The organism is Collinsella sp. TF09-1AT (genome assembly GCF_003436895.1).
In the GTDB taxonomy this organism is placed as follows: domain Bacteria; phylum Actinomycetota; class Coriobacteriia; order Coriobacteriales; family Coriobacteriaceae; genus Collinsella.
The window spans coordinates 1-57,671 of the sequence record NZ_QSRC01000005.1 but is presented as its reverse complement, the minus strand read 5'-3'; the positions used below and the strand labels follow the sequence as shown (position 1 = coordinate 57,671).

Genomic DNA, 57,671 nt, shown 5'->3' with positions numbered 1-57,671 from the left:
CACACGGAACGCACCGGGCTCTTCCTGGACAATGCGGAACCGCTTCTCACGCTGCAGGCGGCGGCGCTCCCACTCATCGTCGCGCAGAACGACCGGCTCATCAGAGACCGCCAGCTCGGCGCGAAGCTTAGCCACCTGCTCGCCCACGGCAAGCATCAGCGTGTTGAGGCCGGCGCCAGTCACGGCGGACACGGCAAAGAACATATGGCCATCGTCGAGCGCCGCACGCTTAAGGTCGGCAATCTTGTCGGCCGTGCCCGGCGCATCGCACTTGTTGGCGACAACGATCTGCGGACGCTCCGAAAGCTCGGCGCCATACTGCTCGAGCTCGCGGTTAATAATGCGATAATCCTCGACCGGATCGCGATCCTCAAACCCGCCCGTCATGTCGACGACGTGCATGATCAAAGCCGTGCGCTCAATGTGGCGCAGGAACTGATGGCCCAGCCCCTTGCCCTCGCTCGCGCCCTCAATAAGGCCGGGGACGTCGGCAACGACGTAAGAATATTCGCCGGCACGCACCATGCCGAGGTTTGGCACGAGCGTGGTAAACGGGTAGTCAGCGATCTTGGGACGGGCGGCACTCATGCGCGCAATGAGCGAAGACTTACCCACCGAGGGAAAGCCCACGAGCGCGGCATCGGCCATAAGCTTCATCTCGAGCTCAATCCAGTGCTCCTCGGCCGGTTCGCCCAGCTGAGCGAACGCGGGCGCGCGGCGCACCGACGTCACAAAGTGGGTATTGCCCAGGCCACCGGCACCGCCGGGCGCCACGACGACGCGCTCGCCATCGTGCACCAGGTCGGCAATCTCGAACATCGGGGTCTGCGTCTCGGGGTCGAGCTCGCGCACCACGGTACCCATAGGGACCTTAAGAATCAGGTCCTCGCCGCTCTTGCCATTACGACGAGCGCCCTGGCCGTGCGTGCCGCGCTCGGCGCGGAAGTGATGCTTAAAACGGTAATCGATCAGCGAAGACAGCTGAGCATCGGCCTGGATGACGACATTGCCGCCACGACCGCCGTCGCCGCCATCGGGGCCGCCCTTGGGAACAAATGCCTCGCGCCTAAACGACATGCATCCGGCTCCGCCGTCGCCGCCGCAAACGTTAATGCGGCTGATATCGGTGAACTGTGACAACAGAATCGCCTCCTACAAAAAAGAGGGAGACCCTTGAATCCTAAAACTCAAGTGCCTCCCACATATGTGCTCTATGAAGGGTGAATTACGCGTTCGCGAGCGGGCGTACGCTGACCCTGTGCTTGATACCCTTGTGGAACTCAACGGTACCGTCGACCAGCGCGAACAGCGTGTCGTCCTTGCCACGGCCAACGTTCTCACCCGGGTGGATGTGCGTGCCGTGCTGACGGACGAGAATCGTGCCCGTGGTTACCGTCTGGCCGGCGAAGCGCTTCGTGCCAAGGCGCTGACCGCGGGAGTCACGGCCATTACGGGAGGAACCGAGTCCTTTTTTGTGTGCCATTGTGTATACCTACTCTTTCGTTACGAGTGTAATCTACTCGGCGACGGGAGCCTCGGCAACAGCCTCGGCCTCTGCCTTGACAGCCTTCTTGGCGCGGGACGTAGCCTGGACCTTCACGATCTTCAGCTTGGTGAGCTGCTGACGATGACCCTTCAGACGACGATAGCGCTTACGCTTGTGGAACTTGAAGACCAGCTGCTTCTCGCCCTTGAACTGCTCAACGATCTGAGCGGTAACCTTGGCCTTGGCCAGCTTGTCGGGATCGGTGACGATCTTCTTACCATCGTTGAGGAAGATGACCGGCAGGGTGACCTTGTCGCCCTCATTGCCCTCGATCTTCTCGACGGTGATGACATCGTCGGTGGCGACCTTGTACTGCTTGCCGCCCGTGTTAACGATTGCGTACATGTTTACTTGCCCTTCATGCATCAGTTAGTGCAACAGCCGAATATAGTAGCAGGCGATAATACCCCCGTCAACGAGTATGTGGAGCAAATCCACAAGTTCGCACAGGTATGGGGCTGACGAGTCGGCCCTCGTCGTCCTCGCATGCTTGATTCTGACGCTCGACATCGTAGGAGCAGATGGTCACGAGGTCTTGCATACCGGTGGAAACAATAGGTGCATCCACGCCCGGGGTCAAGCCCTGCAACAAAACATCAGCAGCGGAAAGCAAAATTTCCGGACGCATGGAGCCCTCGTTGTCGGCATGGGTGTCGAGCATGAGCACCAAATGGTCCGGGCGATCCCCCGCCGTGAGCTCATAGCCCACGAGCGTGTGATCCAAATCCAAGCGCTTGCTTTTTTTGCCGCGCGCGTAGTCGATGCCATGGTCCGCGCGCAGTGCGTCGATCGCGCGACGCACCTCGTCGGCGCTTACGGGCGCCTCGGGATCCAAGTGCAGGTCAATGCGATACGACAGGCGCGTGAGCTGCGCCGTCAACGCCGGCGTGCGCACGTCGATGTACGCCGCCTCGATGGGTGCCAGATCGGCCGGAGACGCCGCAGCCAGGCGCCCAAACGCCTCGTCGAGCGCCACGAACTCGGTCATAAACAGGTCATACCACTCGCAGGTCGACGACGTACCCACCGGTAGCGCCGAAGAGAAGCCCACGCGCATGTGCGGAGAGAAGCCCTGCGTGACGGCATAGGGAAGTCCCGCACGGCGCACGATGCGCTCAATGGTATGGATTACTTCGAGATGGCCCAGGTACTTAAGGCGATCGCGCTTGCCATAGCGAACACGAAGTCTAAAGAGCGTGGGGTTGTCGGTCAGGCGCTCACTCATGCGCGATCACCCATCAATACATTCTTGGCGTGGAGCGTGGGGCAGATTCCGCAGCCGGTGCACGACGTGCGGGTGCAGTCGGGAGTCGTGACACCCTCGAGCGAGCGTCGGTACTCGCGCTCGAGGAAGCCGCGCGTGCAACCGGGGCTCACGTGCTCCCACGGCAGGCGCCAGTCCAACTCGTAGGGCAGGTGCACGAGCTCATTGAGGTCGATGCCGTTTTTGGCAGCAGCCCCCTTCCAGTTATCGAGCGAGAAATGCTCTACCCAGGCGTCAAAGCGAGAGCCCGCGCGCCAAGCATCGATGATGACGGGCGTCATGTCACGACCGGCGCGGGACAGCGCGGCCTCGATGAGCGAGGTCTCGGCATCGTGGTAATGCACGCGGACGGCACGGTTGCGAACGCTCGTGATAAGCAGCTTCTGGCGACGCTTGACGTCGTCGTAATCGAGCTGCGGGCACCACTGGAACGGCGTGGCAGCCTTGGGGATAAAGACCGAAACCGAGATGGACACCGAAATCGAGCCGCGACGAGCCTTGGGCACCACGGAACGACCGAGTTCCAGCACGTGATCGGCCAGATTGGCGATGGCCACGATGTCCTCGTCGCGCTCGCCGGGAAGGCCCATCATAAAGTAGAGCTTCATGCGGTTCCAGCCGGCCTCGAAGGCCGCCTTGGCCGCACGGTCCAGGTCCTCCTCGGTCACGTTCTTGTTAATGATGTCGCGCATGCGCTGACTGCCGGCCTCGGGCGCGAACGTCAGGCCGCCCTTCTTTTCGCCGGCGACCGACTCGGCCATATCCACGCCAAACGAATCCAGGCGCTGCGACGGAATGGACACGCGAATACCCGTATCCTCCAGGCGACGGTTGAGCCTGCCGAGCACGTCGCGAATGCAGGAGTGGTCAGTCGTGGAGAGCGAGGTCAGCGACACCTCGTCATAGCCGGTCTTTTCCAGACCCTGAATCACCGACGAGACGATCTGGTCGGCCGAGCGCTCGCGCACCGGGCGATACGTCATGCCTGCCTGGCAAAAACGACACCCGCGGGCGCAGCCGCGCAGGATCTCGATAGACAGGCGGTCGTGGACCAGCTGTGCATAGGGTACGCACGACTGCGACAGCGGATTGGTGGCACCAAAGTCCTCGACGACGCGCTTGTAGACCACAGTCGGCGCATCCTTTCCCTCACGCGGCACGGTGTAGCCATGCGGCGAGCAGGGCTCGTCGTGACGAACCTCATAGAGCGACGGCACGTAGTTGCCGGCAATGGATGCAAGCTGCTCAACAATCTGCGCGCGCGGGACTCCTTCGTCACGCAGGCGGCGATGCAGCTGGCAGGTCTCGAGCAGCGATTCCTCGCCCTCGCCGATGAGGATGGCATCGAAGAAGGCCGCGTACGGCTCGGGGTTGTACACCGAAGGACCACCGGCGATGACAATGGGGTCGTCCTCGGTGCGGTCGGCAGCCAACAGCGGAATGCCAGCGAGGTCGAGAGCCTCGAGGAAGTTCGTCACCGCCATCTCGTGCGGCACATGCAGGCCGACCATATCAAACGAAGCGACGGGGGCGGCACCTTCGAGCGACAGCAGCGGAATACCCGCCTCGCGCATGGCGTCACCCATATCGGGCCACGGCACATAGCCGCGCTCGCAGGAGATGCCCTCGGCCTGGTTAAGAATGTTGTAGAGGATGGCGATACCTTGGTTGGGCAGACCGACCTCGTATACGTCCGGATAGATCAGGCAACAACGGTAATCGGCATCGGCCTTGGAAAGCGTGCCCCACTCGTGATCGATATAGCGGCTCGGTTTCTCGACCTTGGCGAGCAGCGGCTCAATTAAATGAAAACGATCTTGGTATGCAACGCGCAACGGAAAACCCCTAAGCAGCGAGATCGGATGCGTCCTGGTAGGACGCCATAGGACGGGTAGCGCCCGCGACCGTGGTCACCAGATCGCGAACGCGGGAGAACGTGGCAGTGACTACCTCGTTGGCACGGCTGTAGTCGACATCGCGCTCGTAGAGCGAAACGAGTGCACGGCCCATGCCATAGGTGCCCGCGGCAGCAGTGAGCGCCTTGACGGCAAACCCAATATGCGGCGTCTGCTTGACGAGCACGCGGGTGACCGCGCGGATCACAAGACCGCCGGCAAGCACGCCCGCGACCTCGTAGCTGCGCTCGGGCTTAATGCCGCGCCCAAAGACGGCAGCGAGCTCAAAGAGCATACCCACCTGCGCCAGCGCCATAACGGGATAATCGGCGCCCGGCAAAAACACCAACGCACCGGTCGCCATATTGGTAAGCGCGCACGAGGTGATAATACGATTGGCCGCCGCGATGCGCATGAAGGCAAAGTTCGCCGCAAAAGCCGTTTCCTTGTCGGTGCGATCGAGAATCCAGCGGGCAAGCGTCTCGAGCAGATACGTCTTATCGGTTGCCGCTACCACGCCGAGCATGGGCGTGGACTCCTCGATAAACGGCGCCTCCACAGCAGACTCGGCAAGCACGCATACGGGCGCGCCGGCGATCACGAGCTCCTGCACGGCACTCTCCAAGCGGTCAGAACCACACGAGAGCACCAGTGCCACATCAGTATCGGTCTTTGGAGCAATTCGCTCCTCCCCCAGACGCTCGACGCGCACAATGCCCGAGGTCGTCTGCGGCACAAAGGCGTCACGCACCGTCTCGGCCAGAAAGCGCGAGGCGGACGAATCCAGATAGACCGAGACGCGCACCGGCGTATCGGAATCCTTCTTAACGGACGCGCCCATCTTAAAAGCGCGGGTCAGCTTATCTACGGGAATTTTCATAGCAAACTCCTCCAGCGGTTACGCGGCGCCCGAACGATGCCGCCATATGGATTGTACGATACCCACCGTCAGCAGCTGAATCATCATCGAAGACGAACCAAAGCTAATAAACGGTAGCGGAATACCGGTAATCGGCATCATGCCGATGCACATGCCGATGTTTTCGAAGGTCTGGAACGCCCACATGCCAACGATGCCCACACACGAAAGACGCAAAAACAGCGACTCACACTTAAAGGCGACGCGAATCGTCGAAAAGATCAACAGCACGTAGAGGCACAGGAGCAAAAAGGAACCGCAAAAGCCAAAGGTCTCGGACAGGAAGGCGAAGACGAAGTCGGTGTGGAACTCAGGCAGAAAGCCGCCGGCCGACTGCGTCGCATGGCCCAAGCCCTTACCAAAGAAGCCGCCAGAGCCAACGGCGATAAGCGACTGCTGCAGGTTGTAGGCATCGTCCGAATCGGCATTATCGGGGTCGATAAAGACCGTCAGACGGTTCATCTGATACTGCTTGATGAGCACATCGTGGCCGAGCAACGAATCAAAGACCGAATCGAGCGCCAGGACGAGGGCCACCAGGCCCACGAGCAGGGCTAGGGTCGACAGCACCCATTCGCGGCGTGCACCGCTCATACAAATGACGATGGCGCCCGAAACCAGCACGACCAGGCCCGAGCCCAGGTCGCCCATGGCAACGACGGCCAAAAATGGAATGGACAGCATGCCGCAGAGCTTGACGTAGTCGCGAACGGTATCGATGCGACCGTTATACTGCGAGCCAAGCGTAGCAATAAAGAAGATGGTGATGAGCTTGGCAAGCTCAACCGGCTGGAATGTCAAGCCGATACCGGGAATCTTGATCCAGCCCGTCATGCCCAGACCGCCCGTATAGGACAGACCCGGAATCTTGGGCGAGAAGATCACGATCAGGTCGATGACGAGCAACGCCGTCGAGAAATTGGAAATACCGCGCAGGTCGGTACGCCAGACCAGCACCGCCAGCACCGCCCCGATGCCAATTCCCAGAAGATGGCGTGAAAACGATGCATCGGCCTTAAACTGCGAAGCCGACCAGATAATGATGGCACCGTAGGCGACGAGCGCCACAGTAGCCACGAGCACACCGATATGCACCTTTTGGCGAAACGTGCCGCGCGAGGCCGAAAGTTGCTTGTTGACGCGGTCCAGGCTGCTGCGAGAGCCGGTCTTGGTTGAACGGAACAGATCCGCCGGAGAAAAACCCATCGCAACCTCCTATCGAACCGAAGAATCGCCCGAGGCCGAAGAGGTATCGGGCTCGTCATAAATCACGCCGAGCACGTCGCGCACGACATGCATCGCGGTATCTGAGCCACCGCCGCCCTGCTCCAAGACAGTAGCGATGACATACTTGGGGTCATCGGCCGGTGCATAGGCGCAGAACCACGCGTATTCGTCCTCGCCGCTTTTCTCGCCCGTGCCCGACTTGCCGTATACCTGCGGCGTCAGGGTGCCAAAGTGAGCCGCCAGGGACGTCGATGCCGTGTAAATCACGTCGTGCATGCCGTTGCGAACAAGAGCCAAATCCGAATCGCTGTTGATCTTGGCCTCCAGGCGCTTCTTCTTGCCCTTGCCGTTGTACTTATAGGCATCGCCGTCGCCATCGCGCGACACGGCAGACAAAAACACGTGAGGCACGTACTGTTTGCCGCCGTTGGCAAGACCCATATAGGCGCACGCCATCTGCAGGGGCGTCACCAGGATGTCGCCCTGGCCGATGGCAATGTTGGTCATATCGCCGGCATTCCACTTACGATCCTCGGCAGAGGCATCGGTGAAGTACGACTCTTTCCATTCGGCATCGGGAATACGGCCCGCGCCCTCACTCGGCAGATCGATACCGCAGGTCTTGCCTAGGCCCCAGCGACGAAAGACCTCCTGCAGGCCCTCGGGATGTTGCTCGTCATAGAAGAACGCCTTGCCCATGTCGTAGAAGACGGGGTCGCACGAGTTGGCGATACCCGACTGCAGCGTCATGGTGCCGTGGCCGGAATGCAGCCAGCAGCGCTTGCCCCAAGCCTTGCCCAAGCCCGTCCAATAGCCCGTGCAGTTGGTAGTCTGCGTTGAGGTGTAGGTTCCAAACTCAAGACCGGCCAGTGCCGAGAGTGGCTTGATGGTCGAGGCCGACATGTACTGTCCGCTAATGGCGCGGTTGAGCAGCGGGTGTGAACCCTCGTCATCATTGAGCTCGGTCCACACGTCATTTGAGACGCCGCCGATAAAGACGGACGGATCGAACTTGGGCTCGCTGGCCATGCCCAGGATCTCGCCATTGTTGGGATCGAGACACACCACGGCGCCGTTGCCGGCATTGCTGTAGCCAGTGGTCTTGGCAAGCTCGATAGCGCTCGCCAGCGCCGTCTCACAGGCCTGTTGGATCTTAAGGTCGAGCGTGAGCTTAATGTCGGAGCCGGCCTTCGCGGGCACGGCGCCGGCCTGACCGGTCACATTGCCCGAGGCATCGACCTTGACGGTCTGCTCGCCACGAATACCCTGCAGCAGGTTTTCGTAGTAGCTCTCAACGCCCGCTTGGCCCACGATATCGCCCGACTGGTACGTAATCCGGCCAGCAGAAGCATCATCAACGCCAGAGGTTTTCTTATTCTGGGCCTCGAGCTGCTCTGAGGTAATGGTGCCTGTATAGCCCAAAATGTGACAGGCCGTCTCGCCGTACGGGTACTGGCGCTCGGTACGCTCGGCAATCTTGACGCCCGGGAACTCGCCGGCATGCTCCTGAATATAGGCAACCGTGGAGCGACGGACATCCGTCGCGATGGTATGCAGGCTCTGGGCGCCCTCGGAATTGTCCTGGATATTGCGAAGGACCGCCACGTAGGGCATACCGAGCACGTTGGCAAGATGGCGAACCAGAACCTCATCCTCGGCAAGGTCGCGGTAGGCCACGACAGCAAGTGAGGGACGGTTCTGGACAAGCGCCACGCCATTGCGGTCGAGGATGCGGCCGCGCACAGCGGGTGTGGTAACGGTGCGAGTCTGATTGCTATTAGCCTGCTTCTCGTAATAGTCCGACGAGACCATCTGCATGCCCCACAGCTTGACGGCAAGCGCCGCAAACATCGCGCCCACACCCGCGGTGAGGATGGAAAAGCGGCCCTTAAAGGCGGTCGCCGCGGTATTGCCCTCGCCCTCGGTGGCGCGCGGGGCCGTTCCATGCTGCGTATCGTAGGTAAAACGGGAATCGCCCCGACGCATGATGACCAGCGCGACCACGATGGCCACGACCAGCACGATACCGGCGATAATAACCGTCATCTGGGAAGACATCTACGGGCCTCCCCTATTTGAGCTTGCGGGTCTTGGGCTTAAAGCGCATACCCGTCTGGCGTCCGCCACGTGCGGAGAATCCATAGCCGGACTGCGGCACGACGCCGGACATCAAAAACGGAATGGCAACCAGACCCGTCAGGATCGAGGACGGCAGCGCATGGCCGAAAATCGCCACGACAAAGCTCGTCTCCAAACCCATAAACAGCAAGATGATGCTGTAAATCACATTAATGACGAGCGCGAAGGTGCCCACCGTGATGCCGCGCGCACTCGGGGTACCGCCCGTCTGACCGGCGGCGCTGTGCACCAGGGCAAAAGAACCCACGGTCAGCAGGAGCGACATAACGCCCACCGGCACGGCAGCGGACAGGTCATAGAACAAGCCGCTGCAAAAACCACACGCGACGGCACGGGTCGGGTCGCCCGAGAACACGCTTAGGCACACAAGAATAATCATAAAGTTGACGCGACCGCCCGCAATTGAGATCTGCGGTGCGAGGCCTGCCTGCAGCAGCACGCACACGATGGCGGCGATTACAAACGTGCGGGAGCTCATCCCCTGCTCGTGTAGATCCATGGACATGCCCCCTATTCGCTCGAGCCGGAATCGGTCGTCTCGGACGTGTCGGAACTGTCATCCGAGCTCTCGTCCTTCGTCTTGGTCGCAGCATCGCGCGGCGTTCCCTGCGGCGTGCTGTTGGCCGTGCTCACGTCCTCATCCGAGGCCGACTGTTCGTCGGTCAGCGAGGTAATGACCAGCACTTCCTCGTTGTTCTCGGCCGTCGTCTGAGCGCGCACCACAATGGTGTAGTACACATCGTTTGCCGATTTCTCAACCGACGAGACGGTGCCGAGCGGTAGACCCTTGGGGAACACGCCACCGATGCCCGAGGTCACGATGATGTCGCCAACCTTAACATCGGAGTCGACGCTCACGTACTCAAGACGCAGCGTGCCGTCAGCCTGACCCTGCAGCATGCCCTGGGCGCGCGTGTCCTGCACCATGGCGGACACGCCCGAGTTCTCGTCGCCAATCAAGCGCACGGTCGACGTTTTGGCCGATACCTCGATAATCTGGCCGATAACACCGGCAGAACTCGTCACGGGCATGTTGATGGTAAGGCCGTCGGCAGAGCCCTTGTCGATGGTAACGGTCGAGGTCCAGGCATCGCCAGAAGCACCAACGATACGAGCAGCGGTCGATTTGAGGTTGTAGGTCGACTGCAGGCCGACCAGCCCCTCCAGACGCTCAGCGGTCTTTTGAGCCTCGGAGAGCTCAGCAACCTTAGAGGTCAGTTCCTCGTTTTGCTTCTTAAGCTCGTCAAGCGTGTCCTGCGACGCCGTAAGGTTAGAGAACACGTTGCCGATCGCATTGAAGGGAGCCGCCACAGCCGAACCCACAAAGCGCACCGGCGAGGTAATCGTCGTTACGCCCGAACGCACGGCATGAATCGGTCCTGCCTCGCCCTCGCGGATGTAAAACGTGAGCAGCAACACCGAAATCAGGCTGAAAACAATCAACGGGCGCATACCCGTTGATTGTCGCTTGGTATTCAGATTTGTGGAGAAACCCGAAGATCGTGCCAAATGGAATCCACCTTTTGGAAATTAAGCATTGGTCTGGACGAAGCCGCCATCAAACGCATTGGCCTCGAGCACGCGGGCACAGCCGTTAACGACGTTATCGAGCGCCGTGGGGCTGACGTTGACCGAAACACCGGTCTCATCGCGCAGGCGCACGTCGAGACCGCGCAGCAGCGCGCCGCCACCAGTCAGCAAAATGCCGTAGTACATAAGGTCCGAGGCAAGATCGGGAGGCGTAGCGTCGAGTGCGTCCTTGACGGCCTTGGCCATCTCGTCGAGCGGCTTGTTGAGCGCGCGACGAATCTCCTCGCTCTCGATGCGCACGGTCTTGGGCAGACCGGTGATCACGTCGCGGCCGTTGACCTCGACGTCGAGCTCGTCCTTGAGCGGCACGGCGGAGCCGACCTTGATCTTGATGTCCTCTGCCGTACGCTCGCCGATGGCCAAGTTGTAGGCATCACGAACGTGCGTGAGGATGGCCTGATCGAACTCGTCGCCGGCAATACGGATGGACTGCGAGACGACGATACCACCCATAGCGATAACGGCAACCTCGGTGGTACCGCCACCGATGTCGATGACCATGGAGCCGGTGGGCTCCTCGACGGGCAGGTCGGCGCCGATAGCAGCGGCCATGGGCTCTTCGATCAGATAGGCCTGGCGGGCGCCGGCCTGGATCGTGGCCTCAAAGACGGCACGCTTCTCGACCGACGTGACACCGGAGGGAACGCAGACGACAACGCGCGGACGCGGGGTCCACGGATAGCGCTTCTCGGAAGCCTTGTCGATAAAGTAGCGGAGCATGGCCTCGGTAACATCGAAGTCGGCGATGACGCCGTCCTTCAGGGGACGAACGGCCACGATGTTGCCGGGCGTACGGCCGAGCATGCGCTTTGCCTCGATACCGACCGCCAGGATGCGCTCGTCGTTCTTGTCGATGGCGACAACAGAGGGCTCGCGAATGACGATGCCCTTGCCGCGCACGGAGACAAGCGTATTTGCGGTACCGAGGTCGATGGCAAGATCGCCCGCATAGCTACCGAAGAACATATCCATCAAAGAAAACAACGCAACTCCTGATGTGTTGGATGATTGCTGGAAAACTACTAGCTCATCATACTAGCGCAAGCCCGGCACCTCACTTGCGGTGAAGCGCCGGGCAAAGCTAAATCCCATAAGGTCACTACTGGTTGTCAGCAGCCGAGAAATCCATATCGAGCGAGGAAACGGCCCAGCCGATATGGTTGTCGGAGCGCACGAATTTGACGGTGTACTCCTGCTCGCCGCCCTTGGACAGCGATGCCTTCACCTTAGCGGTCGTCTCGGTCATGGACTGATCCATGCCCTCGACGGACACGGTGGCACCCTGCGGAATCGAAGAGATGATCATCGACTTGGCGTCCTCGGACAGGCTCGAGGCCAGGCAAGACTCGGCCTTTGCGGTGTCACCGTCGCCGGCAGCCTGGAACAGATCGGTAACGACAGACTCCTGGGACGGGAAGCCAAAGCCGCGCGTGTAGGCAAAGCCCAGACCGCCCGCAGCAATCAAAATGAGCAGAAGCAGCACGATGAAGACTTTGAGACCCGTGTGGCGATGGCGACGACGGACCTTGGCCTGCTTGCGGTCCTGACGGTCCTGCTGGACCATCTCGGACTCGGACAGCGTAAAGAAGCCGGTGTCCGAGGGATCGGGCATAAACTGACCGGTCGCGCCCGTAGGATCGAGCGGATCAACGGCAGGAGCGTCCATCGCGGGCGCCGGAGCCGTGGCCATAGCCGTCTGGGCAGACAGCGCGGCAAGCGAATCGTGCACGCGGGCAAGCTCATCGGCCTGCTCGGAGGTGAGCTGGTAGATGCCATCGGCAGTAGCGGCGTTAAAGGCGTCGAGTGCGTCGGAGGGACGGCCGGCGGCAGAAAGCGCCTGACCCATGCCGGCGTTGAGCGCACGTGTGTCGTCGCGGGGGCCGGCAAAGTCGATAGCCGTGCGGTAGGTCTCCACGGCATCCGCCGGACGGCCGAGTTTAATGAAGCAACGACCGAGCTCGCCGAGTGCGGCGGCAGGAGCCGGATTGGCGCCGTCGATGGCGGCCTGACGGAAGGCAGTACCCGCGTTGGCATAGTCGCCCGACTGGAACAGCGCATTGCCCAGGCCCAGATAGGCCTTAAACGGCGTGGCATAGGAAGCATCCTGCGTAGCAGCAGAGAACGCCTGAGCGGCCGTCTTGTAGTCGCCCACGGCGGCGAGCGCCTTGCCGCGGTTGGTGAGCAGCGCACCGCGCTTGCCGTAGGTGCCGTCGTTGAGGGCGGCGGCATAGGCCTCGGCGGCCTCGGCATACATGCCCAGGTGCATCAGGGCGTTGCCACGAAGGTGATCGGCCTCGCCCATAATCTCATCGGGAGTCTTTGCCGCCCCAAGCATCTGGGCTGCAGCGGAAAAATCACCCGCGCGGTAAGCGGCGCGGCCCTGTTGGATCAGCTGGCTATTCAAGGAAGTCCCCTTTACTCGTGAACGATCTCGACATGGACGATCTCGTCGCCGGCACGCAGCTGCGAAATCACATCGAGACCCTCGACCGTGGCACCAAAGACGGTGTAACCGGAATCGAGGTTATGCTGGGCACCCAGGCAGAAGTAGAACTGCGAACCCGCGGAATCGGGGTCCATGGAGCGTGCCATGGCAAGGGCGCCATCGACATGGCTGTTGCGCGGATTGGTGGCAAACTCGCCCTTGATGCAGTAGCCGGGGCCACCGGTACCGGGCATGCCGTCGGGGCCCTCAAGACCGGCAGCGACGTCGGCGCCGGACATGTCACGGGTATTGGGGTCGCCGCCCTGGATGACAAAACCGGGCACATAGCGATGGAACTTAAGGCCATCATAGAAGCCCATCGTGGAAAGCTCGCAGAAGTTCGCGACATGAATGGGAGCGCCCTCGCCGTCAAACTTGACCTTGATGGTACCCTTCGACGTCTCGATTACAGCGCACTCGTCGCCGACAAGCTGATACTCGGGCGTGTAGAGCTCTTTCTTAAAACCAAACATGTGGTTCCTTCCTCGTGCGTTTAAAGCATATTTGTACGAATTGTAGCAATAAGCACGGGCTTACATCAATTGCGCACGTAGGTTATGCCGACTATGGCGAACTAATTTTAGGAACGCTGCTGCGGCTTCCAGGAGCCCACGTTGGCGTCGTACTGGTTCAGCGCGCTGTTACCGCCCTGCGCGATGGGCGCCAGGATCTCGCTTTGGTGGGAGCTCATCGACTCGCCATCGGGAATGGCCAGCGAAATGTCCCAGCTCTGGCAGATCACGTCGACACGCTCGTACATCCACTCGGCAAGCTGCTTTAGGTGGGCGATATCGTCCGCATAGACCGTATCGTCCTGTACTTTCAGGTTGTTGAGCTCATCTTGCGTCTTTTTGATCTGGTCGCGCAGGGCGTAGGCACTCTGCGACAGCTCCTGACGGGTGGACAGCGGCGTTCGGAGATAGCCGTTGTTGAAGGAATCGATGACCTCGCCGATCTGATCCTCGTCACCGTAGGACACGATGGTCTGATACAGACCGTCGAGCCTGGTATAGAGCTGATCATCGGTCAGCACGGTTTCTTCCTGGACCACCTCGGCAGAATCGTCCTGCTTGGTATCGTCCTCAGTCGCCTCGCCCTTTTGGCGCGTAGGGAAGGTCGTCTGCGCGGCCTGGCCAAACTGGTCATAGAAGCCGGGCATAACACCCATGGGATCGGCCGTCACGAACCAATAGGCCCCACCGCACACGACGGCAAGAACCGCGATGACGATAAGCGGCTTGGGAATATGACGCTTGTGCTTGTGATAAGCGTCCTCATCGGGATGCACCTTACGCTTGGGTTTTTGAGGATCGTCGTGCAGGGAAACCGGTGTGGGAATAACGACCTTGGGGATACCGAAATCCTTATCGAAAGCCGGCAGCACGCAGGTCTCATTGGGGTCGGCGGCGTCCGAAAGAACCGCGGCTGCCGAGGCGGGCGCATGCGGCACCTCGGTATCAATCTGCTCTTGCGTTAGGCGCGGAAAGCCCGCCGTGCGGCCCGCTGCCAGGTCGGATGCGGCCGCGTCCTCGGAGAGAATACCCGGAGCGGGGCGTCCGCATTTGGGGCACGTACGATCATGCGGAGAAAGACGGGCACCGCAGCCCTCGCAGAACACAAACTCGGTGTGCTCGGGACCATCGCCCGGACCCACATAGGCGTTGCAGTAGGGGCAGAACGAGGCGCCGTCCTCGATAGTCTTAAGGCAATGCGGGCAGATCACGGCATCCTCTTTTCGAAGCAATTCAAACAATCGAGGTTAGAGCATAACATCGCCACGGCCCCACAGGAGCAAGGCACCAATTCAACATCGGAGGGTAGCTAATTTGGGACGGGGCTTTTTTAGCTGCCCTGGCCGCCAATTGGCCAAATCGATCGCGCCATCAGCCTGGGGGCCATCAGCCGGGGTAGCTAAAAAAGCCCCGTCCCAAATTAGCTACCCTGTAAGGTGCGGTTACAACTTCTTTTTCTTGGGCATCGAGACTTTGATGCCTTGGGCGGACTTCGTCACGCGGGAGCGCTTGGCTCCGGCACTCCTCTTTTTCTTGGGCTGGGCCTGGGCCACGCCCTCGAGCGCGCGGGCCTCGGCCTCGCGAACGGTGCGATCTTCGCGGCGCTGCGCCATGTCGGCGGCGAAGCGCTTGGCAAAACGCTCGGCCGTCGAACCCGTCGAGCTCACCTTGCCGCCACCGCGACCCAGGCGGACGCGCACACCGCGGCCAAAACCAGTTGCGGCATGACGACGACGCGGCTTGAGCGAATCCATCATCGTGGCGAGCTTAAAGAACACCGAGCAGGTAAAGACCACGATGACAGCCAAGATAACCATCTGGCCCATCGACAGGTTGGCAATAGACAGCAGCTCCGGGAATCCGATAACGCCCACCAAGATGCCGGCGACTACAAACACAAAGAGCACCACTCGTAAGGGTGTGAGCGGCTGCGAGATGCGCCAGATCAGACTGACGCTCGCCGCGCACGACGTAAGCAGGCACATCGTAGACAGCGTGAGCTGGCTAAAGCCAAACACGCGCGCCACAAAGATATCGAGCGCCGCAGCCAAAATGACCGCAATCGACGCCGGCAGTGCACGCTTGAGTACGTTGGTCAAAAACGCACCCTTCACGCGAGCATTGTTGGGCTCAAGGCCCAACACAAAGCCCGGCGCGCCGATGCAGAAGAAGTTGATGAGCGTCATCTGGATGGGCTCGAAGGGGTACGGCGGCAGCGCGATGCACAGCGCCGCCAGACCCATCGAGAACAGCGTCTTGGTCAGGAACAGCGAGGCCGAACGCTGCAGGTTGTTGATGGAGCGACGACCCTCGGCCACCACGGCGGGCATCGAGGCAAAGTCGTTGTCGACGAGTACGATCTCGGCCACGTTGCGCGCGGCATCGGAGCCGGCCGCCATGGCAACGGAGCAGTCGGCCTCCTTGAGAGCCAGCACGTCGTTGACGCCGTCGCCCGTCATGGCCACGGTGTGCTCGCGGCGCTTGAGCGCCTGCACGAGCTCGCGCTTCTGCTGCGGGGTCACACGACCAAAGACATGGTAGCGGTCCACTGCGGCATCGAGCTTGGCCGGCGTATCGAGCGTCGTGGCGTCCACATAAGCGTCCGCCCCCGGCACGCCCACCACGCGCGCGATCGACGACACCGTACGCGGGTCGTCGCCACTGATCACGTTGAGGGTCACGCCCTGCTCGTTAAAGTAGCCGATGGTCTCGGCCGCCGAGGTACGAATCTCGTCGCGGATGGTCACAAAGCCCACGGGCTCGGCCTCTCCCACCATATCGCCATCGGGCGTAAAGCCGTCCACGCGCGCCACCACGAGCACGCGGCAGGTATCGGCAAGCTCGGCGACACGGTTCTCGACCTGCGAAAACACACGCTCCGAAAGCACAAACTGCGCGGCGCCCATCACATAGGAGCCCTGCGCAAACGAAGCGCCACTCCATTTTTTTGACGACGAGAACGGAATGACCGACAGCGGTTCAGACACCTCGACCGGGCGATCGGCGTAATAGTTGAGCAGCGCCTGGCAGGTCTCGTTGGCATCGGCCGAAGTCGCACGTGCCACGTTAGCCAGCGCAAAATCGAGCACCGTGGTATCGACGGGAACGGCCGCCTCGTCCGGGCCGGCGCCTAGGCTCACGCCCTCAACCGGCAGCGGATACGTGCCCTCGACCTCCATGCGGCCCGACGTGATGGTGCCCGTCTTGTCCAGGCACAGCACGTCGACGCGAGCGAGCGTCTCGATGCAGTAGAGCTGCTGTGCCAGCACCTTGCGGCGGGCCAAGCGCACCGTAGCGATGGCGAGCACCGACGAGGTCAGCAGCACCAGGCCTTGCGGGATCATGCCCAGCAGGGCGCCCACCGTGGACAGCAGCGCCGACGAAGGCACATGACCAGCCAACAGCTCGGAGAAGCACCACGAAAGCGCGCTATCGCCCGGGGTTCCCGCGGCATCCCACAGCTCGCTCACACTCGAGGCAAACAACGCCAAACCGAGCGGGATCATGATGATGCTCGCAAAGCGCACGATGGCGTTAAGCGCGTTCATGATCTCGGAATTGACCTTTTTGACGTACTTGGCCTCGTTATTAATTTTGGCCACGTAGTTGTCGGCGCCGACATGGATCACGCGGGCGCGCAGCAGACCCGAGTCGATAAAGCTGCCGCTCATGAGCTCGGAACCGGGCTGTTTCTTGATAAGGTCGCTCTCGCCCGTCAGCAAGCTCTCGTTCACGAGAGCCTCGCCCGAAACCACCACGGCATCAGCGGGAATCTGGTCGCCGCGCCCCAGGCGGATGATGTCGTCGAGCACGATCTGGTCCAGGTCGAGCTCCACCTCGGCGCCGTCGCGCACCGCGATGGCCTTCTTGGAGGTCAACAGCGTGAGCTTATCGACCATCTTCTTGGAACGCATGGACTGGATGACGCCAATAGCGGTATTGAGGAACACCACGAACAGGAACGTCAGATTCTTAAACGAACCGGTCAAAATGACCAGGAACGCCAAGATCACGTTGATCAAATTGAACAGCGTGCAGAGGTTCTCGATGATGAGCTCTTTGACCGACTTGGTCTTGAGTTCCATGTTGCGGTTGATTTTACCGGCGGCGATGCGCTCCTCGACCTCGGCGGTCGAGAGTCCGCGCTCGATATCCGTTGCTGCCATACCACGTCCCATCACGTCGCGTCGGTATAAGAAAAACCGCCCGGACCATGCGAGGTTCGGACGGTCTTACGTTCGATGGTGCCCCATGTTGGATTCGAACCAACGGCCTTCTGCTCCGGAGGCAGACGCTCTAATCCCCTGAGCTAATAGGGCGAACGACTGGCATTATACCCAAGTGCGCCACGGGCTATCAAAATAAAAGAAAAAGCTTTGCAATTCCGAGGAAGACGCGGCGCAACGGCCCACTTTAGAAGGCAAAAGCGAGTCAGATAGTATAAACTCTCATGCACCATATATACACGGCTCGCGATGCGGGCCGTTTTTGCAAAAGTTATCCATCGAGGTGAGAGGCACACCATGATTGCAATTCTAAAGCAGAGCGCCAGCGACGAGGCCGTCAGCCATATCGTCAGCTGGATTGAGAAAAAAGGCCTGAAGACCGACGTCTCGCGCGGCGAGAACGAGACGATCATCGGCCTGGTGGGCGATACGACCAAGATCGACCCGTTCCTGCTCGAGTCTATGGATGTCGTCGAGCGCGTGCAGCGCGTCTCCGAGCCTTTTAAGCGTGCCAACCGCAAATTCCACCCCGAGGATTCCGTCATCGACTGCGGCCACGGCGTCAAGATCGGCGGCGACCAGTTCCAGGTCATCGCCGGTCCCTGCTCCGTCGAGGGCGAGAACCTCATCCGCATCGCACGCCGCGTGAAGGCCGCCGGCGCCACGATGCTGCGCGGTGGCGCCTACAAGCCCCGCACCTCCCCCTACGCCTACCAGGGCATGGGCCCCGCCGGCCTCGACCTGCTGTGCGAGGCGTCTGCCGAGCTCGACATGCCGATCGTCACCGAGATCATGGACCCACGCGACGTGCAGGTCTTCCTGGACAAGAAGATCGACGTCATGCAGATCGGCGCCCGCAACGCCCAGAACTTCCCTCTGCTCAAAGAGGCCGGAAAGACCAAGACTCCGGTCTTGCTTAAGCGCGGCATGTCCGGCACGATCGATGAGCTGCTTATGGCCGCCGAGTACATCATGAGCGAGGGCAACGACAACGTCATCCTGTGCGAGCGCGGCATCCGCACCTTCGAGACCCGCACCCGCAATACCTTCGACCTCAACGCCGTGCCGGTGCTGCACCACCTGTCGCACCTGCCCGTCGTCGCCGACCCCAGCCACGCCACCGGTTACACCCGCTACGTTGAGCCCATGGCGCTCGCCGCGACCGCCTGCGGTGCCAACGGCCTGGAGATCGAGGTCCACGACGAGCCGAGCCGTGCCTGGTCCGACGGCGCTCAGGCCCTCACCCCCGACCAGTTCGACGACACCATGCGCCGCATCCGAGCCATCCGCGAGGTCGTCTGCCAAGAGACCATGGAGTAGCCCATGGGTACGGTGAGAAACGCGCGCGTTAACCAGGGCGGTCCCAAATGCACGGGCATCGTCGGCCTTGGCCTCATCGGCGGCAGTTTTGCCCGCGGCTATGCGCAGGCGGGCGTCCGCGTGCTGGCCTGGGACCCCGATGACGATGTCATGACGGCCGCCAGCATGGGCACTGTCGCCGGAGAGCTCAACGACAAGACACTCGGCGAATGCGACATCATCGTCCTGGCCTGCTACCCCGAGGCCTGCATCGAGTGGCTCGAGGCGCATGCCCAGGCACTCGCCGACGCCACCGACACCGAGGCCATCATGGGCCCCGTGGTGATCGACACGGTGGGCGTCAAGGGCATCGTGTGCGAGCGCGCCTTTGAGCTTGCCCGCGAGCACGGCTTTTACTTTGTGGGCGCGCACCCCATGGCGGGCACGCAGTACTCGGGCTATGCACACTCCCGCGCCGACCTGTTCCAGGGCGCACCACTCGTTCTCGTGCCGCCCGCGGTGAACGACGCACTCAAGCTGGAGCTTTTGGGCCAGGTACGCGAGATGGTGCGCCCCTTGGGCTTTGGCAAGTTCAGCGTGACCAGCGCCGCCGAGCACGACCGCGTCATCGCCTTCACGAGCCAGCTTGCGCACGTGGTATCCAACGCCTATGTTAAGAGCCCGACCGCTCAGGTCCACCACGGCTTTTCGGCCGGCAGCTACCGCGACCTCACCCGCGTGGCGCACCTCAATCCGCAGATGTGGTCCGAGCTCATGATCGACGACGCCGATGCTCTCGCCTTCGAGATCGACCACCTGATCGACTCGCTCGGCGCCTACAGCCGTGCGCTCAAGGACCGCGACCAGCGCTATCTGGAGAATCTCCTTGCCGAGGGCGACCGCATTAAGCGCGCGCTCGACGACGAGGCCTCCCACTAGACCACCTATCACGCCAGGTCGAAAGGACCGAAGCTTATGGCGATTACCATCGATATCGACACCGCACGCCCCTACCAGGTGCATGTAGGCACGTTTTTGCTGGAGCAGGCGGGACCGCTCGTGCGCGCCACTGCCGGCGGCACCAAGGCCGTCATCGTGACGGACACCAACGTGGGCCCGCTCTACCAGATGCCAGTTAAGCAGAGTCTGGAGGCATCAGGCTACGAGGTGAGCATCTGCACCTTCGAGGCCGGCGAGGCCCATAAGCGCGCCGAAACCTATGTTGCCATTTTGGAGTTTGTGGCCGAGCACGAGCTTTCGCGCTCCGACGTGATCGTGGCGCTCGGCGGCGGCGTCGTGGGCGACGTGGCCGGCTTTGTGGCCGCCACCTACATGCGTGGCTGCAAGTTTGTGCAGATCCCCACGAGCCTGCTCGCCATGGTGGACTCGTCGGTGGGCGGCAAGACGGCCATCGACCTGGCCGCCGGCAAAAATCTCGCCGGTGCCTTTTGGCAGCCGAGCGTGGTTATCGCCGACGTGGGATGCCTTGCCACCCTAACGCCTGAGCAGTTCGCCGACGGCTGCGGCGAGGTCGTCAAGCACGCCGTGATCGCCGACCCCGAGCTCTTCGCCGAGTTGGAGAAAACCCCGCTCACGCTGGAGCTGCTCAACCGCGATGTGGCCCGCGTAGCGCTTATCATCGCCCGCAACATCGACATCAAGCGCGCCGTGGTCGTCGCCGACGAGCGCGAAACCAACCAGCGCAAGCTCCTCAACTTTGGACACAGCGCCGGACATGCCGTTGAGGCCTGCGAGCACTTTGAGCTCGGACACGGCAACTGCGTGTCGATCGGCATGGGCATCATCACGCGCGCCGCGGCCCTGCACGGCGTTTGCGATGCTGCACTGCCCGGTCGTATTGAGGAGCTCTGCGCCCGCCATGGCCTCAAGACCCGCTGCGACCTAGATGCCGATGCCATCTTTGCCGAGGCGCTCCACGACAAGAAGCGCGCGGGCGACACCATCGACCTGGTGATTCCGCACGGCATTGGCCGCTGCAGCATCGACCGCACGCCGCTTTCCACTTTCCACGAACTCATTGCCAAGGGCCTCGGCCAGAAGGGAGACGCATCCGCATGCTAGCCCGCATCACCCCGTCCCCACTCAAGGGCACCGTTCCCGCCATCGCGTCCAAATCGATGGCGCATCGCCTGATCATCTGCGCGGCGCTTGCCAACGGCAAGACACACGTCACCTGCAACACCACCTGCGCCGACATCGAGGCTACGGTGCGTTGCCTTACGGCCCTGGGCGCCCGCATCGAGACCGTCGAGGACGGCTTCCAGGTCCACCCCACCATGAAGAGTGTTGAGTTTGGCCTACTCAAGGCCCTTGCCGGCGGCACGCTCGACTGCGGTGAAAGTGGCTCCACGCTGCGCTTTATGCTGCCTGTCGCCTGCGCGCTGGGTGCGGATGCCACTTTTGTGGGCCAAGGCCGTCTGGGTGCTCGCCCGCTCTCCCCGCTCTCGGACGAGATCATTGCCGCCGGCTGCGACCTGCAGGGTCTGGGCGGCTTTCCGATCAAGACGAGCGGTCGTATGCGCCCGGGCACCTTTATCCTGCCGGGCAACGTGAGCTCGCAGTACATCTCCGGCCTGCTGCTGGCAGCCCCGCTGCTGGCCCAGCCCTCCTGCGTGCAGGTGACCGGCCTCATTGAGAGTCGCCCCTATATCAACCTGACGATCCAGGCCATGAAGGCCTTCGGCGTCGAGGTCAACGTCGAGCGTATTCCCGCCCGGGACGGCCAGCCCGAGGTCACGAACTTCCGCGTGAGCAGTGGCTCGTATCGCACGCCCGGCAGCGTGGCCGTCGAGGGTGACTGGTCCAACGCTGCCTTTTGGCTGTGTGCCGGCGCTATCGGCACCGACCCCATCACCGTCGAGGGCGTGTCCCTGAGCTCCGCACAGGGCGACCGCAACGTACTTGCCGCGCTTTCGCGCTTTGGCGCCCGCATCGTGCGTTCCACCAACGCCGCCACCGTGCAGTCCGACAAGCTCGCCGGCTTTGAGATGAGCGCCCACGACATTCCCGACCTGGTACCCGTTATCTCGGCCGTGGCATCACTGGCGCAAGGCCGTACCTTCATCCGCGACTGTGCCCGCCTGCGCATCAAGGAATCCGACCGCCTGGCAACTACCACCCGCGAGCTCACCGCGCTGGGCGCGCAGGTGCGCATTGCCGGTGACGACCTCATCATCAAGGGTGTCGACGCCTTTACCGGCGGCGAAGTCGATTCGCACAACGACCACCGCATCGCCATGATGGCCGCCATCGCCGCGAGCCGCGCCACCGGCGAGGTCGTGATCCACGGGGCCGAGGCGGTCAACAAGTCCTATCCCGATTTCTTCGATCACTACCGCCTGCTGGGCGGCAAGGTCACACTCGAGGAGGAATAGCATGTCCTCGACCTTTGGCAACGTCTTGCATCTGAGCATCTTCGGCCAGTCGCACTCCCCTGCTATCGGCTGCTCGCTTGACGGAATTCCCGCTGGTATCGCCGTTGACCAGGAGGCGTTGCAGACCTTTTTGGACCGTCGCGCCCCCGGTCGCGACGAGACCGCAACCAAACGCCGCGAGGCCGACGCCGCGCACATCATCGCCGGTGTTGTCGATGGACATACCACCGGCGCGCCCATCGCCGCGATTATCGAGAACACCAACACGCGCTCCAAGGATTACTCCGAGCTGCGCCGCAAGCCCCGCCCCGGGCACGCAGACTTCCCTGCGCGCGTGAAGTATCACAACATGCACGATGTCGCTGGTGGCGGGCATTTTTCCGGCCGCCTAACGGCACCCTTATGCATCGCCGGCGGCATTGCGCTGCAGGCACTTGAGGCCCGCGGTATTCAGGTCATGGCGCATGTGGCGCAGATCGGCGGCATCTCCGACCTGCCCATGGACGACATGGTCTATCGCGAGGCCGACCGCAAGGCAATCCTTACGAACGATCTGCCGTGCATTGACGCCGCCGCAGCCGGCCGCATGCGCGAGGAGATCCTAGCCGCGCGCGACGAACTCGACAGCATCGGCGGCATCGTGGAGTGCGGCATCTACGGCCTACCTGCGGGCATCGGCGACCCCATGTTCGACGGCATCGAGAACCGCATCGCACAGATCACGTTTGGCATTCCCGCCGTAAAGGGCGTGGAGTTTGGCATGGGCTTTGCCGTGGCCGCCTTGCGCGGCAGCGAGAACAACGATCCGTATCGCATCGATGCCGAGACCGGTGAGATCGAGGTCGAATCCAACAACGCCGGCGGCATCCTGGGCGGTATTTCGACCGGCGCGCCCGTCATGTGGCGCATGGCCGTAAAGCCGACGCCCTCCATTAGCCGCGAGCAGCAGACGGTCGACATGGACGCAATGGAAAATGTCGAACTCTCGGTCCACGGTCGTCACGATCCCTGCATCGTCCCCCGAGCCGTCCCCGTAGCCGAAGCAGCCGCCGCCCTCGCAATTTGGGATGCCCTCCTCGAGGACGCAGCCCAGCGCTAACCCGCCCACCCCAAGGGTAGTTAATTTGGGACGGGGCTTTTTTAGCTACCCCGGCAGTTAACGCGACGTTTTGGCCGATTTGCTGCCGGGGTAGCTAAAATAGCCCCGTCCCAAATTAACTACCCCAGGCAACGATTTACGAAAGGGGCCTCCATGGACCTTGCCGACATCCGCCAGGCCATCGATGGCATCGACACCACCCTGCTCAATAGCTTTGTCGAGCGCATGGACATTGCCACCGAAGTCGCCAAATCAAAGATCGAGATGGGCAAGGCCGTCTTCGATCCCGCCCGCGAGCGCTCCAAGCTCAACAACCTCGCCAGCCGCGCGCCCGAACGCTACGAGGCACAGACCATCGCCCTGTTCCGTCTCCTCATGAGCATGAGCAAGGCCGAGCAGCAGCGCTACATCAACGAGCTCAAGGGCATCACCATCTCGCAAAAGGCCCACGCCACGGCTGCAGCCTCCGACACGCCCTTCCCTCAAACCGCCACCGTCGCTTGCCAGGGCGTTGAGGGCGCTTACAGTCAAATCGCCGCGTGCAAGCTCTTCGACGTGCCCGATATCGCGTTCTTCGAGACCTTTGAGGGCGTCATGCGAGCCGTGCGCGACGGGTTCTGCGAGTATGGCGTGCTACCCATCGAAAACTCAACTGCCGGATCGGTCAACGCCGTCTACGACCTGCTCGCCCAGTTCGATTTCCACATCGTGCGCTCGCTGCGCCTCAAGATCGACCACAATCTGCTCGTCAAACCCGGCACCAAACTCACCGACGTGCGCGAGGTTTACAGCCACGGCCAAGCCATTGCCCAGTGTGCGGGCTTTATCGAGTCCCACGACCTGCACGCCACCAAGTACCCCAACACCGCCATGTCGGCCGAGATGGTCGCCAGCTCCGGGCGCACCGATGTTGCCGCCATCGCATCGCGCAGCTGCGCGACACTCTATGGCCTGGAGGTGCTGGAGTCCAACATCCAGGACTCGGACAACAACTACACACGCTTTGTCGTCATCAGCCGCGAGCCACGCGTCTATCCCGGTGCCAACCGTACCTCGCTCATGATCACCACGGCCAATGAGCCGGGCGCCCTCTACCGCGTGCTCGAGCGCTTCTATGCGCTCAACATCAACCTCATCAAGCTCGAGAGCCGTCCCATCCCCGGGCGCGATTTTGAGTTTATGTTCTACTTTGATCTGGACTGCCCCTTTGGCAGCAAGGCCCTCGACGACCTGCTCGATTCGATCGACGACGTGTGTGAGAGCTTCACCTACTTTGGCAGCTACACGGAGGTGCTCTAGATGACCGATACCGCCACAACCCGCCCCTACGGCGTATTGGGCCGCGTGCTGGGCCACAGCTACACCCCGACCATCTACAAGGAGCTCGCTGGGCTCGAGTACGTGCGATTTGAGCGCGAGCCCGAGGACCTCGCGGCCTTTATGACGGGCGACGAATGGGAGGGTACCAACGTGACCATCCCCTACAAGCGCACCGTCATGGAGTACCTGGACGAGCTGAGTCCGCTCGCCGAGCGCATGGGCAACGTCAACACCATCACACGCCTACCTGGCGGTCGCCTGCGCGGCGACAACACCGACTACTTTGGTTTTCAGTGTCTAGTCGAGGAGTTGGGCGTAGAGGTTGCCGGCAAAAAGGTCCTCGTGCTTGGTGCCACCGGTGGCGCCGGCACCACGGCAAGCATGGTACTCGGCGACTTGGACGCCATCGTCGTACCCGTGGGTCGCACGAGCGAGGTCAACTACGGCAACATCGCGCAGCAATCCGATGCCGCGCTGCTCGTCAACTGCACTCCCGCCGGCATGTTCCCCCACTGCCCCGACGCGCCCTGCACGCTCGAAGGGCTCGATGCGCTCGAGGGCGCAATCGATATCGTCTACAACCCCGCCCGCACGGGACTCATGCTCGAGGCCGAGCGTCGCGGCATTCCCTGCATCGGCGGTTTGCTCATGCTTGTGGCCCAGGCGGCGCAAGCCGTCGAGCGCTATACCGGCCAGGTCACCCCGCGCGAGCGCATCCTGGATGTAACGGAACGCTTGTCACGCCGCGAACAGAACATCGCGCTGATCGGCATGCCGGGGTCGGGCAAAACCCGCGTGGGCGAGCAGATTGCCCTGCTCACGGGACGCGAGCACATCGATCTCGACCGCGCGCTTGAAGAGCGCCTAGGCATGCCCTGCGCCGACTTTATCGTCGAGCACGGCGAGCCGGCCTTCCGCGAGCAGGAGACGGCGGGCCTGGCCGATATCTCCAATCGCAGCGGCCTGGTGCTTTCCACCGGCGGCGGCGTCGTCACGCGAGACGAGAACTACCCGCTGCTGCACCAGAACAGCCAGATTGTGATGCTCAACCGCAAGCTCGACGAACTCGCCCACAAGGGTCGCCCCATCACCGCCCGCGACGGTATCGACAAGCTGGCCGAGCAGCGCATGCCGCGCTACCGCGCCTGGGCCGACTACATCATCGACTCGCGCGACTGCGCCGCCAACACCGCGGTCGCCGTCCTAGACACCCTTCCACCAGCCCTCTAGCAAAAACCACCACAAAGGGGACAGGCGCCTTTGTGGTGGTTTTCCAATCGCAAAGGAAGCAACCATGAAAGCACTCGTCATTAATGGCCCCAACCTCAACATGCTCGGCATTCGCGAGCCGGGCATCTATGGAAGCGACAACTACGACCGCTTAGTGCAGATCTGCCAGGAAGCGGGCGCCTCACAGGGCTTCGACGAGGTCGAGGTTTTCCAGTCTAACCACGAGGGCAGCATCGTCGACAAGATCCAGGAGGCCTACGGCAAGGTCGACGGCATCGTCATCAACCCGGCGGCCTACACGCACACGAGCGTGGCGATCCTCGACGCCCTCAAGGCCGTCGCCATCCCTGCCGTCGAGGTCCACATCAGCGCCGTCGAGACCCGCGAGGACTTCCGCCAGATAAGCTATGCACGCCTAGCCTGCTTCGCCACCATCACCGGTGAGGGCCTGCAGGGTTACGCTCACGCGTTGGAGCTGCTGAAAGAGCATCTGCTACACTAATCGCTGGGGCAAAGACATCAGCTATGTTTGTCCCTAAACTAAAGTAACTGTCCAATTGACATACAAAGGAGCATATCCATGTCCCAGTTCGATTACCTTGTCGTCGGTGCCGGCCTTTCGGGCGCCGTCTTCGCCAACGCAGCCAAGCGCGCCGGCAAGTCGGTCCTGGTCATCGACCGCCGCGACCACATCGCCGGCAACATCTACACCGAGGACGTCGAGGGCATCCAGGTCCACCGCTACGGCGCGCACATCTTCCACACCTCCATGAGGGACGTCTGGGACTACGTCAACCGCTTCGCCGAGTTCAACAACTACGTCAACTCGCCGGTCGCCAACTTCCGCGGCAGCATGTACAACATGCCCTTCAACATGAACACCTTCGCCAAGATGTGGCCGGGCGTCGTCACGCCGGCAGACGCCAAGGCCAAGATCGCCGAGCAGGTGGCCGCCGAGAACATCGGCGAGCCGGCAAACCTCGAGGAGCAGGCGCTGTCGCTCGTCGGCCGCGACATCTTCGAGACGCTCGTGAAGGGCTACACCGAGAAGCAGTGGGGCCGCGACTGCCGCGACCTGCCCGCGAGCATCATCAAGCGCCTCCCCTGCCGCTTCACCTACGACAACAACTACTTCAACGACCGCTACCAGGGCATCCCCATGGGCGGCTACACCAAGATGGTCGCCAACATGCTCCAGGGCGTCGAGGTGCGCTGCGGCGTGGAGTACAGGGAGCTGGCCGCCGCCGAGCCCGATATCGCCGCCAAGACGATCTACTGCGGCCCCATCGACGCGTTCTACGACTTCAAGCTGGGCACGCTCGAGTACCGCAGCCTGCGCTTCGAGACCGAGACGCTCGACGAGGCCGACCACCAGGGCGTGGCCGTGGTCAACTACACCGAGCGCGAGGTCCCCTACACCCGCATCATCGAGCACAAGCACTTCGAGTTCGGCACGCAGGACAAGACCGTCATCACGCGCGAGTACCCGGCCGACTGGAAGCCCGGCGACGAGCCCTACTACCCCATCAACGACGCCAAGAACGAGGCCCTCTACAAGCAGTACGAGGAACTGGCGGCGCAGGAGGGGGACGTGGTCTTCGCCGGTCGCCTGGGCGGCTACAAGTACTACGACATGGACAAGGCCATCGCCGCCGCCTTCGAGCTCGTCCGCAACGAGCTGGGCGTGGAGCCGACTGAGGCGTAGGGGGCTCAACGACAAAGGCAGACAGCCATATACACAAGAGCAGAAAGCCCGGTGCAGCATCAATCTGAACTGCGTCCCAAATCTTGGACGCCCTAAATAGCGACTAGGCCGCGAGGGCCTGATTCCGGGACTCCTCCGGGGTCAGGCCCTTCAATCTTACCTGCCTCCGGCTCGTGTTCCAGTGGACTATGTATTCCTCCAGGTAGCGTTTGAAATCCTCGAACGTCTTCCACTCACGGCCCCAGTAGAACTCGTCCTTGACGTGGCCGAAGAGCTGCTCGGTGGCGGCGTTGTCGATGCAGTTCGCCTTCCTGGACATGCTTTGGACGATGCCGGCAACCTCGAGCCTGGATGTGTACGAGGCGTGCTGGTACTGCCAGCCCCGGTCCGAGTGCATGGTCGGGGCGGCGCCCTCGGGGATCTTGGGCAGCAGCTCGTCGAGCATCCTCACCTGCTGGGCCATGTCGGGCGTGGTCGATATGTCGCTCGCCACGATCTCCTTGGTGCGGAAGTCCAGCGTCGGGGCCCACTAGGCCTTGCCGCCCGCCACCTTGAACTCGGTGACGTCCGTTCCCAGCTTCCGCCACGGGGCCCCGGCGTCGAAATCCCTCGCGATCACGTTCTCGAACGTCCTGCCGACGACGCCCCTGTACGAGTTGTACCTGTGGTAGGCCGTCTCGCGTCTGATACCGCAGCGGATCCCCATCTCGCGCATCATCTTGAGCACGGTCTTGTCGGCTATCACGGCCCCCTCTTCCGCCCTGAGGCACATCGCTATCTGCCGGTGCCCGCAGCCGTTGGCGGTGCGCGAGAAGATCTCGGCGGCCGCCTCCCGGAGCTCGGGGCGCGTGGGCCTCGGCGGGTGCGCGAGGGCGTAGTAGTAGGTCGACCGCTTGAGCTCGGCGCATGCGAGCAGGTGCCCGAGCGCGTGCCCCTCGGCGCGCAGGGCCGCGACCGCCTTGGCCTTCGCCCTGGTCAGAGCCCGTCCCTCTCGACCAGGGCGCGTAATTTTTTTAGGTAGGCCACCTCGGCCTCGAGCCTACGGCACCGCCCCTCGAGCTCCTCCTCGCGGGTCCGCGGCCTTGCCCTGAAACCCCTCGGCCGGCCCTTGGGCCTCGGGCGCAGGGCCTCCGCACCGCCCCGGCGGTACAGCGCGCACCACTTCTTGAGCGGCGACATCGACAATATGCCGAACGCCGCCATCGCCTCGGTCTTCGTCATGCCGCCGTCGACGACGGCGGCGGCGGCGACCTTCTGCTCGTATGTGTACCTGCCCTGCTTTCCGTCCATGCGCAGCAGCACCTCGCTCCCGAACGCGCGGTATATCTCCTGCCATCTTCTCACGGCTTCCACGGGAAGCGAAAGGGCAATCGCGGCAGATTTATACCCGTGCCCGAGCTCGAAGAGCCCTATGGCCGCCTTCCTGGCCTCGACATCATACTTCACTCTCAAATCAACGCGCATAAAGAAAGCCTCCCATTTCTTATGTCCAAGAAATGGGAGGCAGTTCAATCGCTGTACCGGGCTTATTTGTGGAGCAATCAAGCGCACCGCGATGCCAAAATTCGCGGCGATCAAGCAAACGGCCCAGCCCATGAGTTACTCATGAACAGAAAAGGCCGCCCGACGCAAGTCGAACGACCTCAGTAAATAGCCAAATAAAACGACAAGACCCTAAACACGGACGTAAAAAATCAGTCTAAAGCCCTATTGCGCCGTCTCAAGCCAATCCAGACGACTGTTGAGCCATGCGCGTACATCATCGGGAGACTCAGAAGAGACACCCCACAGTATGGACTCCATGTTCACAGAGGTAGCAACACTGGACTCATACGCAAGGTAATCCTGCCCATTGATGCACCCCCGGGCTTCGTCAAGCACTTCCTGCTTGACGGCATCAACAGCAGCGCGAACCGTCGGATCCTGCAGCAGACGAGAGCCTAAAAGAGCATTGCGCGTAAGCCAACCCTGCGGCGACAAGTAACTGTCACTTGACTGGGATGAAAGAGCGTTTCCCATCGCCAAGTCAAAATCCCAGGCTGGACCGAAAACAAACCGCGAGTCGCCAGAGGTATCAGAATTCTTGAACAGATACGTTGACGAGTAATTAAAACCGTCAACGCACTTGGTGATCTCATTGAGCCAGTAAAGGCGCGCAAGAGAATCAATGTCGCAGTAATCCGCCGTCGTTTTTCCCGTCTCAGGATTGACACCTCCGTTGCGAATGCAATCGAAGAATTCCTGGAAACGAGAACTCAAATATTCAGCTTCATCCTTGGTCCAAACACCAGGCGACTTGCACACAAAGTACAGTACACCGTTTCCCGAATCTACGCTAAACCAGGCGCCCTCATTCACATAGCGCTCCTGATCAAACTCAATCAGATAGCCGCCCGTGATGTCGGAGGGATTTTGCAGTCCCGTAGCGTACTTCATTCGATTACCGTAAGAGTTAACCCCCTCGACAAGCTGATAGCTTGTCCCGCCATTAACGGCGTCGTTAGCGTCTTCAAGGTTGTCGATGTCCACGCGACCCGAGTTGATCTGGACCTTCTCGCAGAGCATATAGGCACCGCGGTATTGTCCGTCATAATACAGATCAACGGCACGGTACTCAATCGGTGCATGAGTTCCCAATGCAGACGCAAGCGAATATGCCGCAGCATTGCGCATCGAAGTTCCATCGTAAGCGTTTGCCAAAAGCACCCAGGTCTTATTCTTATTCGCTTTATCGCCCGTCTCCAAAAGGTCGGCCTTCTTATCGAGCTTGATCTGATATGGCTTCTTGTCCATCATCCACGTGCTGTTGCCGCGGCCCTTAATCTGAGATAATGCGCCGTCATACACAGAGACGCCGGAGGCGTCGACAAGCTTCATGGAGCCGGTAGCAACTGCAGTATGATCTCCACACGATTCGATGTAGCCACGCCCATAATTGACCGGATCGTCGCTGCTAATAAACATCGAAGCCACACCAGCGGTCTGCTTAATGTCAAACGTGAACAAATCGGCCGCATCAAGGGCGGATCGAACGGCAATCGGATTATCAGAGTTTACACTGCTTGTCAGGCCAAGATCGCTCAACGTCACCGAAGACCCCACGGTAAGTCCAACAGAGCAGTCTCCTACGGTAATAGACGTCTCCGGCCCGCCGCTGTATACAAGCTGAGCAGAGTTAAGGTCAAAAACAGACGGAAGCGCAAAGTGCGCATTGCCGTAACGATCAAAGGTCATTCCAATTTCAAGCGAGTCCGAGCGAAGACTCAGATTGTATTCAGACGCAGCCGCGCTATGCGAAATGACAAGATCGCCGGGATTGCTAACATTCCTAAACTCCCATTCGGACTGCGGAGTTGTCATGTCGATAGAAATAATAGCGAGCACACCCGATTCGGCCCCGCGCTTGGTCGATAGCGCATAGTCACCGAGCGCAGACTGGATATAACCACCGCTGAAAGTAGGAACATACTTCCAAGACTGAGCTTTGGTATCGTTCTCGGCATACTGCTGGACAATGGTCCCCGATTTGGCACGGCCTGAGCGAACATCAAGACACAAACCCGAGTTGATGTTCTTAATGGTAAAGAAACCGCCGCCCGTGTTCTCGAGATGCCACTGTTGAGCCGCCGAGCCATTGAAAACGTACGTCTGAAGCGCAAGCCCCCCGTCAGACGAAGCGTTCGGAACATCAAGAACTTGCCTGGTGCCACTCTGGTTTAGCAGATAGTAGTCACCATTCTCAATCAAATTGCATGGGACGAGCAACCACGATTGGGCCTTGGTTCCGTTACTCGAGTACGTAGAAACACTGTTACCAGCTGCGCTCGATCCACCGGAAAGATCGATACATCTGCCGGACTGTTTGTTTTTAATACGATATCCCCCGTTTAAGCTAGCATCCAAGATCCAGTATGAATAACCCGAAGGCTCTTTACGATATTCGATTCCACTTTTCGCGATTTCCGTCAAATACAGGCCCGAGTTGGCATTTTTAAAGGTATACGAGCCATCATCTTGACGCTCAAGCACCCACTTCTGCGCCAGAGACAGATTTGAACTCCAAAGCTGCGATGCAGCACCAGAATCCTTTGACCCACCGGAAACGTCAAGAACACCTGATTCGTCAACAGTTGTCTTAAGCTGGAAAGAACCAGAATGATCTACTGGAGACGTGTTGAACGTCCATTTTTGAGCGTCAGTATGGTTTGCCTGATACATTTGCAGTTGGTTGCCATTAGAAAGAGAAGCACCGGGAACGTCCAACGCCTTACCTGTTAGTGCCGAGACAACTTCAATGTGACCGTCAGAAGTCTGCAAAAGACGCCATTGCTGTGCCGGAGTTCGATTAGATGAGTACTGCTGAATGCGCACGCCGGAAGACTTGGAACCACCAGGAATATCAAATGAACGACCTGACAGCGCAGAGAAAATGGAATAGTAGCCTGTATTCTGATCGAACACAACATTCCAAGCCTGAGCCAACGAATCGTTATCTTCGTAGATTTGAACAGCGGCTCCGTTATCTAAAGATCCGCCCCAAAGGTCAATCACCTTTTTATCCGACAGAGCGGTAGAAATACGATAGGAGCCGTCTTTAACAGGTTGAGTGACGCGCTCGACCCTCCATTTTTGCGCTTTGGTGACATTTGACGTATAAAGGCAGACATTAGCTCTATTTTTTGAGCTTCCACCGGAAACATCAAGAAATAAACCATTGCAATCAGAACGAATTGAATACGATCCGTCAGCATTCTGGACAAATTTCCATCGTTGGGCCTGCGTGTTGTTCGAATCATATAGCTGCGCATTAGCACCCGCTATTTTTGAGCCACCAGCAACATCAAGCACCATGCCGGTAATCGAATTCTCAATGGAATAAGAGGACCCTTTCTTAGAAATTCTCCAAGCCTGGGCATAGGTATGGTTACCTTCATAAACCTGCACGTTCGAACAGTTAACGCAATAACCACCCGCAACATCCAATGATTTATCGGCAATAACATTAGTGATAGTGTAAACACCGTCATCAAGCTCAGCATAGCTCTTGGCCTCTGCCTGAGTTGGCATTACGCCAAGTGCGATGAATAAGAGAATTAGCGCCATTCCCCTCGATCGTTTTCGAAAGCAGATTCGAACCGCATCAGTACCAACCATCAAATCACCTAATCCCCCGTACATTACTTGCCTACACTTTGAACGAACAGCTCAAATAGAGCAACACGGAAATCGACAAGCGGTGATATTTGGGCTTATAGGACAAAATGTGTGTCCCGATAGAACATCCGTTTCCATCCATTAATCCAGCCGGAACGGGTACGGGCCCCTGTGGTGGAGGTCCTCCCACACGGCCCCGTCGCCCCATTCCGGCCCTCCGTCCTCGCGCGACGGCGAGGCGGAGTAGACGCTGAACAGGAAGTCGATGTCCGCGTCGGTCGGCATCGCGGAGAGCTTCTCGCGCGCCGCCCTCGCGTCCCCCGAGTGCGCGTGGCACCACCAGAACACCGCCTTCACGCGCTTGACCGACGTCAGCCCCCGGTGGTTGCGCAGGACGGCCCCGGCTGCGAGTTCACCCCTCCCTCGATCATGTCCTGCCGTTGCGCCTGGTCCGACCGCCACAGCAGGGGCGATAAACGACCTTCATGGGTACCTCTTCCGAAAGGGTATTTAACGGTTCAGGAAAAGGTTATCCACCTGCGGGAACGATAGACAACCGGACACACATTCTGTCCGAGCGGTTAAAAGCGGGCGCGGAATTAAAACGGCTGAAAAAGGGGCATCGACCTGCGCCGATACCCCAAACATGGACACACATTTTGTCCTATAAGCCCCAGATTAACAAATAGGGCCACAAGTCATCCCCATGTCTTACGGCCAGTGTTTAAACAAAAGCACGGTTCATGAATGAATCCCATCTGGCTTTAAAGTCATTAAAACCAGACTAAATAACCAACGACTACGCTTCTTACGGTCACAAATAAACCATGGAGAGCAACGTGAATTCAAGCGATATTGCCGTAATCATTCCCTGTTGCAACGAAGCGCCGACCATCGACAAGGTTGTAGACGATTTTCACCGCGAACTGCCTGAAGCCACAATCTATGTCTATGACAACAATTCGACTGATAGCACTGTGCAAATTGCTCGTGAACACGGAGCGTCCGTAAAATTTGAACCCCGGCAAGACAAGGGCAACGTATGCCGTCAAATGTTCCGTGATATCGAGGCCGTTTGTTATCTCATGGCCGATGGAGACGACGCCTATCCGGCGGAGTCAGTGCACGCTTTGTGCAAAGCCATCCTTGCCGGTGAAGCCGATATGACCGTCGGCGATCGTCTGTCCAACGGAACGTACGCCGAGGAGAACACGCACGCTTTCACAAATTTGACAACAACCTTGTACGCAGCATGATCAAGTGGATTTATGGTTACAGCTTCGACGACGTCATGACTGGCTATCGTGCCATAAGCAAACCCTTCGTTAAGACGCTTCCCGAGCTCACCGAGGGCTTCCAAATCGAAACAGACCTATCCATCCACGCGGTCGACCATCGTTGCCGGTTCAAAGATGTATCCATCGAGTACCGCGACCGCCCGGCTGGATCGGAGTCCAAACTCAATACCGTAAGCGATGTTATTAGAGTCATTGCCATGATCGGTACCCTTTTTAAGGACTACCGTCCACTTAAGTTCTTCTCGCTTGTTGCGCTCATCTTAGCGGCTATCTGCCTAATCCCAGGAGCCCCTCTCATCACAGAATACCTTGCCACCGGTTTGATGCCTCGCTTCCCCACCGCAATACTCGCTGTCGCATTTATGTTCCCGTGCGGATTGTCGCTCGCCACATACTTCATCCTGGATTCCGTCGTCAAGGTGGAGCGAAAGGAATGGGAACCTAAGGTAAATAAGATAAACGATCAGTAGTCACTGTTTTAAGGTTCCTCTTACCGACTCAGGAAATAAGCGGCAGCCCGTGTCAACGTTTTCAATTGATTCAGCAACAACCATAGCCGAATCAATTATCGTCGCCCCATTAGACCAAAAGCAGCGTTGCACTTAGAAATTAAAATAGGCCTCTGTGCTGTAGAAAAAAATAATGTTCCAAGCACAGTTCTTGTGCCATTCACAATAGGAGAGAGCCAATAATATATTTTATAGTTAAGCAATATAAAAGCCGGAATTCTATTAATAGGAAGACCCCCCTGTCACGCAAACAATCAAGACACTTTAACCCTTCCAATTCCACTTACACACCAAATTTGCCATGAGCTATTGGAAGTCATTTATGAAGGGAAGCCTTTTATGCTCAGTAAGATTAAACAATTCCTCCCAGGTTCCTCGCGTTCCCTACATGCCATGCACAACGACATTCAAATCCTTCGTGATGACATCATTCGTTTCCAACAAGAAACGCAACAACAGATTGAGCGTCTTTATAAACGAGTCGAGACCGCCGATAACGGTATTAACATGAATATCGATTACAAGTTTGATTGTCGAACCATTCCAATGATCGAATCTATCGCTAGCGATATTGACGCGCACGACGAACACATGAAGATGTTCGCTTGGGACAACTATCGGAAACCGAGCGAGAGCATACAGGACGCCAAGAAACGCTTTTTCAGAGAACTGCCCAAAGCAGAGGGTGGTCTTCGCCTACTCCAGCTCGGATGCGGAAAATTGCTCGGAGAATTCGACGCGCTGTGCAAAGACAATAACATAGACTACTGGATTAATTTCGGAACCCTTATCGGTGCCATCAGACACAAAGGATTCATACCTTGGGACGATGATACTGATCTGGGCATAATGCGAGATGATCTCGAAAGGTTACAGGAAATTGTCCGCAGTGACCGTAGATATAAAATAACTGTCGTCTATGATCACTATGTGCATTGTCGTCAAATTCGTTTTCTCTATAACGATGAGGATATCCCATGTTTCCTAGATCTGTTTATCTATGACTGGGCACCCTCAATTGATAACGACTCCGCTGAAAAGCAAAGGAAATTGCGGCAGACAATGGTTGAGGAAATGGAAACAGATTCAGAGCTCGATTTTTGGAAAAATGAACCTTACTATTCGGGCGAAAAAAACTTTAACATCCAGAAGTACTTTGACAGCTGTCTAGAAAGATCTAAGGAAGCAGGACTCATCTGTGATAAGAAAGATGCAGTCGGTATCATGTGGTCTATCGATAATCTAGATGACGGCAAACAAAGGCAATGGGTCTATCCTATCGAAGATTTGTACCCTACACAGCAAATAGAATTTGAAGGGGAACAGCTTAAAGCGCCGTGCAATCCTGATATCTTCCTCTTGAGCCGTTATGGCAACATATACGATCTTCCAAAGGATATCAATACGCATTTTGAACACGTAAATCATGATGATCTCGAATCTGGAAATGCAAATAATGCAATTAGAAAACTAATTGCTAGTGACTAGCAAGCCATAAAAGTCTTCTGGTGCACCATTAAGATGCAGCAGAAGACTATTTTACTGAGCAAGACGACTCTTTACCTCTGTAGTCGAGATGCCGGCAGTGCGATTTAAATAAATAACATCGCAATACGGTCTAAGAGCTTCAAATCGTTCGTCGTCTTTCCAGTCGCCACCCATACAAACAATATCAACATGATACGCCTGTATATCCCCCGGCTTCTGATTCCAACTGTCTTCCGGAATTACCAAATCAACGTACCGCAGCGCCTCAAGCATCTCACGCCTGACATCATATGGATAAAAACTCTTCTTACCCTTAAGCGAATTAAACTCATCCGTTGAAAGACCAACAATCAAATAATCGCCAAGTTTTGAAGCCTGCTGAAGAAGTCGCACGTGACCATAGTGAAGCAAATCAAACGTTCCGTATGTCAGCACTCGTTTTAATGAATGTCGGCCACCGGGTTCGGAATACTTCGAAGAAAGCAGTTCGGAATTAGCTTCCAGGCGAACAGATGAAAGCGAGCCCATTCCATACTCCAATAGATTAAGAGCCATCATAAAGATGGCTCTGAGATACATAGGGTGCTCCATGGCGGATTCGAACCGTCGACCTTGGGATTAGAAGTCCCCTGCTCTATCCAACTGAGCTAATGGAGCAAACAAGAAAAGTATAGCCTACTTGAACTGATCTCGATACGCTTTGCAAACATCATCCACGGGGCCATCCATCCTAAGATCACCCTTCTCAATCCACACAGCACGCTGGCAAATACGCTCAACCTGCTCCATAGAATGAGAAACGAAAAGGACGGTAACATCACCAGATTCAATAAAATGCTGGATACGACGCTCGCATTTCTCTTGGAAGAATACATCGCCGACAGAGAGCGTCTCATCGACAATCAGAATATCAGGCTCAGTGATAGTCGCGATTGCAAAGGCAATGCGGGCAACCATACCCGAAGAGAAATTCTTCAACGGCATATCGACAAAATCTTGAAGCTCGGCAAACTCAATTATGCCGTCAAAATTGGCATCAATGAACTCTTTTGTATAACCTAACAGTGCGCCATTGAGATAAATATTTTCACGGGCAGTGAGCTCAGCGTCAAAGCCCGCACCAAGCTCAATCAAAGGTGCGATGTTGCCATGAACCTTTACCTCGCCTTCAGAAGGCTCGAGTACGCCGGCAATAATCTTAAGCATGGTTGACTTGCCGGATCCGTTTGTACCAACGAGACCTACAACTTCGCCTCGATGAATATCAAAAGAAATGTGCTTTAGGGCTCGGAACTCTTCAAAAAAGAGCTGATGCTTTGCAAGCTTTATAAAATACTCTTTGAGATTAGTGAGGGACTCTGAGGCCATATTAAAAATCATAGTTACGTCTTTGACTTCAACGGCGAGAGGCTGATCCCTGTAGTCCTTAACAGAAAAAGGCATGGTCAATCCTTAGATATAGAGAATGAACTTGTGCTCTGAGCTATGGAATACGACGTATCCCAATACAAGGGCAACAACCGCCCAAGCTACGCACATACCAACCGTGAAAAAAGTCGGAGTCGTCTGGAACAAGAAAATATCGCGCATAAACTGAATGTAGTTATACATGGGATTCGCATACATGATAATGCGAACAACATGTGGCATCTGACCGATAAAGTCTGTTGTCCAGAAAATAGGAGTGAGATAGGTCCAAGCAGTAATCACAACACTCCACAAGTGCATAATGTCGCGGAAGAAAACGGTTAGAGCCGAGAGCATCATGCCCAGCCCCATGCAAAACAGCATGAGAAGGAAGAGACAGACGGGCAGCAGAATTAAATGCCAAGTGGGAACAATATGGAACCAAATCATAACAATGGCAACGGCAATGAGGGAAAAACCAAAGTTAACAAGCGAAAAGAGCACCTTCTGAACAGGGAAAACCCATCGATGGACTTTTACTTTCTTTAGCAGCGATGATGCCCAAATGATGGACATGAGAGCCTGGTTAGTAGATTCCGACATTACGGAAAAAGTAACATTACCCACGATAAGATACAGAGGGTAAAGCTCAGGACTCACTGCGCCGTTTCGCCCCTGAGCAAAGATGGTCGAAAAGACAACAGCCATAACAATCATCATGAGCAGCGGATTTAAGACAGACCAAGCAACGCCCAAAAAACTCCGCCTATATTTGATCTTAAAATCCTTGGTAACCAGCTGCTTGAGAATAAATCGATCTTTCTCTACCTCATTCTTCGCATGAGACGAGACAATCATTCCCTGATCGCTTTTAGATATCATTAACAGCTCCGCCGTCCATTTCCAATTTCAACAATAATTTAAGAGTAATAATACCCGTAAGAGCGAAGCTCTCCATTGCGCATCATGCAATCCAGTAAATACCAACAGTAAAAAGGCTCGCCATATACATGACGAGCCAAATAAATCAACCCTGTGTAACAAATAATGGTTACATAGTCTGAGGATAATCAATTTTAGGATTGAACTTAATGGCCTCAAGCATCTTTTTACGCATCTGACGCTGCAACTTCTTATTCACTCCTCCAGCTTTCATGCTGCGGCAAACCTGGGCACAAAACAACAAATACGCAGCCTTACCTTCATGGTGGAGCCTATACGACGCCTGATTACGAATGCCGTAAGAGAATTTCCACGCATTCTTTTCATCAATCATCGAGAAGTTTACACCCTTATTAGATGCCATGTCGTGAATGATCACGCTGTCAAGCACCTGAACACCGGGGCAGGTCTTAGTAATGCGAAGTGTGTACTCGGCATCATCAAACCAAATAAAATATTCCTTAAAAGGAAGGCCGAAAGATTCAAGAACCCAACGTGGAATCAGCACCGAAACAAACGAGCAGGAGGTAACCATGACAGAGTTTTGCCCCTTTGCGAGCAATCGACCCCAATCCCAAGTGGGCACGGGATTGTTCATCTCGCAAATAGAACCATCAATAAACTTTACGACCGAGCAAGCGTATGGGACATCGGGACCAAGCTCATCAACGGCGCCATTATAGCCTTGAATCAGCTTCTCTAAAGCATCGGGCTCGGGATAGCCATCATCGTCAAAGATCCAAACGAAATCTGAACCGCTGTCGTAACCGGATTTCATTCCAGCAGAAAAACCACCAGCTCCGCCAAGATTCTCCGAACAAGAAATAACCTTAATGGGCATGCCGCCGTGCTGCTCAGATGCATATGAAGCCAGGAAATCACCGGTGCCGTCAGTCGAAGCGTTGTCAACAACAACAAGCTCGCTAGGAGGAAGCGTCTGCCCCTCAAGGGCAGAAAGAACATTCTTCAACTTGTCGAGACGGTTATATGTCACCACAACGGCGGTAACAGTAGGACTATTGCTCATCATCACTCCACTTCCCCAGAATCTCAGTAAAGAGGGTGTTGGCATTTTTTAGCTTTGAAAACTCCACAAGCCTATCCATCTCAGATTGCCAGACGGATTTACGGAAATCGTTATCCTCGAGCATCTTCAAAAGGATACGCGATGCGCACTTAATGAAATCGCGAGTGGACCGTGGAGTCAATGCTTCAGTTGGAATAAGCGTATTCTGAGAACCGACATCAGTTGAGACAACAGGCAGTCCAGCACTGAGAGATTCAATCGTCGTCAAAGTAATTCCTTCATTAATGGCAGAAACAACGAGGACATCAGAATCAGAATAGGTCTTATCGACAGGAATCTGCATCCCCCTCCGCTCAATTAAGTCGGAGAGTTCATGACGAGCAATGATCTTGTCCACCATAGGATCCAAATCACCGTTGCCGTGCATGATAAACCTAAAACGACCAGGAGCACACTTATCGAGCTTCTTAGCAAGAAGGACAAATGCTTCGGGCCTCTTCTGGCGGGAAATCCTGCCCACGAAGCAAACAGTGAGCTTACTCTTAGACGCGGGTTCCTTGCACGCCTTAGCAGTCACGTCAGCAGTAAGCCCAACAAGCGGAGCGTCTACAACCTTATTAGCATCAATTCCATGCGACCCAACAAGCCAAGACACAAGCTGGGGAGAAATCACATGATGTAAATCAATAAACGCATCGCGGCTAACCGCCTGATTGGGATAACCACCACCATAGGGGTATTCAACAATATGCAGAGAATCAACTACAGTCGCATTGGGTCGATACTTTTTGATCCACCACAGACGATCATAAAGCCATTGGCAATGGTGAATGAGGACGCCCTTAATATCGAATTGTTCAACAAGCGAGCGAAGCAAAGGCTCATCGCCTGGACGCTCCTGTATAGGGAACGTAAGGCACAGCACCAAGGCATCTTTGAACTCCGGCCTATCGATCCAAGGCTGATGGCTGGGTCGATCCGATATGACGATAGGCAGCATGCCCGCTTCGCGAACACGGCGCACCGTCTCAACAGCCCAGCGCTCAGCGCCGCCGGCCTGAAGCCAATGCATACCGATAATGACAGCTTTCTCAGCCCCGAGCCTAACGGCTCCGGGAGCAATTTCTAGATAGGGATGGTGAGTAGTCTGCTCTTGATTAATCTTCGCTAAATCTGGAGCCTCAAAATGATCAACAGGGCCCAATCCCCTACTCCAACGACGCTGGCGCTGAATTTCGCGAATATCGTCAAAAGCAACCGGGCAGCACGCTTCGAGATTGCGATAAAGCTCCTGCTTCTTCGAAAGAGAGTTATGCGTCTCAACGTCAGCATCGGTGGCATCGTCAGGCGTCAAAAGAATATAACGATGTCCATCGTCTTTGATATGCTCAAGGCCTGCGAAATAATGGGGTGAATACTCGGACAAAGGCTGAACCAAAGATTCTGCTTTAACAGAAAAGAAAGGCTGAAGTCCCTCGGTAACAGTTAGCTCACCATTTAATGTCGAAAGATCAGTTAAACAAGGATATTGCCACTTCTCACCCATATAAAAATGATAGACAAGCGAGCGGCCCGGCTGAATAAGAGAGTTGTACTTAATTGCAGAATCTACAAGAGACCTGATTCGACACGACATTAAGCCGTCGCTACAAAAATCCTCGTAGATAACCCCATATAAAGCATGAGACATCTAGCACTCCTTATCTTGGAAACTTTGGCCAATCTTATAGACGCTGAGTTCCCATTCCTTACGCTCAACTTTAGCAACAGAATCAAGAATAAGCCCTGTTGTCAAAGAAAGACCGCAAAGGAATATAAAGGCAGTAGCGAGAATAGCAGTAGGGAGGCGTGCAACAAGGCCAGTGCGTGCGAAATCAATAATTACCGGAATTCCAGCAATAAGGCCCAGGAGCAGGAAAAGAACAGAAACCAGACCAAAGAACTTCAGAGGACGGTAGTCCTTAAATAAGGTGCCAATCATACAAACAACTTTAATTCCATCAGAAATAGTAGACAGCTTAGATTCAGATCCGGCTGGCCTGTCGCGGTAAACAATTGGGATATCCTTGATGCGCCAACGACGGTCAACAGCATGAATTGAAAGTTCGGTCTCAATTTGAAAACCTTCAGATAGTACAGGAAAAGTTTTGACAAAAGGTCGACTCATCGCTCGATAACCCGTCATAACATCATCAAACGAATAGCCATAGATCCACTTGATCATTGCCCTAACAAGATTATTACCGAACCCGTGAAAAGCCCTTTTGTTCTCTTCGGCGTAGGTACCGTTAGAAAGACGGTCTCCAACCGTCATATCCGCTTCACCTTTTAAAATCGGCTCACACATCGCGCGAGCCATTGTCTCGTCATAAGTATCATCGCCATCAACCATAAGATAGCAGTCGGCATCGATATCACGAAACATTTGACGGCAAACATTGCCCTTGCCCTGACGCGACTCAAATCGAACAATGGCCCCATGCTCACGAGCAATGCAAGCAGTATCATCGCTTGAATTATTGTCATAAACATAGATATCCGCTTCCGGCAACTCGCGCGAGAAGTCATCGACTACTTTTCCTATCGTCATGGCTTCGTTATAACAGGGAATAATAACTGCGATTTTACTCAACGCCAAACCTCCGCAATAGTCCTGAGGACAATAATTAAATTACAAGCCTGTTCGGCTCAAAGCTGGAGCAGACAACCTGATTAGCACATACATACTAACAACAAGCATGAGATGAATAACACCTGAAACTAGGAATGAAAACACACCTAAAGATATAAATTCCACAGTCGACCAGTTAATAAAAGCACTTTCAACCTGATGAAGGCAGAGCAAAAGTAACGAGTTCTTACCCAACTCAGAAATCAAAGTGAAAAGCTTCGAAAGAGAGAATACGCGCTCAAACGAAGAAAAGAACAATAGAAGGACAAAAGATGACGATAAGGTCATCAAGAGTCCGAACGCAAGTGATCCGACGTGAAATAAATTGCCTATGCTAAAAAATACTCCCTTATAGAGTCCAATAACCCAAATTGTTAATGCAATAAAAATCACGGGGAACTTTGTCCGTTTTAATTCCGAAAAATCAATCTCACGGCAAAGCTGACCTAAACACAAATAAGGTAAAGATACTAAAGCTTGGCTTAATGCAAAAGGCAAAACCAAATAAGACGATCCAAGAAATGATAAATAAGAAATTATTATGTATAAAAGTAACTTTAAAAAACAATTAATACTAAAATTTAAAAAAAATGCCTCAATATTGGCAAATATCACCTTGCTAAAATATAGAGCAAGCAAGAACCAGGCAAGGCCAATGCCGGGAATATCGAAACAGTCGACAGTGCCGCCCGATCCCCATACGACAGACAACAAAAAAGAAACCAATCCATTACTGCCATTATGAATGAGGCTAAGAATTCCAAGAAAAACACAGATACTTATATACGGAAATACAATCCGCTTGACCAGTTTTGCCTTATTGAACTTTTGAACGTTGAAGGTATATCCAGACAAGACAAAAAAGAGGGGAATATGAAAACTCATTACAAAAGAAAGAATTGGGTTTCCGTACAGATACGTATGGCCAACCACAACCGAAAGAATCGCTAACGCTTTAGCCATATCGATCCAAATTAATCTTTTGCCCACTGCTAAATACCTGTCTAATTGCAATTGCTCAATAATCAGTCATAGTCTGATACAAAGAGGCAAATCAGTCAAAATCATATAACGCGCCTCACCAGCAACACTTATCTTCAGCACGTCGCATCGCGTTGGGCCGCCATGCAATCCAGAGAACGTAGGATTTCACATGGTGAGAAGCATTAGGAAGCTTATAGGACAAAACGTGTCTCCCGATAGAACATCCGTTTCCATCCATTAATCCGGCCAGAACGGGCGACGGGCTCCGTGGCGGAGATCCTCCCGCACGGCCCCGTCGTCTCACTCCGGCCCTCCGGCCTCGCGCGACGGCGAGGCGGAGCAGACGCTGAACAGGAAGTCGATGTCCGCGCCGGTCGGCATCGCGGCGGGCTTCTCGCGCGCCGCCCTCGCGTCCCCCGAGTGCGCGCGGCACCACCGGAACACCGCCTTCACGCGCTCGGCCGACGTCAGCCCCCGGTGGTTGCGCAGGACGGCCCTCAGCTGCGAGTTCACCCCTCCCTCGACCATGTTGTTGGCCGACAGCAGCGGTCCGGCCTTGGCCAGGGCGGGGTCGAGGTAGGTGAACAGCGTCCCCGCCGACACCGGATTGGCTACACCGATGTGGACAATTCCGGGAGGGGCGCAGGAGACGGGAGGGGCGCATATGAGGGACCCCAGGCACCCGAGGCATTTCACCGACGAGTTCAAGAGGCGGATAGTCGACCTCTACAACGCCTGCAAGCCCAGGCGCGAGATCGTGAACGAGCTCGACCTCGGCAAGAGCACCGTGGAGAGGTGGGGCAAGTCGGTAAACGCAACCGGCTCGCCGCGCGCCGCGGACAACCGCGCACCCGAGCAGAACCGGATCCTGGAGCTCGAGCGCGAGAGCCGAAGGCTCCGGATGGAGGTCGACGTCTTAAGACGAGCGGCGCTGATATACGCTCGAAAGTGAGGGCCATAGCGGCCAACGAGGGCCGCTACCCCATATCAGCGCAGTGCAGGCTCCTCGGCGTCGCGAGGTCGACGTACTACTCCATGCGCTCGCGGCCCGACCGGCCCGCCGCGCGGACCCCAGTCGCGCCGGCCGTGGTCGCGACCCACGCCGCCAGCAAGGGCCGGTACGGCTCGCACGAGATAGGGGCGTCGCCCGGGAGGTCTGGCGTTACCGTCAGCAGGCGCCGCGTCTGCTGCATCATGAGGGAGAACGGCCCGGTCGGCGCCGCGCACCCATATATGCAGCGATCTGACCTACGTGCGCGTCGGGGCCTCGTGGAACTACGCCTGCCTGCTCGTCGACCCCTGCAACAGGGAGATCGCCGGCCGCTCCGCCGGGCCCGGGAAGGACGTCCGGCTGGTCAAGCCGGCGTTTGCGACGCCCTCCTTCCCCATCTCGGGCATCGGGGCCTTCCACACTGACCGCGACAGCGAGTTCGCCAACGCCGAGATCGACCTGATGCCAGAGGCCTTCGGCATAGAGAGGTCGCTGTCGACCAAGGGCTGCCCCCTACGACAACGCCGTCGACGAGTCGACCAACAGGAAGCTGAGGGAGAGCACGTCCACCGCGAGACGTTCGGCACGACGCGCGAGCTCCGGGCCAAGTTCTCGGACTACGCGCACCGGTACAACAAGTTCAGGATCCACTCGACGCTGGGCTACATGTCACCGGTCGAGTTCAGGAAGGGGGGATGTCCCTCCCAGAATCGTCCAAAAAGTGTTACCAATCCAACTAGGGACCTGGTGGGGATAGCCGTCCCGACGGAGTAGCAGCCTCTCACGGTGCACACCGACGGCGGCGCCGTCTACATGTGGCGCAAGTGGCGCGAAGCGTGCGGCTTCGGGGTGGTGCGCTCGATGTCGAGGAGGGCCCGGAGCCCCGACAACGCGCGCGCCGAGGGGTTCTTCGGCACGCTCAAGTGCGACTTCTTCAAGGACAGGGACTTGACCGGCGTGCCGTTCGACGAGTTCTCCCGCCTAATCGGCGAATATATCGAGTGGTACAGGAACGACAAGCTCAAGAAGGACCAAGGATGGAAGACCACTAGGGAGTATCGCGAGGAGAGGGGCCACACGGCATAGCGTCGGGACATGGCCCGGTAAAACGTCCGAGGTCCCAAGTATCCCAATTCATTGCCCCGGGGTACACGCAACTATCCAAATCATCCAGCAAACTAATAAAGCAGTAAATGGAATAAGAAACGGATGTTTACGGAGATGTTCAGCTAAAAAGCAATACAAATTTCCCTTCGCATCTCCAATGCGCAATCACGAACTGGCGGTAGGATCGATTCCAAAAACACGAAGATCAAGCAGAATAAAAATGTAAGAACCACCATTTGAAAGATAATGCTGAAAGTCGAAGCAGATTTATAGCCCTTAATTGCAATATTCGAACCAAATAAAAACGCAAAAGCCAAGCTGGCTCCACAAATCAATAGCAAAATGTCAGCGCCATCAATCTGACGGCTTTATTTATTTTCCTAATCATTGAACCCGAAGTCCTCTACGTACTAAACGAATCTATATTTGTAGTCATCGAAACTATGAGAAGGGAATAAACCAAGACTCTACCAGGTAATATAGGGCAGGATTAGTGGAAACAAGCTGCCCGTACCTACCAATAGAAAACAGATTTAGAGCGGAAAGAACCATACCCAAAATTACTAGGGCCGAAAACCAACCGATAATATGATTTCGCACATTTATGGTTGCAGCGCTTAATAATGAAAGCAGACAAAGTACACTCGCGATAACCGCAAGCCAAGCAAAATCAGATTGATAGCGCATCGAGATACTAGCGACCTGAACATCCGTAATTGCAAAGACCAGCATGAGTGCAATGCAGACAATAACAAACAGATTAATATCTATCGGTCTTTTTTGTTCGCCTCTAGCAACTAACGGCCAGGTAAAAATAAACAGACATGCCGGAGAAAATGCAAATAGCCCGCCATAGTAAGGCTCAATATGGAGCTCGCCATGATAGCTAGACAGGCCGCCAATTTCAGAGAGGAACGGAAAACTAGGTTCAACCCTCAACGGCTGAAAGAAAAACATATATACACCCCCGAAAGCACGCGAGAGAGGATGCGCTTGATGAACCATATCGAAGCCAGTCAAATTGTAAGAAGCACCAAATTCAGTAAAGGAATCAAAGCGCAAATAGTTATAAATCAGAGCCCCAACACCAACAACAAAGAACGGCAATAACACTGCGAAAGTATTTGCAAGTCCTTTTTTAGAGAAAAATAGTCGATCTTCAGTTAACTCAGTCCAAAAGATTGGAAAGGCAAATAAGCAAACCAATACATACGCAGGGCGACATTCGAGAGTGAGGGCTATGCAAAGTGAGCCCAACACAAGCTCCGTTATTTTGAGATTATTCTCAGCAGAGTGAATCCAAAACGCCAAGCCCAAGAACGAAAAGCCTAATCCAGACAGTATGGGCAGAGAGTAAACAGTTGGATAAAAAACTTGCGTCAAAAGTCCCCCTCCAAAAGAAAGCAGAAAACAGGCGAGGAGAAAAATGCCGAATGACGCAGACTTGAAATATCGCCGGATAAGTTGATAAATTAAGCACGCAGCAGAACAAATAAAGAACACGGCATATAAAGCGACAGCATAATCCGTGCGTAAATCAGAACCTGTAGCCAACTTAAACGGAACAAAAGTCAATAGAGCGGGGAGCACCCCAAAATATGAATAATAATGACCATTATAGTATGCATAATCCCAATACGTTGCCTCACCAGTTTCTTGTGATAAAGCGGCCCGTGCTCCTGCATCATAAGGGTTACTCATGTCGTCGAGCCAAGACGGAGGGGTTAAATCTAGATATAGATGTCCTTCCATTAGAGCGTTAGACAAATGGTTGTACTGATTCTGATCTTGAATAAAGCTACCGTTCTCTGTATAGGCATCACCAGAATACAAATTAACGCCAGGCTGAATAAGTTTGCCAGTAGCAGCCGCAAAAAGAACCACCCCTAAGATCAGAGCGACCGTAAGGCGCATTTGAATCGAATCAGAAAGGTCCAGGGGCATAGCAAACAGACGCGACTTAGAGCTAAATGCATAGACTAGATATCCAAGAACACAAAGTAGGACAAATCGGATTGGTGAAAAATAAAATGGAACATGTCGATTAAAGGAAATGTTTACAATCGAAAAACTATCGCCTTTAGCAACCTGTGGATAAATGTTAACCTCATCAACCTCCCCAGCTGGATGTATTCGAATATAGTGAGATGTAGATAGCAGATTACACACCGTTTGTGCCCCCACGGGCATCGGGGTTTCAGTATTTCCAGTGTCTTTTATTGATATTTTATAATTGACACCCTTTCCAACACGCAACGAGTAGGCCTCTTGCTTCAGAGGCTGAATGTGAACATTCTGGATGTTCACAGAGTTAAAGCGAAAAGAAAGACGGCCGCCTTCTTCTGTCATTTTATAGGTATGCTCGTTGATTTTTTCAATGCCATTAAGGCTCACGGACGAACAAGGAACTGTTTGAAAAGCAAATGATTCCCAAAACGGAAAATTAAACAGGAACAACTCGAGTACAAGCACGATTAATAGTGGTCTTAATTTAAGTGGTATTAAATACTTCTTACTAGTCATATCTTCTCTCACATGTAACTCATTCGATTAATGCATCGGATCGTTAGATGAAACGCCCGAAGGAGCCGTGGGGGGCTAAAACCCAGTCAAAATCAATATCATGACAAGTTATCCCCCATCGTCAAATGTCTCCAACCCTTAGGCCTTACAAGCGCGACCATGATTTTCATAGATAAATCTAGAGTAACATACGAAGGAGGATTGACCGTAGTCCCCATTTGTTTGATAGACACAGAGCACCTATTCCACCTCCAAGTTTCCAACAAACTAAGCTGTATCATTAAGAACAAAGCGCTGGCGAATCTGCCTCAAAGCAGAACCGTAATGATCCGATGCTTCACACTCACCCCAGAACATATCGTCAATCTACGAAACAATGTGAATATCGAATGGAACAGGTGAACATTGGCGTCTGGACTAAAATTACCGCCATTTACATCAAGCGCCTTTGAAACTTTGCATTACAGATAGCATGGTGGCCATCGCAATATTCGAAGCTGAAAAGCTGAGCAAGCGTTCTATTCTGTTGCAGGACTAAATTATTGCTCCGTTCGAGCTTATGCTACAGGCATCGCCAATGACCTTAGCGGTGGAACTGCAAGCGCGACTTAACTTGAAATAACCCTTCGGAAGGATATCGCCTCATTTTGCGACCGACGAGGACGTGCTCAACAGGGCAAAGTGAGAGGCGCCCTCATTAGAGCTCAGCTCAACGTTTACACCATTGGACGCGCCGGATCCTCTCGATCCAAGATATAAACCGGGCCTCAGAGCGCTCTCAATGAGATACGTACCATTAGACTGCTTGGCGGCAATCCACTTTTGAGCATACGTGCCGTTGGAGGCGTACTGGGCAATGTTTGTTCCAGCGGAAGCGTTTCCTCCGGCAACATCAATCACCTTATGAGAGCCAACATTCGTAAACGTAACATAGCCCTTGTCGTCATGTGAAACAACCCAACGCTGAGCATTGCTCATGTTCGACCTGTACAGCTGAATATTGGCGCTATTGCCTTTCGAGCCGCCAGCAACATCCAAGACAAACGGATGGTTCTTACTGGGGCTTACGAGATACTCGCCGTCTGCCAAATCGGATACGCGTGCCTTGGCCTCACCGTCTTGCTCGGAGCGCAAGCACTGAAAGCCAGAAGGTGTAAATACGACCGAAAGCTCACGGGCATCACCTCTGGAAACCGTGACTAGCTTACCGGAAGAGTTTGCGCCTAGAGGACAACCAGAAGCAGCGTTAACGATACGATATGAGCTATTACCGGCATCTTCGATAGCCCAGTAATAATTAGACGACGAAGGCGAAGCACTCCCCTGCCTAACAGCAGCGCCGGGAACTATATCCCCGTCCTGGGCATAGAGATAGCGATAGGATTTTGCAGACTTGATTGCGTAAAGACACTTGTCGGCATCATATTCAAAGCCAAATCCCTGCGCAATAGTTCCATTAGGGCTATACAGCTGGATAGCGGCACCGCAATCCATGCTACCGCTGGTCACATCAAAGACGCGGCCATCGGAAGCCGTTACGATGGCAGACTGAGAATCAATTATTTGACCCTTAGAAACATCTCCGGCTGTATACAGGCGGAATCGCTGGGCATCGGTACCATTATCATCATAAACTTGAGCATTTGCTCCATTCGAAGTGGCCCCACCGGCAAGGTCCAAGACAAAGCCGGTCTTACGCGCGGAGCAAATCTTAACGGAACTATTTCCGCAATCAACGAGAATCCATTTCTGAGCCCAAGAGCCGTTAGGCGCGTACTGCTGAACATTGGCGCCGGCTTTCTTGCTCCCGTTGGAAACGTCTAAAACCTTGCCCGACCCTACATTGGTGATGGTTACATAGCCATTCTTGTCATACGTAAACGTCCAGCGCTGAGCCGGCGTAGCGTTAGATGCATACACCTGCAGATTTGCACCGGACTTCGTCGATCCGCTGGAAATATCGAGGACCTGCCGCTCGGATATGGAGCCAATGGCGTATTCGACGTTCTCCCTTACAAGCCCTCTGCTGGAAGCAGCAAGATCATCAAGCTCTTGGCGAACGGTGCGCGCCGAAGCAAGCGTCCATTTTTGAGCATCAGATCCGTTATAGGTATAAATTTGCAGCGCGGAGCCACTCACGCCATTGGCGCCAGGAACGTCAATGGCTTTGCCGGACTTAGAGTTTATGAATGAATACACGCCATTACCGCAGTCGATAACAGACCAATGCTGCGCACTGGTGCCGTTAGAAGAGTATTGAGAGATGGCGCCACCGTTGGAAACGGAGCCCCCTTGAGCCTCAAAAGGCTTACCCGAGTTAACGTTTACGATTTCGTACAGGCCATTACCGAAATGCTTAAAAGTAAACATCTGCGCCTGGCTGTTGTTGGCAGTGTAAATCTGAAGACGTGCACGATCATCAGAAGACCCGCCGTTGATATCCATGACCAACTGCGGGTTGAGTGCACTCTTAATAACAAAAGCTTTGTCGGTCTCTACGGTCGAAGAAGAGGCAAAGGTAAAACGCTGGGCATTCGATTTATTCGGAGCCCAAATCCTAACCGAAGTGCCATCCGCAGTGCCACCGTTGCTAAGATCGAGCACCCAGTTTCCCAGGGCAGACTGGATATAAAAACCACTATCGGCAACACGAATATGCCAAAGCTGACGATTGTCTTGAGCATAAGCGGCTTGAATAACCGAAGAGCCACTTTGCGCTTTGTCGCCCTCTACGGATAGATATTGTCCAGTGGATTCGCTCTTAATTCGATAGGCCCCGGAACCAGCCGACTCAAGAATAAAACGTTGATTTGAAGACCCTTGAGCATGGAACAAAGAAAGCTGACCGTCATTACCAACAGTAACGCTCGACGAATCCTTTGCTATCGAATCGATATAGTAAGCCCCGTCCGCTAGAGCATGATCGGGCAGATTAACTACGTTAACAAAATCGGCCGAAGAAAAAGCATTCATGTCAACAGTATTGGCGGTGATGCCGTCGAGACGCTCCGACGAAGTGTACTGCCATCCGTACTGTCCGGCGCAACCAAATGAAGTCCTGAGCTTGGGGCCGTATTCCGCAATCCAAGACACGCGGGGACGCACACTTGCAGCTTTGAGATAAGTATCCGCGTACCAACGACCAGAATAAATGGATACGTTGTTGATGCCAAAACCAGAGAGCGTATTAAAATACGCATTCACGATGTCCTCGTACGCAGAGGCGCTATTAGGCGATATCGCATTACCCTTGCTGTCATAAAACGATTCAAGGTCATAAAAAATCGGTAACGATAGATCATACAGACCGTACTTGCTTACAATCTGCTGCGTAAAATAAGCTTCGCTCGTAGCATCATTCGAATTCTGGGCCGTACTAAAGATATACAGGCCAAAAGGAATCCCCAGGCGACGGACCTCGCTCAGGTTTCGCACAAACTGTTTATCAAAATGGGTCGTCGAATAACCAAAGCGCAAAATTACAGCATCAACGCCAGAATTTTGAACCTTATTCCAGTCAATCGACCCCTGCCACTCAGAAACGTCAATGACCTTTAGCGCCGGAGACGCAAAAACCTCGCCATACCCGTTATAAAACACTTTAGAAGCGTTCGTGCCGCCCCAATAGGGAGACCCGCTTGCAGAACGATCGTCGAGCGCAGCGGCAAGCGGCTCACCCTCCATCGAGCTACCGGCGGTATAGTCGTTGGAATCATCCGCCGGATGTGCCTCGCCATAGGCAAGACGCTCCTCGAGAGATGCATCAACCGGGAGCGAAGCATCATCGGCAAAAACAGGGGTTGCCCCCAGCCCACAAAGCAGACCGAGGGCAACCAATAGTGACGATGCGAGACAAGTTTTCTTGCGCATAACCATCAACCTAAATCCAAACTAGCAAAGGGCGATATTGCGATACCAACCCCAAAGCGGCGTATACGTGGTTCCATAATACTTGACCCAGTCATTAAGCCCGCGAACGTTAACTCGACCAATGTTCTCAATAACTTTGCCATCGCCAATATAGATTGCAATATGGCCCCACCTAGAGCCCGCCCAATTGTGGGAATGGGACGGAACGGCAACAATCATACCAACTTTCAAATTAGCGCGGTTGCTGTCGTGGCAATAAGCCCAAAACATGTCGCAGGCATCTCCGTGTGCATAGCCATAACCGGCTGCATTAAACACTCTCGAAATCCACGCGGAGCAAAGATTGGCACCAGGGGTAGGAGTGGAGCAAGCAATGTCGACAAGTCGCCTTTGCGCACCGTTAGCGTCAGCGAAAGGTTGTTCAGAAACATTCGTAGTATCAAAGCGCCACGAGTCGCCACCACCGTTGCCAAGAACAAGACTGTTATCGCTGTCCACCAACGCGAAAGAACCGTCAGCGAGCATCGAATAAATTGCGATACCGCCGCCATCGGCAAGGCGAAGCAGCCACTTTTGTGCACCAGAACCATCCAGTCCCATTGCTGAACAGAAGCGCCATTAGATGCGTTAGCGCTCGGCACGTCGAGCGCCTTCCCAGACACAAAGGTAGTCAGGCTGTAGGCGCCGTTTCCCAAAGAACGGACATACCACTTTTGGGCGTTCGTTCCATTAACGGAATACAGTTGTACGCGTGTCCCGGCGTTGCAAGAGGCTCAAGCAACATCCAGAACACGATCACCGCTCGATTGGTTCACCACAACGTAGTAGCCATCGTCAATATGCGAAGCCGAAACAAAACGCCATGCATGAGCTGCCGTAAAGTTATTGGTGTACATCTGAATCGCGGAGCCTGCAGCGGTATTGGCACCGGTCAAATCAATCACAGCGCCCGAGACCGCATTCACAAGAACAAGACCACCCATTGGAGACACGCGCGGAATCCAGTGAGAACCTTCCGCCGCTTCCTTAACACTCATCAGCTGGCCGTTGCTTTGCGAAAGGTACTTACCCGAATCTGCGCCCTTGACAAGAACCGACCCATCGTCGCAGACACTAATCAACCAGTTCTGTGCCAAAGTGCCGTTACGGTTCCAAACCTGCAATTTAGCGTCGTCCGTTTTCGATCCACCAGAGTCATCGATGAGACGGTTACCGTCTACGCGAGAGTAGATCTCGTACAGTCCGTCATCGATAGTCTGAGCGATCTTAACGAGATTCCAAACCTGTGCATTCGTAGCGTTCCATCTATAAACCTGTGCGTTTCCCCCATTGGCAACGCTACCGCCAGAAATATCGAGCACATAGTCGACAAGGCCGGACTTAATAAAATAGCCGCCATCTTGACGGGCGACAAAATCCCAAAGCTGCGCATTCGTATGGTCGAGAACATATTGCTGGACATTGGCGCCGTTATCGCATGAGCCGCCCGAGACATCCAGAGCCCTATTAGAGCCGGCGTTAGAGATTTCACAGGCGCCCTCATCGATATCCGCTGAAGGAAAGTCGGAAATCTGCGGATTCGAAGGCAGGGCAGAAGGCTCAGCAGGAACATCTGAAACAGGAGAAAAAACGCCAGCCTCATCTTCACCCACGGCAGGAGTCCGTGCATCGTCAGGAGTGATATCGCCAGCATCTCCCGTGGACCCCAAGGAATCCTTTTCAAAAGCACCATCGGCTTCAATCGAATCATCTTCAGTAGACACTACCGGAGAAATTAGGGCCTCATCATTCGGAGTAGCCAACTCAATTGAGTAAACTTGAATGGGGGAGCACAAGGCAGCGACCGCGAAGCACGCAGGAATAAACGGCACGAACAGGACTGATTTTTTAATCTCTAATAAACCTCGATTAAAGAAATAGGACTATACGAACGGGCGCGCAGCACCAATGGGATTGCCGCGCTCGTAAACACCGTGGACACCGACGCCCTGATGCGGCCAGGAGTCAATCATGCGCCCATCCCCCAGATAGATGGCGATATGGCCACGATAATAGACAACGTCACCTCGCTGCATGCCGTTAACGCTTACCGGCAAAAATGTACCGTTATTGTACCAATTCATAGAGTTGTACGTCTGCCATGCAAGCCAACGATGGTTATAGGGGTTGTAGATACCCATATCCATACCCGTGGCATAGAGGCATTGCAACACAAAACCAGAGCAATCGACGGCGCCACCAGGCGCGGTAGAGTAGGGCTCGATATACCTCGTACCAACATACTCATAGGCACGCTGGATAAAGGCATTGACGCAGTCGGCTCGTGTGGCATCGATCGCAATACGAGACGGCGTTACATAGGTGAACTCGCCCGTACAATAGCTTGGAAGCCTTACCGTCAAGCTGCTTACCTGGGGGTAGTTCGCAGGGTTCTGATAACCAATCTTCGCAGGACGTTCGGCAGAAAGAGCGCGCCAAGACTGAGCAGCGGAGCCAGTATAAAACCAGAGCTGGACATTGGCTCCATTCGCGGTGGCCCCGTCGCTTACCTCCAGGACCTTATTTCCGCAAGCGGAAACAATCTTGATTCCACTCTCCCCCATTTCGAAACGCCACTTTTGCGCGTTCGACCCATTCCACTGCCACTGCTGAACGTTCGCTCCATCCGCATCAGAACAGCTATAGACGTCAAGAGGATAAGCGGAACAGCAAGCCGTAAGCGAATACCAGCCGTCGCCGACGCCGCGAACCCACATACGCTGGCTCAGCGTACCGTTAGAAGCATAAATCTGAACGTTTGCACCATTCGAGCGAGAGCCACCAGCCACATCAAGTCGTTGTCCAATCGCATGCATGGGAGCGAACTCATAGAAACCGTCAGAAATAAGGGGGACGGACGCAATAGTCCACCCTTGCGCTGCAGACCCATTCTCGTCAACGCAGACAACAGACCCGCCAGAGCCAGAGACGGACAGCACCTTACCGCTCTTTTTATTCTTAAGCTCAACCCCCTTCCCAAAGCAGATTTCAATCGACCATTTGACCTCGTCGGCTTCTTTATCCGAAATTTGAAGAATGGCACCATCGGACTCTCGAGCCGAAAGATACTTGGCAGAATTGGCACATTGGAAGAAATAGTAGCCCTGGTCATCCTTACGAGCCCAGAATTTCTGAGCCAGGGTACCGTTTCCCGTATAAACCTGCAGCGGAGCCCCGTCTGCATAGGAACCACCGGTAACGTCAAGATATTTACCCGTAGAATCTGAATGGATGGAATAGCAGCCCTCGCTGAACGAAACGGCGAAGGTTTCAAAGGTCCAATGTTGTGCAGCGCTACCAGACTCGATTGCGGTCGTCACGGAACCATCTGACTTGCGTTCCAGCACCAAATTGCTTGCAACAGATCGGATTAAATAGCCATATCCAACAGGCTCAATACGCCATTGTTGATTCGAACCATTCCCGGGATAATCCCACTGTTGAACTTTAGCACCAGGAATAATATCGCCGCTATCAAGATCAAGTCCCTTGGTAGACTTCGCGGAACGAATCGAGTAGAAACCCGTGGCGGAATCGTACGAAAGCTTAAAACACTGAGCCATAGTGCCATTTGTGGCATACGTTTGAATTCGGGCGCCGTTGGAGACGGAACCTCCCGCCACGTCAAGGCATGTAGAAGAATCGGAAACGGAATTGATCTGATACATGCCATCCGCAACCGATTGGGTGCCTGCTCCGACATGAGGATTAGCATCGATGGCAATTAAACGCTGAGCTGCAGAGCCATTTGCTGTCCAAATTTGAACATTTGAGCCATTAGAGACACTTCCGCCACTTACGTCTAAAACAAGGTTTCGTCCAAGGCCGGAATAAAACACGAATGACCCATTTGTCTGCTTAACAGGAATCCAACGCTGCGCGGCGGTGCCATTCACGGCATATTGCTGAACGTTGTTGCCGGACTTTTTGCCACCACCCGTGACATCGAGGGCCGAAGAGGTTCCTGCATGAGCAATCGTCACATAGCCGGTAGGCTGACCATTTGAGTCGAGTGCATTCTTGATAAACCAGCGTTGAGCTGCGGTGTTGTTGGAGGCATAGATTTGGATGTTGGCGCCATTCGAAGCAGAGCCACCAGAAACATCGACAACACTTCGCGGTGATGAGTCCATGCCGAGGGCGTAAGTTCCATCAGGGATCTGCAAGCCCTGCCCAGCAGCAAAGGCGTCGATATCAGCCTGCGTCCAGGTAAAGCCCTTCGTCTGCGTCAAAGTCCAGGTAGCGACATCAGTAGAGGTAACGGCAACGCCACTTTCAAACGAAAGATATAACCCATTAGCAGCGTTTTTAATGGCAAAACCCTCACCAGAAGGCTCGAGGATCCAAAAACGATTCTTTGTATATGAACCAGCGTCATCAAGAGATCCGTAGAGGTGGGCGGCGCCTCGGGGTACGACGCTACCGTAATCGGCGTCAATCAATTTGCCCGAAACAAGCGAAGCGATCGTGTAATAACCGGATGCGCTGTCATACGTAAGACGGAACGCCTGCGCGACGGTACCGTTATTTGCATACGACTGAAGAGCCGCACCGGACTCAGCAGAAGCGCCTTTCACATCGAGAACCAACCCGGCAGATTCAAAACAATAAACACCGTCGGCGACGTTCTGCCCTAAAGAGTCAACGACCGGATTGGAGTCAATTGCAAAAAAACAGCTGCGCGGCGGTCTGATTGGCCTTATATAACTGGACATTAGCTCCATTGGCAGAACTGCCGCCCGCTATATCGAGCACGTAATCAAAGTTAAGGACGGAATGTATCGTCAAGCCTCCATCGGCGTCCTTAACGGCAATCCACTTTTGCGCGCGCGTACCGTTAGCCACATACTGTTGAACGTTACGACCAGACTCGGCTATGCCACCAGAAACATCAAGCACCAAACCGGAACCAGTGTTTTCGAAAGTTAAAAACCCGTTCTCGTCCTCATGTACTAACCAGCGCTGAGCTTTAGTCATATTCGAGTTGTACATCTGAACATTAGCGCCATTTGAGGAAGATCCGCCCGCAACGTCCCACACCTTGCGCGAGGCATTGCTGCAAGCAAAAACATAGGTCGCACCGTCAGAGAGCGTCCCTTTGTTTTTAACGGCTAAGTCCTCAACGCTCTCAGCATCTTGAGGCGTCGTACCATCGGCCGATTCGACGGCAGATGTCGACGAGTCTTCAGATCGCCCCTCGCTAGATGGCACGGTCGAGCTATTCGGAGCGAAGGTACCATCACCGTCATCGGCAGTACCTGATTCGATAACTCGATTAGCGTCGGATCCGTTCGTGGACACTTCTTCGGCAAATAATGGAGAAACTCCAATGGAGGAAACAAAAAGACCCGCAGCCAAAGCCACTACCGAAATAGCAGCTAGGCCACGGGCATATCGGCTGGAACTCATATCAGACCCCCGATTCAAATTAACACTGAATCTATAATAGTTGATACGAGCCGCAATATTGTTGCAATTGGTTACTTAATAACGACCGCTTGCGCACCTCGTTGCTGGTAAACCCAAGCAATCCAATCTCGATCGTAGGTGGTATAGCCATCGATGGTATCGGAGATCATGACCTTGTTTGTTTGAGGGTTATAACCCTTCAGAACAACCGTATGCGAGTTACTGCAAGCAAAATATCCACCCTGTCGGGCATAGATATTTCCAACGTTGCCCTGGTGAACGGTAGTCCAAATGATGACCGGATGTCCATCATCAAGGTAATTGCAGAGGTTATACAGAGAGGTTCCCGACACGTCGTACGAACCTTGATTATCAACTTTATCCGAACACCTCCCACATTC

Annotated in this window: 49 protein-coding genes, 2 tRNA genes and 1 pseudogene (1 of these 52 running past the window's edge); 15 read left to right on the top strand and 37 right to left on the bottom strand. The window is 55.6% G+C overall.

What is annotated here, in order from left to right; all coding sequences use genetic code 11:
* From obgE to DXC90_RS05695, 16 genes are all read right to left on the bottom strand, one after another.
* A protein-coding gene (obgE, locus tag DXC90_RS05770) for a GTPase ObgE (RefSeq protein ID WP_199406634.1) crosses the window boundary here: on the bottom strand, window positions 1-1,140 show its 5' portion. It extends 327 nt beyond the left edge of the window; 1,140 of the gene's 1,467 nt are visible here — the first part of the coding sequence; the start codon lies at window positions 1,138-1,140; its stop codon lies off the left edge, out of view.
* 85 nt (window positions 1,141-1,225) lie between these two features.
* Window positions 1,226-1,483: a 50S ribosomal protein L27 gene (rpmA, locus tag DXC90_RS05765; protein WP_089573443.1), complete on the bottom strand. Its 258-nt coding sequence runs from the start codon at window positions 1,481-1,483 to the stop codon at window positions 1,226-1,228.
* A gap of 33 nt (window positions 1,484-1,516) precedes the next feature.
* Window positions 1,517-1,891: a 50S ribosomal protein L21 gene (rplU, locus tag DXC90_RS05760; RefSeq protein WP_035138585.1), complete on the bottom strand. Its 375-nt coding sequence runs from the start codon at window positions 1,889-1,891 to the stop codon at window positions 1,517-1,519.
* Window positions 1,892-1,958: 67 nt separating this feature from the next.
* Window positions 1,959-2,771, bottom strand: a complete 813-nt coding sequence (locus DXC90_RS05755; protein ID WP_117735143.1) for a TIGR03936 family radical SAM-associated protein — start codon at window positions 2,769-2,771, stop codon at window positions 1,959-1,961.
* Window positions 2,768-4,645: a TIGR03960 family B12-binding radical SAM protein gene (locus DXC90_RS05750; protein WP_117735142.1), complete on the bottom strand. Its 1,878-nt coding sequence runs from the start codon at window positions 4,643-4,645 to the stop codon at window positions 2,768-2,770. The genes DXC90_RS05755 and DXC90_RS05750 overlap by 4 nt, the downstream gene beginning before the upstream one ends.
* Before the next feature lie 10 nt (window positions 4,646-4,655).
* Window positions 4,656-5,585: a YcjF family protein gene (locus tag DXC90_RS05745; protein WP_117735141.1), complete on the bottom strand. Its 930-nt coding sequence runs from the start codon at window positions 5,583-5,585 to the stop codon at window positions 4,656-4,658.
* Between the two features lie 18 nt (window positions 5,586-5,603).
* The gene (locus DXC90_RS05740) at window positions 5,604-6,830 is read right to left on the bottom strand and encodes an FtsW/RodA/SpoVE family cell cycle protein (RefSeq protein WP_117735140.1); all 1,227 of its coding nucleotides are present in this window, start codon (window positions 6,828-6,830) and stop codon (window positions 5,604-5,606) included.
* A gap of 9 nt (window positions 6,831-6,839) precedes the next feature.
* The gene (gene mrdA, locus DXC90_RS05735; RefSeq protein ID WP_117735139.1) at window positions 6,840-8,909 is read right to left on the bottom strand and encodes a penicillin-binding protein 2; all 2,070 of its coding nucleotides are present in this window, start codon (window positions 8,907-8,909) and stop codon (window positions 6,840-6,842) included.
* Between the two features lie 13 nt (window positions 8,910-8,922).
* Window positions 8,923-9,489, bottom strand: coding sequence for a hypothetical protein (locus DXC90_RS05730; RefSeq protein ID WP_117735138.1), 567 nt, complete (start codon window positions 9,487-9,489; stop codon window positions 8,923-8,925).
* 11 nt (window positions 9,490-9,500) lie between these two features.
* On the bottom strand, window positions 9,501-10,442 hold the full coding sequence (gene mreC / locus DXC90_RS05725; RefSeq protein WP_117735137.1) for a rod shape-determining protein MreC: 942 nt from the start codon (window positions 10,440-10,442) through the stop codon (window positions 9,501-9,503).
* Between the two features lie 78 nt (window positions 10,443-10,520).
* The gene (locus tag DXC90_RS05720; protein ID WP_006236061.1) at window positions 10,521-11,552 is read right to left on the bottom strand and encodes a rod shape-determining protein; all 1,032 of its coding nucleotides are present in this window, start codon (window positions 11,550-11,552) and stop codon (window positions 10,521-10,523) included.
* Between the two features lie 127 nt (window positions 11,553-11,679).
* On the bottom strand, window positions 11,680-12,984 hold the full coding sequence (locus tag DXC90_RS05715; protein ID WP_233502203.1) for a tetratricopeptide repeat protein: 1,305 nt from the start codon (window positions 12,982-12,984) through the stop codon (window positions 11,680-11,682).
* An 11-nt stretch (window positions 12,985-12,995) separates the two neighbouring features.
* Window positions 12,996-13,538 (bottom strand): peptidylprolyl isomerase, encoded by a 543-nt coding sequence (locus DXC90_RS05710; RefSeq protein WP_117735136.1) that lies wholly within the window; start codon window positions 13,536-13,538, stop codon window positions 12,996-12,998.
* A 107-nt stretch (window positions 13,539-13,645) separates the two neighbouring features.
* Window positions 13,646-14,788 (bottom strand): zinc ribbon domain-containing protein, encoded by a 1,143-nt coding sequence (locus DXC90_RS05705; protein WP_158550231.1) that lies wholly within the window; start codon window positions 14,786-14,788, stop codon window positions 13,646-13,648.
* Between the two features lie 231 nt (window positions 14,789-15,019).
* Entirely contained in the window at window positions 15,020-17,743 is a 2,724-nt protein-coding gene (locus tag DXC90_RS05700) for an HAD-IC family P-type ATPase (protein WP_117735134.1), read from the bottom strand.
* A gap of 76 nt (window positions 17,744-17,819) precedes the next feature.
* Window positions 17,820-17,896: transfer RNA gene (locus tag DXC90_RS05695), tRNA-Arg, on the bottom strand.
* A 204-nt stretch (window positions 17,897-18,100) separates the two neighbouring features.
* On the opposite strand from DXC90_RS05695, the gene aroF reads away from it, so the two are divergent.
* The 9 genes from aroF (at window position 18,101) to glf (ending at window position 27,851) form a co-directional block, all read left to right on the top strand.
* Window positions 18,101-19,123, top strand: coding sequence for a 3-deoxy-7-phosphoheptulonate synthase (aroF, locus tag DXC90_RS05690; RefSeq protein ID WP_117735133.1), 1,023 nt, complete (start codon window positions 18,101-18,103; stop codon window positions 19,121-19,123).
* A gap of 3 nt (window positions 19,124-19,126) precedes the next feature.
* Window positions 19,127-20,041, top strand: a complete 915-nt coding sequence (locus tag DXC90_RS05685) for a prephenate dehydrogenase/arogenate dehydrogenase family protein (protein WP_117735132.1) — start codon at window positions 19,127-19,129, stop codon at window positions 20,039-20,041.
* Between the two features lie 36 nt (window positions 20,042-20,077).
* Window positions 20,078-21,184 carry a 3-dehydroquinate synthase gene (aroB, locus tag DXC90_RS05680; RefSeq protein ID WP_117735131.1) on the top strand — a complete coding sequence of 369 codons (1,107 nt, stop codon included), beginning with the start codon at window positions 20,078-20,080 and terminating at the stop codon, window positions 21,182-21,184.
* Window positions 21,178-22,497, top strand: a complete 1,320-nt coding sequence (gene aroA / locus DXC90_RS05675) for a 3-phosphoshikimate 1-carboxyvinyltransferase (protein ID WP_117735130.1) — start codon at window positions 21,178-21,180, stop codon at window positions 22,495-22,497. Before aroB ends, aroA begins: the two co-directional genes overlap by 7 nt.
* A 1-nt stretch (window position 22,498) precedes the next feature.
* Window positions 22,499-23,596 (top strand): chorismate synthase, encoded by a 1,098-nt coding sequence (gene aroC / locus DXC90_RS05670; protein ID WP_117735129.1) that lies wholly within the window; start codon window positions 22,499-22,501, stop codon window positions 23,594-23,596.
* Between the two features lie 153 nt (window positions 23,597-23,749).
* Complete coding sequence (pheA, locus tag DXC90_RS05665) at window positions 23,750-24,895, top strand: prephenate dehydratase (protein ID WP_117735128.1); 1,146 nt, start codon at window positions 23,750-23,752, stop codon at window positions 24,893-24,895.
* Complete coding sequence (locus DXC90_RS05660; protein ID WP_117735127.1) at window positions 24,896-26,146, top strand: shikimate kinase; 1,251 nt, start codon at window positions 24,896-24,898, stop codon at window positions 26,144-26,146.
* Between the two features lie 64 nt (window positions 26,147-26,210).
* Entirely contained in the window at window positions 26,211-26,648 is a 438-nt protein-coding gene (gene aroQ, locus DXC90_RS05655) for a type II 3-dehydroquinate dehydratase (RefSeq protein ID WP_117735126.1), read from the top strand.
* Window positions 26,649-26,726: 78 nt separating this feature from the next.
* Window positions 26,727-27,851 (top strand): UDP-galactopyranose mutase, encoded by a 1,125-nt coding sequence (gene glf / locus DXC90_RS05650; RefSeq protein WP_117735125.1) that lies wholly within the window; start codon window positions 26,727-26,729, stop codon window positions 27,849-27,851.
* Between the two features lie 103 nt (window positions 27,852-27,954).
* On the opposite strand, the gene DXC90_RS09590 is transcribed toward glf, so the two are convergent.
* The 4 genes from DXC90_RS09590 to DXC90_RS05635 form a co-directional block, all read right to left on the bottom strand.
* On the bottom strand, window positions 27,955-28,368 hold the full coding sequence (locus DXC90_RS09590) for a transposase (RefSeq protein ID WP_370446335.1): 414 nt from the start codon (window positions 28,366-28,368) through the stop codon (window positions 27,955-27,957).
* 12 nt (window positions 28,369-28,380) lie between these two features.
* Window positions 28,381-28,767 carry an IS3 family transposase gene (locus DXC90_RS09750; protein WP_255413369.1) on the bottom strand — a complete coding sequence of 129 codons (387 nt, stop codon included), beginning with the start codon at window positions 28,765-28,767 and terminating at the stop codon, window positions 28,381-28,383.
* A gap of 59 nt (window positions 28,768-28,826) precedes the next feature.
* Window positions 28,827-29,315 carry a helix-turn-helix domain-containing protein gene (locus DXC90_RS05640; protein ID WP_117735227.1) on the bottom strand — a complete coding sequence of 163 codons (489 nt, stop codon included), beginning with the start codon at window positions 29,313-29,315 and terminating at the stop codon, window positions 28,827-28,829.
* A 243-nt stretch (window positions 29,316-29,558) separates the two neighbouring features.
* Window positions 29,559-33,005 (bottom strand): RICIN domain-containing protein, encoded by a 3,447-nt coding sequence (locus DXC90_RS05635; protein ID WP_158550230.1) that lies wholly within the window; start codon window positions 33,003-33,005, stop codon window positions 29,559-29,561.
* Between the two features lie 839 nt (window positions 33,006-33,844).
* On the opposite strand from DXC90_RS05635, the gene DXC90_RS09745 reads away from it, so the two are divergent.
* The 3 genes from DXC90_RS09745 (at window position 33,845) to DXC90_RS05620 (ending at window position 36,300) form a co-directional block, all read left to right on the top strand.
* Complete coding sequence (locus DXC90_RS09745) at window positions 33,845-34,261, top strand: glycosyltransferase (protein ID WP_233502201.1); 417 nt, start codon at window positions 33,845-33,847, stop codon at window positions 34,259-34,261.
* Complete coding sequence (locus DXC90_RS09740) at window positions 34,258-34,773, top strand: hypothetical protein (protein WP_233502200.1); 516 nt, start codon at window positions 34,258-34,260, stop codon at window positions 34,771-34,773. The genes DXC90_RS09745 and DXC90_RS09740 overlap by 4 nt, the downstream gene beginning before the upstream one ends.
* A 378-nt stretch (window positions 34,774-35,151) precedes the next feature.
* Window positions 35,152-36,300, top strand: coding sequence for a phosphorylcholine transferase LicD (locus tag DXC90_RS05620; protein WP_117735122.1), 1,149 nt, complete (start codon window positions 35,152-35,154; stop codon window positions 36,298-36,300).
* Between the two features lie 51 nt (window positions 36,301-36,351).
* Here DXC90_RS05620 and DXC90_RS05615 read toward each other — a convergent pair whose 3' ends face one another.
* The 9 genes from DXC90_RS05615 to DXC90_RS09860 all read right to left on the bottom strand — a co-directional run bounded on the left by DXC90_RS05615 (window position 36,352) and on the right by DXC90_RS09860 (window position 43,934).
* Complete coding sequence (locus DXC90_RS05615) at window positions 36,352-36,879, bottom strand: adenylyltransferase/cytidyltransferase family protein (RefSeq protein ID WP_369831377.1); 528 nt, start codon at window positions 36,877-36,879, stop codon at window positions 36,352-36,354.
* Window positions 36,880-36,883: 4 nt separating this feature from the next.
* A tRNA-Arg gene (locus tag DXC90_RS05610) sits at window positions 36,884-36,957 on the bottom strand.
* A gap of 18 nt (window positions 36,958-36,975) precedes the next feature.
* On the bottom strand, window positions 36,976-37,743 hold the full coding sequence (locus tag DXC90_RS05605) for an ABC transporter ATP-binding protein (protein WP_117735121.1): 768 nt from the start codon (window positions 37,741-37,743) through the stop codon (window positions 36,976-36,978).
* 9 nt (window positions 37,744-37,752) lie between these two features.
* Window positions 37,753-38,589 (bottom strand): ABC transporter permease, encoded by an 837-nt coding sequence (locus tag DXC90_RS05600; RefSeq protein WP_233502199.1) that lies wholly within the window; start codon window positions 38,587-38,589, stop codon window positions 37,753-37,755.
* Window positions 38,590-38,758: 169 nt separating this feature from the next.
* The gene (locus DXC90_RS05595; RefSeq protein WP_233502210.1) at window positions 38,759-39,679 is read right to left on the bottom strand and encodes a glycosyltransferase family 2 protein; all 921 of its coding nucleotides are present in this window, start codon (window positions 39,677-39,679) and stop codon (window positions 38,759-38,761) included.
* Entirely contained in the window at window positions 39,666-41,366 is a 1,701-nt protein-coding gene (locus tag DXC90_RS05590) for a glycosyltransferase (RefSeq protein WP_199406631.1), read from the bottom strand. Before DXC90_RS05590 ends, DXC90_RS05595 begins: the two co-directional genes overlap by 14 nt.
* Window positions 41,367-42,308 (bottom strand): glycosyltransferase family 2 protein, encoded by a 942-nt coding sequence (locus DXC90_RS05585; RefSeq protein WP_199406630.1) that lies wholly within the window; start codon window positions 42,306-42,308, stop codon window positions 41,367-41,369.
* 39 nt (window positions 42,309-42,347) lie between these two features.
* Complete coding sequence (locus tag DXC90_RS05580) at window positions 42,348-43,310, bottom strand: acyltransferase family protein (RefSeq protein ID WP_117735118.1); 963 nt, start codon at window positions 43,308-43,310, stop codon at window positions 42,348-42,350.
* A gap of 321 nt (window positions 43,311-43,631) precedes the next feature.
* Window positions 43,632-43,934 (bottom strand): hypothetical protein, encoded by a 303-nt coding sequence (locus tag DXC90_RS09860; RefSeq protein WP_117735117.1) that lies wholly within the window; start codon window positions 43,932-43,934, stop codon window positions 43,632-43,634.
* Between the two features lie 61 nt (window positions 43,935-43,995).
* Between DXC90_RS09860 and DXC90_RS09730 the strand changes: the two genes are divergently transcribed.
* The 3 genes from DXC90_RS09730 (at window position 43,996) to DXC90_RS05565 (ending at window position 45,408) form a co-directional block, all read left to right on the top strand.
* Window positions 43,996-44,283: a transposase gene (locus DXC90_RS09730; protein WP_233502198.1), complete on the top strand. Its 288-nt coding sequence runs from the start codon at window positions 43,996-43,998 to the stop codon at window positions 44,281-44,283.
* A 300-nt stretch (window positions 44,284-44,583) separates the two neighbouring features.
* Window positions 44,584-45,096, top strand: coding sequence for an IS3 family transposase (locus DXC90_RS09725; protein WP_233502195.1), 513 nt, complete (start codon window positions 44,584-44,586; stop codon window positions 45,094-45,096).
* Between the two features lie 12 nt (window positions 45,097-45,108).
* Window positions 45,109-45,408: an IS3 family transposase gene (locus tag DXC90_RS05565; protein ID WP_117735116.1), complete on the top strand. Its 300-nt coding sequence runs from the start codon at window positions 45,109-45,111 to the stop codon at window positions 45,406-45,408.
* Window positions 45,409-45,870: 462 nt separating this feature from the next.
* Here the strand turns inward: DXC90_RS05565 and DXC90_RS09450 are convergent, their stop codons facing one another.
* The 8 genes and pseudogenes from DXC90_RS09450 to DXC90_RS05530 form a co-directional block, all read right to left on the bottom strand.
* Window positions 45,871-47,952: a hypothetical protein gene (locus DXC90_RS09450; protein WP_147326611.1), complete on the bottom strand. Its 2,082-nt coding sequence runs from the start codon at window positions 47,950-47,952 to the stop codon at window positions 45,871-45,873.
* Window positions 47,953-48,594: 642 nt separating this feature from the next.
* On the bottom strand, window positions 48,595-51,822 hold the full coding sequence (locus tag DXC90_RS05555) for an RICIN domain-containing protein (protein WP_158550229.1): 3,228 nt from the start codon (window positions 51,820-51,822) through the stop codon (window positions 48,595-48,597).
* Between the two features lie 21 nt (window positions 51,823-51,843).
* The gene (locus tag DXC90_RS09720; RefSeq protein WP_233502194.1) at window positions 51,844-52,422 is read right to left on the bottom strand and encodes a hypothetical protein; all 579 of its coding nucleotides are present in this window, start codon (window positions 52,420-52,422) and stop codon (window positions 51,844-51,846) included.
* Between the two features lie 56 nt (window positions 52,423-52,478).
* Window positions 52,479-52,565, bottom strand: a pseudogene (locus tag DXC90_RS09855) (hypothetical protein); the annotation flags it as partial.
* A gap of 30 nt (window positions 52,566-52,595) precedes the next feature.
* Window positions 52,596-53,585: an RICIN domain-containing protein gene (locus DXC90_RS05545; protein ID WP_147326610.1), complete on the bottom strand. Its 990-nt coding sequence runs from the start codon at window positions 53,583-53,585 to the stop codon at window positions 52,596-52,598.
* 159 nt (window positions 53,586-53,744) lie between these two features.
* Window positions 53,745-56,576, bottom strand: coding sequence for an RICIN domain-containing protein (locus DXC90_RS05540; protein WP_158550228.1), 2,832 nt, complete (start codon window positions 56,574-56,576; stop codon window positions 53,745-53,747).
* On the bottom strand, window positions 56,521-57,270 hold the full coding sequence (locus DXC90_RS05535) for an RICIN domain-containing protein (protein ID WP_117735110.1): 750 nt from the start codon (window positions 57,268-57,270) through the stop codon (window positions 56,521-56,523). The genes DXC90_RS05540 and DXC90_RS05535 overlap by 56 nt, the downstream gene beginning before the upstream one ends.
* 71 nt (window positions 57,271-57,341) lie before the next feature.
* Window positions 57,342-57,671: C39 family peptidase (locus DXC90_RS05530; protein WP_199406629.1), on the bottom strand; the 330-nt coding region annotated here is incomplete at its 5' end.

Excerpts from the sequence above, each read along its gene's own strand:
- DXC90_RS05580 (WP_117735118.1), bottom strand. The coding sequence starts at position 43,310 with ATGGCTAAAGCGTTAGCGATTCTTTCGGTTGTGGTTGGCCATACGTAT.
- DXC90_RS05595 (WP_233502210.1), bottom strand. The coding sequence starts at position 39,679 with ATGATGAGCAATAGTCCTACTGTTACCGCCGTTGTGGTGACATATAAC.
- DXC90_RS05555 (WP_158550229.1), bottom strand. The coding sequence starts at position 51,822 with ATGCGCAAGAAAACTTGTCTCGCATCGTCACTATTGGTTGCCCTCGGT.
- DXC90_RS05590 (WP_199406631.1), bottom strand. The coding sequence starts at position 41,366 with ATGTCTCATGCTTTATATGGGGTTATCTACGAGGATTTTTGTAGCGAC.
- aroA (WP_117735130.1), top strand. The coding sequence starts at position 21,178 with ATGCTAGCCCGCATCACCCCGTCCCCACTCAAGGGCACCGTTCCCGCC.
- DXC90_RS05755 (WP_117735143.1), bottom strand. The coding sequence starts at position 2,771 with ATGAGTGAGCGCCTGACCGACAACCCCACGCTCTTTAGACTTCGTGTT.
- glf (WP_117735125.1), top strand. The coding sequence starts at position 26,727 with ATGTCCCAGTTCGATTACCTTGTCGTCGGTGCCGGCCTTTCGGGCGCC.
- DXC90_RS05700 (WP_117735134.1), bottom strand. The coding sequence starts at position 17,743 with ATGGCAGCAACGGATATCGAGCGCGGACTCTCGACCGCCGAGGTCGAG.
- DXC90_RS05685 (WP_117735132.1), top strand. The coding sequence starts at position 19,127 with ATGGGTACGGTGAGAAACGCGCGCGTTAACCAGGGCGGTCCCAAATGC.
- DXC90_RS05635 (WP_158550230.1), bottom strand. The coding sequence starts at position 33,005 with ATGGTTGGTACTGATGCGGTTCGAATCTGCTTTCGAAAACGATCGAGG.
- aroB (WP_117735131.1), top strand. The coding sequence starts at position 20,078 with ATGGCGATTACCATCGATATCGACACCGCACGCCCCTACCAGGTGCAT.
- DXC90_RS09720 (WP_233502194.1), bottom strand. The coding sequence starts at position 52,422 with ATGGGACTGGATGGTTCTGGTGCACAAAAGTGGCTGCTTCGCCTTGCC.
- DXC90_RS05535 (WP_117735110.1), bottom strand. The coding sequence starts at position 57,270 with ATGAGTTCCAGCCGATATGCCCGTGGCCTAGCTGCTATTTCGGTAGTG.
- DXC90_RS05620 (WP_117735122.1), top strand. The coding sequence starts at position 35,152 with ATGCTCAGTAAGATTAAACAATTCCTCCCAGGTTCCTCGCGTTCCCTA.
- DXC90_RS05605 (WP_117735121.1), bottom strand. The coding sequence starts at position 37,743 with ATGCCTTTTTCTGTTAAGGACTACAGGGATCAGCCTCTCGCCGTTGAA.
- DXC90_RS05740 (WP_117735140.1), bottom strand. The coding sequence starts at position 6,830 with ATGGGTTTTTCTCCGGCGGATCTGTTCCGTTCAACCAAGACCGGCTCT.
- rplU (WP_035138585.1), bottom strand. The coding sequence starts at position 1,891 with ATGTACGCAATCGTTAACACGGGCGGCAAGCAGTACAAGGTCGCCACC.
- rpmA (WP_089573443.1), bottom strand. The coding sequence starts at position 1,483 with ATGGCACACAAAAAAGGACTCGGTTCCTCCCGTAATGGCCGTGACTCC.
- DXC90_RS05640 (WP_117735227.1), bottom strand. The coding sequence starts at position 29,315 with ATGCGCGTTGATTTGAGAGTGAAGTATGATGTCGAGGCCAGGAAGGCG.
- mreC (WP_117735137.1), bottom strand. The coding sequence starts at position 10,442 with ATGCGCCCGTTGATTGTTTTCAGCCTGATTTCGGTGTTGCTGCTCACG.
- DXC90_RS09740 (WP_233502200.1), top strand. The coding sequence starts at position 34,258 with ATGATCAAGTGGATTTATGGTTACAGCTTCGACGACGTCATGACTGGC.
- aroQ (WP_117735126.1), top strand. The coding sequence starts at position 26,211 with ATGAAAGCACTCGTCATTAATGGCCCCAACCTCAACATGCTCGGCATT.
- DXC90_RS05615 (WP_369831377.1), bottom strand. The coding sequence starts at position 36,879 with ATGTATCTCAGAGCCATCTTTATGATGGCTCTTAATCTATTGGAGTAT.
- DXC90_RS09450 (WP_147326611.1), bottom strand. The coding sequence starts at position 47,952 with ATGACTAGTAAGAAGTATTTAATACCACTTAAATTAAGACCACTATTA.
- aroF (WP_117735133.1), top strand. The coding sequence starts at position 18,101 with ATGATTGCAATTCTAAAGCAGAGCGCCAGCGACGAGGCCGTCAGCCAT.
- DXC90_RS05720 (WP_006236061.1), bottom strand. The coding sequence starts at position 11,552 with ATGGATATGTTCTTCGGTAGCTATGCGGGCGATCTTGCCATCGACCTC.
- DXC90_RS05660 (WP_117735127.1), top strand. The coding sequence starts at position 24,896 with ATGACCGATACCGCCACAACCCGCCCCTACGGCGTATTGGGCCGCGTG.
- DXC90_RS09730 (WP_233502198.1), top strand. The coding sequence starts at position 43,996 with ATGAGGGACCCCAGGCACCCGAGGCATTTCACCGACGAGTTCAAGAGG.
- DXC90_RS05730 (WP_117735138.1), bottom strand. The coding sequence starts at position 9,489 with ATGGATCTACACGAGCAGGGGATGAGCTCCCGCACGTTTGTAATCGCC.
- pheA (WP_117735128.1), top strand. The coding sequence starts at position 23,750 with ATGGACCTTGCCGACATCCGCCAGGCCATCGATGGCATCGACACCACC.
- DXC90_RS05600 (WP_233502199.1), bottom strand. The coding sequence starts at position 38,589 with ATGATATCTAAAAGCGATCAGGGAATGATTGTCTCGTCTCATGCGAAG.
- DXC90_RS05710 (WP_117735136.1), bottom strand. The coding sequence starts at position 13,538 with ATGTTTGGTTTTAAGAAAGAGCTCTACACGCCCGAGTATCAGCTTGTC.
- aroC (WP_117735129.1), top strand. The coding sequence starts at position 22,499 with ATGTCCTCGACCTTTGGCAACGTCTTGCATCTGAGCATCTTCGGCCAG.
- DXC90_RS05540 (WP_158550228.1), bottom strand. The coding sequence starts at position 56,576 with ATGTCCAGTTATATAAGGCCAATCAGACCGCCGCGCAGCTGTTTTTTT.
- DXC90_RS05745 (WP_117735141.1), bottom strand. The coding sequence starts at position 5,585 with ATGAAAATTCCCGTAGATAAGCTGACCCGCGCTTTTAAGATGGGCGCG.
- mrdA (WP_117735139.1), bottom strand. The coding sequence starts at position 8,909 with ATGTCTTCCCAGATGACGGTTATTATCGCCGGTATCGTGCTGGTCGTG.